Raw genomic sequence first — 54,471 nt, 5'->3', positions numbered from 1 at the left:
TTTCGGTGAATTCGTATTGCCAAACCGAGGCGGCGTAGAATGCCAAGGCGACGCCCGCAGCGACCGCGGCCAGAAAGGCAAGTTCGCGTTTTTGCGGCGGCCAGACAAGGCCGGGCCGGCACAGCGCCGCGGCAATGATGAGGAGCGGATACTCGGCGACCCACGAGAACAGGTGCTGGGCGACCAGCCCGGCAAAAATGCCGCCGATCACGCCCCCAAGCGACAGATAGAGATAGAACGAGGTCAGATAGCGCGCCGGCGGCCGGCGTCGTGCCAATTCGCCGTGGCACATCAACGCGAGAACAAAGAAGCCGACCAGGTTCAGCGCGATCAGCACCACGATCTGGTCCGCCGCTCCGAGTGCGAGCGACACCACGAGCATGATCACCGCGAGCGGTGCGATGAAGGTGACGAAACGGTGCGGCAGGATCGGCCGCGACTGGAACGCGATCACGAAAGTGGCGAGATAAAGCGCAAGCGGCACAACCCACAGGAACGGCGCCGCGGCGACGTCGGTCGAAATGTGGGCGGTGATTGCGATCAGAAGCGCGGACGGGACCGCCGCAAGCGCGATCCAGATCAGGGCATCGCGGACCGTCGGCGGCGCGGCTTCATCGGTTGCGATTTCCGGCAGCGCATCGCGCGAGCGCAGGAGGAATACGCCACACAGAGCGATCAGAGCGATGAGCGTGTAGAAGCCGACGGTCCAGCCTGTGGTCTGCTGCGGCAGACGGGTGAACGGTTCGATCACGAACGGATAGGCGAGCAGCGCGAGGAAGCTGCCCACATTGCTCGCAGCATAAAGAAAATACGGATCCTTCGCCTGCGGATGGCCGGTGCGCGCAAACCAGGCCTGCAGCAGCGGGCCATTCGCCGACAGCGCAAAAAATGGCAACCCGATGGAGGCTCCGAACACCCCGAGCAGCCAGAATTCCTGGCCCGCGGCCGGTGGCCGTCCCCATCCGGCTGCAATCCCAAGCGGCAATGCGAAGACTGCGACCACCATGACCACAAGGTGCAGCACCACCGAGATGCGGCCCGGCACGAACCTGGTCAGCGCATGCGCGTAAGCGTAGCCGGCAAGCAGCATGGCCTGGAAGAACACCATCGCCACCGACCAGACCGCCGGCGTGCCGCCGAGCCGCGGCAGCACCATCTTGGCGAACAGCGGCTGCACCGCGAACAGGAGTGCGGCGCTGACGAAAATTGCAGCGGTGTAGGTGACAAGCAGAAGCCTGAAGGACGAGGCACTGGCCGGCATGAAATCGCGCTCTGGGACGGTTTCTTGAAGTCTCCATCCGGGCTGTCGCCGGCCGGACCGGTCCTTATAGCGCAGCCAAAGCTGCACGCTCGATGAATTCGATGTTCACCGATTCAGTTTGACGGTGAGCGCCCGAGGACACGTCCGGCCACAGCGTCGAGTTTGCGGACGAGTTCCGGGTCACGGGCCTCGGGCGCCGTGATGATTGCGGAATCAAGCGCACGGTCCGACCCGATCGGGCACGGCAGGCGTTCCCGCGGAAAATCGGCTGCGAGCCGTCCCACCAGCCGCTTCGCCTTTTCGGCATTGGCGGTCAGCACCGCGATGATGTCCTGCACGGTCACGGCGTCGTGGTCCGGATGCCAGCAGTCGAAATCGGTGACCATGGCGACGGTCGCGTAACAAATCTCCGCTTCGCGGGCGAGCTTCGCCTCCGGCATGTTGGTCATGCCGATCACCGAATAACCGAGTTGCTGGTAGGTCAGGCTCTCCGCGAGGGTGGAGAATTGCGGGCCTTCGATGCAGACATAGGTGCCGTCGCGCACCACCGCGAGGTCTTCGGCGCGCGCTGCCGCTTCGATCTGGTTGCGCAGGTTGGGCGAGACCGGGTGCGCCATCGACACATGCGCGACGAGTCCCTTGCCGAAAAACGAGTTTTCGCGCCTATAAGTACGGTCGACGAACTGGTCCACCAGCACAAAGGTGCCGGGCGGCAGCGTTTCCTTGAACGAGCCGCAGGCCGACAGCGAGACGAGGTCGGTCACGCCGACCCGCTTCAGCGCGTCGATATTGGCACGGTAGTTGATGTCCGAAGGCGAGAGCCGGTGGCCCCGATCATGACGCGGCAGGAACACGACCGGCAGTCCTGCGATCTGGCCGATCCGGAGCGCGCCGGACGGTTCGCCGAACGGCGAAGTCACGCGCTGCTCGCGGACATTCTCGAGCCCGGGCAAATCGTAGATGCCGGAACCGCCGATGATGCCGAGGACGGACGCGGTCATGATCCTCCCCCGCAAAAACGAAACGGACCCGGACGGGGCCTTGGCGCGTACCGTTCAGTTGCGCTTGTACTCGGTCGGCTCGCGCTGGCCTTCGAGCATCTCGGGATGCGCCTTTACCGCCGCCCACACCTTCTTCTTGGTGAAATAAAGCAGGCCCGCCAGAACCAGCAGGAAAATCATTACCTGCAGGCCGAGGCGCTTGCGCGCCTCCATATGCGGTTCGGCGGCCCACATCATGAAGGCGGTGACGTCCTTTGCGTATTGCGCGGCAGTCTGCGGCGCCCCGTCGTCATAAGTGACCTGATCGTCGCTCAGCGGGTTCGGCATGCCGATGGCATGGCCTGGAAAATACTTGTTGTAGTGCGTGCCCTCGGGCAGCTTGAAGTCCTTCGGCGCATCGACGTATCCGGTCAGGAGCGCCGCGATATAATCGGGGCCCTGCTCCTGATATTGCGTGACGATGTCCGCCAGGAACCACAGGCCGCCGCGCTCATAGGTCCGCGCCTTGGCGATCAGCGAGAGATCAGGCGGCAGCGCGCCGCCATTGGCCGCACGCGCCGCGTTATCGTTCGGGAACGGCTTGGGAAAACGGTCGGCGAGCCGCGCGGCCCGCTCGAACATTTCGCCGGCATCGTTCGGCCCGTCCTGCACCCGGTATTCCGACGCGATCACCGCCGCCTGGCGCTCGCTGAAGCCGGGCCCGCCGGTTTCGGCAAGATTGCGAAACGACAACAGCGACAGGCTGTGACAGGCTTGGCAGACTTCGCGATAGACCTTGAATCCGCGCTGCAACTGGGCGCGATCGTATTTGCCGACCGGTCCCCAGAACGACCATTTCTGCTTCGGCGGCGTCTCCGCCCCTTCGGCGGCCAATGCCGGTGCCGACAGCCCGAGAACGAATGCGAGAGCGAGTAGAGAGCGTTGCATCTTCATTGGTGCGTCTCCGGCCGCTCAGTGTCTCGTCGGCGCTGGCGCGGAGGCGCCGATCGGCACGCCCTCCTTCAGCACCGATTCGGAGATCGAGTTGGGCAACGGCTTGGTCTTTTCGTAGCGCGAGAGCAGCGGCAGCACGATCAGGAAATGCGCGAAGTACCAGAAGGTCAGGATCTGCGAGGCGACCACGTAGCCGCCTTCCGCAGGCTTGGCGCCCAGATAGCCGAGGCCGAGACAGACCGCGACGAAGATCCAGAAGAACTGCCTGAACAGCGGACGATAGCGCGCCGATCGTACTCTGGAGGAATCGAGCCAGGGCAGGAAAGCCAGTACCAGGATCGAGGCGAACAGCGCGATCACTCCGAGCAGCTTGTTCGGGATCGCGCGCAGGATCGCGTAGAACGGCAGGTAATACCATTCCGGCACGATATGCGTCGGCGTCACCGCCGGGTTGGCCGGGATATAATTGTCGGCGTGTCCGAGATAGTTCGGGATGTAGAACACGAAATAGGCGAAGAACAGCATGAAGCAGACCATCGCGAAGCTGTCCTTGATGGTCGCATAGGGCGTGAACGGCACGGTGTCCTTGTCGCCCTTGGGCTCGATGCCGGCCGGGTTGTTCTGCCCGGCCACATGCAATGCCCAGACATGCAGCACGACCACGCCCGCGATCACGAAGGGCAGCAGATAATGCAGCGAGAAGAAGCGTTGCAGCGTCGGATTGCCGACGGCATATCCGCCCCAGAGCCAGGTGACGACGGTCTCGCCGACCCAGGGGATGGCCGAGAAGAAGTTGGTGATGACGGTCGCGCCCCAGAAGCTCATCTGACCCCAGGGCAGCGTGTAACCCAGGAACCCGGTCGCCATCATCAACAGGTAGATGATGACGCCGAGAATCCACAGCACCTCGCGCGGCTCCTTGTAGGAACCGTAATACATGCCGCGAAACATGTGGATATAGACCGCGATGAAGAACATCGAGGCGCCGTTGGAATGCAGGTAACGCAACAACCAGCCGTAATTCACGTCGCGCATGATGTGCTCGACGGAATTGAACGCCATCGTGTCGTGGGGCGTGTAGTGCATCACCAGCACGATGCCGGTGACGATCTGCGCCACCAGCATGAACGACAGGATGCCGCCGAAGGTCCACCAGTAATTCAGGTTGCGCGGCGTCGGATAGGCGATGAACGAGGAGTGGACCAGACCCGCGATCGGTAGCCGCCGCTCCATCCACTTCATGAATGCGCTTTGCGGCTGATAGGTCGAATGTCCGCTCATTGGTGAAACCCTCTAGGGGGAAGCCTTTTCGGAATAATTTGCAGGGACGTCGTGATCGCGTCAGCCGATCCTGACCCGGGTGTCGGTGAGGAATTCGTAGGGCGGCAGCGCGAGGTTGGTCGGCGCCGGGCCGGAACGGATACGGCCCGAGGTATCGTAGACCGAGCCGTGGCAGGGGCAGAAATAACCATTATACGGGCCGGCATGCGCCAGCGGAATGCAGCCGAGATGGGTGCAGATGCCGATGAGGACCTGGAAGTTGGCGTGGCCCGCCTTGACCCGCGCGGAATCGGGCTGCGGGTCGGGGAGGCTCGCCAGATTGACGTCCTGGGCTTCCTTGATTTCCTTCGGTGTGCGGTGGTTCACGAAAATCGGCTTACCGCGCCAGAACACCTTGATGACCTGGCCCTCGGCGACCGGGGTCAGGTCGACCTCGACGGGCGCGCCAGCGGCGATTGTGGACGCGTCGGGATTCATCTGGAAAATGAACGGCCAGGCGGTGAACGCGACGCCGACGGCCGCGACCGAGCCGGTCGCCACGTAAAGGAAATCGCGGCGCGTATGGGCCGCCGATGCTGCTGCTGATGCCACGGTGAAAGTCCCTCTTCCGTCGTGCCGGAGCCTGCGCGCGCTGCAAACCTTCGAGGGACCTGACCGCTTCGTCCGTCCCCCGGTGGCGAGCGCAGCGACCACGTCCGACCAGCCGATTCCGACCTTGGGGAAGGCCGTCGGCGGCGATCCGGCGGCGTGTTATTGGCACCCTTGCCGAAGGAGCGCAAGCCTGCCTTTGCAACTCCGATAAAGAGTCGCATAAGCCCTTAGCCTAACATCGCAATTTGACCCTCCGCGCGGGGAGATTTTTGACAATTCCCAATGCACCCTCGCTCGCGCTTTACCAGCCGGACATTCCCCAGAATACCGGCACGATTCTGCGGCTTTGCGCCTGCCTCGGAGTGACCGCCCATCTGATCGAGCCGGCCGGCTTCCCGGTGACCGACCGCGCCTTCCGGCGGGCCGGGATGGACTATCTCGACGCGGTGACGATCGAACGGCACGCCTCGTTCGCGGCATTCGATGCGTCGCGGCGGGCGGCCGGGCTCGGACTGACCTTGTTCACGACCAAAGGCGCGGTCAGCTATCTGCACCACGACTACCGGCCGCCGCAGGTGCTGCTGTTCGGCCGCGAGTCCGCGGGGGTGCCGGACGATGTGATGGCGGCGGCGGATGCGCGGCTGCTCATCCCGATGCGCGAGGGACTGCGCTCGCTCAATGTAGCGATGGCGGTCGCCATGGCGGCGGGCGAGATGATGCGGCAGCGGGGCGGTTAGGCTCGCTACCCGTCGCCGGCATCGAGACGGACGCGGCAACAGACCATACCCTAATCCGGCATTGGTCGCAGCCGCCCGCGCGAAGGTTCAAAACCGCGGGCCACTTTTTCTGCCTGGCTGGGCGGCACACGCGCGCGGCACACATCGCGGGCCGGAAACCGGGCTTGCAGTCGCGCGTTGTCGCAGCAATCCTCCCAAGGTCCCGCCAGGAATCCCCGATGCCCTTCAATCCCGAATATACAACCAGCGAGCCGCCGCGCGCCGAGATCGATGCGCTGACCGGCGCCACGCTGCTTGAGTTCGGCAGCGCGTGGTGCGGCCATTGCCGCCGTGCAAGCCCCCTCGTCGAACAGGCCTTTGCCGCCCACCCGGACATCCGCCACGTCAAGATCGAAGACGGCAGCGGACGGCCACTCGGACGATCGTTCCGGGTGAAGCTCTGGCCGACGCTGGTCTTCCTCAAGGATGGCCGCGAGGTCAGCCGGCTGGTCAGGCCGCAGGATGGCCGGGAGATTGCGGCGGAGATGCAAGCGATCGACCCGTCCGGCGGGCGAGCCCGCTCGACGTGAACTGGACCATGGGGCCTGTGCCGGAGGCGCTCGCCGTCCTGATGATGACGGCGTTCGCTGTTTCCACAACCGCAGCCTTCACGAACCGGAGAAATTCGCTGGTGCCTCACCCACGCTAATCGAGTGATCGAGCGACACGGAAGCCATTGTAGATGCCGCGGTAAGACGAGGTGCTGGCGTCGCGGTCCGCGGATCGGAGGGCTTCCGGATAATAGTTCCAGGACCCGCCGCGGAGAACGCGCCGACCGCAATCGCCGGCGGTCCAGGCCGAGCCGTCGGCCGGAGCGCCTGCATAGCTTCCATTCCAGCAATCCTCCATCCATTCCCACACATTGCCATGCACCTGATAGAGCCCGAACGGGTTCGGCTGGAACGAATCGACCGGCAAGGTGCGCCGCCGATACTCTCCCTTGCGGCCGTCGCCATACGTGGAAGTGCCATCGTAGTTTGCCTGCTGCGACGAGATCGTTGCGCCCCACCAGAACGGGGTCGTGGTCCCGGCGCGGGCGACATACTCGCGTTCGGCCTCGCTCGGCAGGCGGTAGGTCTTGCCGGTCCGGCGTGACAGCCATGCCAAATAAGCCTTGGCGTCGTCCCAGCTCACGTTGATGACCGGCCGCTTCCCCCGGCCCCAGGCCTGATCTGCAGGCCGGTAGCCACCGCAACCACCGTCCGCCACGCAGGCGTCCCATTGGTCGAAGGTCACTGCGAACTTGCCCACCGCGAACGGCCGGGCAAAGGCGACCCGGTGCTGCGGACCTTCGTCGGTGCTCCGCCCCTTCTCGCTCGCGGGTGAACCCATGGCGAACGAGCCTGCCGACACCACGACCATCTCAGGACACAGCTCGCATTCCTTGAAGGTGTCGCCGGGCTTGTATCGCCGCTGCGGCGCGGCCTCTGGCCGTTCGGGGAAAGTGCCGACCGCGACCTTGGGCTCGTCCTTCTTGCGGATCTGCTCCTCCAGCGCCCTCAACCGCTCCTGCAGCGCAGTCACATCCGGTGCAGCCTGCGGCGCCGCAGCCGGCCGTCCCTTCAGATAGAATTCCCCGATCAGTGAAAGCGACAATTCCGGCAATTGCGTGCGTTTCGTCGCCTCATAGACATCCGCGCTCATGCGGCGGAATACCGTGCCGATCTCCTCCGCCGCCTCGATATGCTTCAGGAACGCCGCCGTATAGGGCGAGTTTCGCCCGCGGCCGTCGGCGGCGACCGAGCCGGCCTGCGTGGAGAACGCCAGGATCATTCCTTGCGGCGAATCGATCTTCGCAAGTCCGCGGCCAATGCTGGCCGAGCGTGTCGTGCCGATGCGCCGTTTCAGCTGCTCGGCCAGCGGATTGTCCCGGCAGGAATCGAGCACGAGGATCCGCAGGTTCCTGGCCTGCTGCAGATCGGCGACGATCTCGTCGATGCGGGCCATGCGGCGCAGATCAGCCTCGTCCGTCAGACTCGCGTCGACTGGCATCAGATAATTCACGCCATTGAACTGCATCGCGTGCCCGCTGAAATAGAAAATGGCGACGTCGGCATCGCGTGCAGCACGCGCAAAACGGATCGTGGCATTTTCCATGCCGGCCCTGTCGAGATCGAGGCCAACGATGGTGTCGAAGCCGGTTCGCCGCAGCGCGGCGCTCACGTCTTCGGCGTCGTTCTTCGGATTGAGCAGCCGCTGGGTGTGCTGATAGGCACCGTTACCGATGACGAGCGCGACGCGCTTTTCGGCGGCGGCCGGGGTGACGAAAGACCAAACCGCGGCAATCGCAACAACAAGATGAAGGAGCAACGACGGCACGGTTTCCTCCCAGAAAAACCGCAGACTGTGAATCATAGGCCGATCCAACATCGGTCGCAGCACGGCGATCAGCGGTTCACGACAATTTCAGCGGCTTGTCCTGCCGGCCTTCCGTTGTATGGTCGCGCGTTTTCCGGGGCGCCGGGCCCGCCCCTGGGGTTGCGATTCCGCAAGGCTCGCCGGTCCCCTGTTCGTCTATCGGAGACATATGTCCATGCGCGCATTCATCCTGTCACGCCGGTCGGTCCTGTTGGCTTCCGTGACCACGCCCCTCGCCGCCGCCTTGCCGCAGGCGATCGCGCAGGATGCGCCGGACCTGTCCAGGCTGAAGGCGGGCCAATTCATCTGGACGCCCGAACGCGCCCCCGCCGGGCCGGTCGTGGTGCTCGTCTCCATTCCTGACCAGCGGGTCACGGTCTATCGGGGCGGGACGATGATCGGCGCCTCGACCTGCTCCACCGGCAAGCCCGGACACACGACGCCATCGGGCGTGTTCGTGATCCTGCAGAAGGACAAGAACCATCATTCCTCGACCTACAACAACGCGTCCATGCCATACATGGAGCGACTTACCTGGCAGGGCGTGGCGCTCCACGCCGGCAATCTGCCGGGCTACCCGGCAAGCCATGGCTGCATCCGGCTGCCGCTGGAGTTCGCGAAGGTTCTGTTCGGGGTCACGTCGCTCGGCACGCCGGTCGTCGTCGCCGATGCGAAGACGGCAACCGCGGATATCCGCCATCCGGGACTGCTGATTTCGGACCATCTGGAGGCGATGGCCCACGACGCAGTGAAGACCGTGGCGGCAAAGCCGCACCACCCCGAGACCGCGACCGCGCAGACCCATGAAGCGGCCGCCTTCGTGATTTCGACCGCCGACCGGCGGCTGCTCGCCTTCGTCAACGGCAAGGAGGTCTTCGCCGCACCGGTTACCCTGAAAGCGCCGGAGAAATCCTACGGCAATCACGCCTTCACGCTGACGGGGCCTGATTCCGATCCGCGCCACATGAAGTGGATGGCAATCGGGCTCGATGCCGCGCATGCCGGCCAGTCCGACCAGATCGTGGCTTCCACACTGAACAAGGTCGATCTGCCGCCGGATGCCGCCAAGCGCGTCCTCGCACTGATGCATCCCGGCTCGACCATGGTCATTACCAGCGGCCCGGCCACAGCACAGAACCGGACCGGCCCCGGTTTCACGATCATCACCCATGACGACGCCTGACCGATGACGACGCCCAGCGAGGCCACCCACGACCGCACCGCTCTGACCGGCGCCCTGCCGGCGCTCGACGCCGATTTCGCCCGGCTCGAAGCCCACAAGACCAAGTCCCGAACCTGGTTTGAGGCCTTGCGCGACCAGATCTGTGCCGCGTTCGAGAAGCTGGAAGACGAGTTGCCGAGAGGATTGCCGCAATCCGAAACGGCGCCCGGCCGTTTTGTGCGCACGCCCTGGAACCGCACGGATCATTCCGGCGGCGCAGGCGGCGGCGGCGTGATGTCGATCATGAAGGGCCGCGTGTTCGAGAAGGTCGGCGTGCATTGCTCGACGGTGTTCGGCGAATTCGCGCCGGAATTCCGCAAGGAGATTCCGGGCGCCGAGAAAGACCCGCGCTTCTGGGCCTCGGGAATCTCGCTGATCGCGCATCTGTGGAACCCGAACGTTCCGGCCGTGCACATGAACACCCGGTTCGTGATCACGACCAAAGCCTGGTTCGGCGGCGGCGCCGACCTCACGCCGGTGCTGGACGCGCGCCGGACAGAGGACGACCCCGACACGATCGCCTTTCATGCCGCGATGCAGAAAGCGTGCGATGCTCATGCGACGATCGCGCCCTATGACAGGTACAAGTCATGGTGCGACGAATATTTCTTTCTCAAGCATCGCAACGAACCGCGCGGGATCGGCGGCATATTCTACGACTGGCACAACAGCGGCGACTGGGATGCCGATTTCGCCTTCACGCAGGATGTCGGGCGCGCTTTTCTCGACGTATATCCGCAGCTCGTTCGCGCGAATCTCGCAAAGCCCTATGGCGACACCGAGCGCGACGAGCAGCTTGTGCGCCGCGGCCGCTATGTCGAATACAATCTCCTCTACGATCGCGGCACGATTTTCGGTTTGAAGACCGGCGGCAATGTCGATTCGATCCTGTCTTCGCTGCCGCCCTTGGTGAAATGGCCGTAGGCCGTTGGGGTTGTCGGCCGTTGTGATTTTCCTGTCACGCCCTGTCACTACGGTCCGCTCGAAACCAGCACGAGGGAGAGCGGCAGATGATCTTTCAACTCGGCGATATCGTGACCCTGAAATCCGGCGGACCGTTCATGACGGTTTCGCTCGTGAATGAGGACGGCGTCGAATTCATCTGGATCGGTGAGGAAGGCGACTTCTTTCGCGAAACCGTTCCGGCAGCCGTTCTGAGGTCGGCCGAAAGCGCGGACGATGAGGCCGAAGCGACCGGAAATGACGACGGCGCGGAGGAGCAAGACCGGCAGGACGAACTCGAGACCCGCAGGTCTGCCTGACGCGATCAGCGCGCAGGCTTGAGATCGGCTGGCGAAATCAGCACGCTGAACTGCTCGCACCAGATCACGACGCTCGGATATTTGCTCAGGTCGATTCCGGCCGGAATCGGATAGCGCTGGCTGCCCTTGAACGAGCGCAGACGTCCGAGATCGACAAACATCGATTTCGCGACCTGCTCTTCCTTCCGGATGTTGCCGGCCGGGACGAGATAGACATGATATTTCGGCCCCGGGCCGACCTCGAAATCCGGCTCCAGGAAGACCGCCTTTTCGTAAACGCTGACCTTGCCCCGGCCCCAGTGAATCGGGTCGGACGGGTTGGCGTGGATAAACGCTCCGTTAGCCACGATCCCATTTCGATCCGAATCAAGGAGGGTCTCCGCGGCCGGCGGGGGTGGAAAAACATAGGGGAAAAGGAAGAATCCGAGCCCGACTCCCGTCCCCAGCAAGATACCCCCAAGCACAATAAACAGCAGGGCTAGCCAAAATTTGCGCATTTCACATCCCCCGATACCTCTTTGGCGGGATTTCATTGGCCGCGGTGGTATCCAGTGGAAATATCATAAGAATTTGGTAAGGTTACGTGTTCGTTTTTGTTGCTGGCGCGACACACGTCGCTGGCAACTCGCAAGGCGGCGTGATTGTGGCAGATTTTTAGACACTTCTGCCGTAATTGTCCCGTACACGCGTGGCCAGACGGAACACTCGGTACGTCTTGTCACAGACCCAAGAAGGAAATGGGGGAGCTCATGCGTTCTTTTACAATCTCTGCAGTGGCGGCTGCAGGCATCGCGCTCGGCGCGGTTCAATCGGCTTCGGCGGCCGACATCGCACGGCCGGTCTACAAGGCTGCGCCGGTCATCATGGCTTACAACTGGAGTGGCTTCTACATCGGCGGCAACGTCGGTTACGGCTCGGGCGACCTGAACGCCACCGCTTGGGGCTTCGGGGCATCGGCCAGCATCGACGGCTGGTTCGGTGGCGGCCAGATCGGCTGGAACTGGCAAGCACCAGGTTCCCCGTGGGTCTGGGGTGTCGAGGTTGATTCGCAATGGGCCAATATCGGTAACGACGTCACCGTCACCGGCTTCAACAACGGCAACGCCATCGCAACCGCCTTTACCGACCTCGACTATTTCGGCACCGCGCGCCTGCGCCTCGGCTATGCTTGGGATCGCGTCATGGTGTACGGCACCGGCGGTCTCGCCTGGGGCAGCAATTCAATCGGCACGAACTTCGCGGTCAACGGCCTCGCCGCTGGCGTGGACTCGAGCAACACTCACGTCGGCTGGACGGTCGGCGGCGGCATCGAATGGGCGCTGCTCGACAACTGGACGGCCAAGGTTGAGTACCTGTATGTCGCGCTCGGGAACGAAAACTACTTCCCGACGGCCGCCGGGGGGCTGGGCTTCGATGCGGACCTCGATGTTCATACCGTGAAGGTCGGCCTGAACTATCGCTTCGGATACAGCAAGGCCCCGGTCGTCGCGAAGTACTGATCGAGCCTGAGCTCTCTCCTGAACTTAAAGGCCCCGGCGAAACCCGGGGCCTTTTTTCATGCGTTGTCGGGCGGCGATGACCCCGCAGCACGGTCTGCCATCGCTGCAATGGTTGCCGGATCGGACGGAAAGTCGGCCGCGATCCAGGCCGCCTCCGCCCTGCGCAATGCCGCACCGAGCGCAGGCCCCTTCGCAACGCCGCGCGCCATCAGATCAGCCGCCGCAATCGGACAGGCCGGCGGTTGCCAGCGTGCGGGCAGCGCCAAAAGATGCTGCCGACGTTCGTTGTCCGGCACATCCCGCGACCGGGTCCAAGACAGCATCACGCGATCCGCATAGCCGGCAGCCCCCAGACGGTAGAGCAATGCGCGCGCAGTCTGCGGTGCGATGTCGCCACCGTTTCGCCACCAGCCATCCGCCATGGCGAACAATCGGCCATGCTCCGCATTGGAAAGCCGCAAGCGCTCAAACAGTCGATCCGCATCCTCCGAAACGAAAATCGCGAGCGCGCCAAGCCTGCGGATCGCATCCGGTTCCTCGCCGACCGCCGCCTCGATCGCGGCCATTTTCTCGAACGATGAGAGATAGGGGACACCGCCAAGAATCGTGACCAGCAGCCCGGCATCCCCCATCACCCCGAGCGCCTCGGCGGCCCGGCGCGCCACAACAAGCTTCAGCAATTCCATCCGCACGCGTTCGCGCGACAGCGATCGCAGGCCATCGCGGGCCTCGATGCAGGCGTGTAGTGCCGCCGCATCCGGCGCGCCCTCTCCATAGGCCGCGTGAAACCGGAAAAAGCGCAGGATGCGCAGATAGTCTTCCGCGATTCGCGCGGCGGGATCGCCGATAAAGCGCAGCCGTCTGGCATCGAGGTCGGCGAGCCCGCCGACATAGTCGTAGACAGCGCCGTCCCGTGATGCCGACAAGGCGTTGATCGTGAAGTCGCGTCGCTCCGCGTCGCGTTGCCAATCGCGGCCGAACGCCACTCTGGCCTTTCGTCCATAGGTTTCGACATCCTCGCGCAGCGTCGTGACCTCGAACGGAATGCCGTTGGCGAGCAGCGTCACCGTACCGTGCTCGATCCCGGTCGGGATGGCCCGCAGATGCGCCGCCTGCGCGCGCCGGATAATCTCTTCGGGCGCAGCCGTGGTCGCAATATCGACTTCCCGTACCGGCTCTCCGATCATCGCATTGCGGACGGCACCTCCGACCACGCGAGCCTCCTCGCCGTCGCGGTCGAGCATCGCAAGAATCCGCTGCAGCGCTTCGTCGTTCAGCCAGGCAGAATCCGACAAACGCGGCCGCAGCCCGCTCATTTGAAATGTCCGGGGATGAGTTTGCCGTCTTCCACATGCGGCGGGACATAGGTCGAGCCCGCTGGCTGATGGTTCAGTTGCCCGAGCACCAGGAAGCCGGCGATCATCAGGACCACCGCGACCGCGGTCAGCCAGCCCACGGTTTTCGCCGGCCACGACTCGACCTTCAGGACTCCGGTCCGGGTCGCGAAGAGGAACAGCGCATAGACCCCGAAAGGGGTCAGAAACAGCAGGATTTCGGTCAGGATCGGGCGGATCATGCGCCGTAGACCTTCTCGTGCAGGTTGCGGAAAATTCCCGCTGTCACGCCCCATATATAGCGTTCGCCGAACGGAATTGCGTAATAGCTGCGCATCATTCCCTGCCATTCCCGGCTGTGGGTCTGATGGTTGGTCAATTCCATCATGAATGACAGCGGCACCTCGAACGTGTCTTCCACCTCGCCCGGATTGAGGATGAGTTTGAATTCCGGATGCACGCGTGCGACGACCGGCACGATCCGGTAGCCGAGCGTCGTCATATACACGTCGAGATATCCGATCGGATCGATGACGCTTGCGTCGAGACCGACTTCCTCTTCCGCCTCGCGCAGAGCTGCCGCAAGTGGCGTCGCATCGGTGGCATCGATCTTGCCGCCGGGGAACGCGATCTGTCCGGCATGTTGCGGCAAATGTGCGGTGCGCTGCGTGAGCAGGACCATCGGCTCGTCGCGGTCGATCACCGGGATCAGCACCGCGGCCGGCTTGATCGGCCGCACCGCCGCCATCGCCTTGACCACCGGGTCGGCGTCATGATCGCCACGCAGCGGCAGCGCCTCCGGATCGGTGAGCCCCAGCGGCGGATCGAGCGTCAGCACGGCGCGCGCGCGATCGAAGAAGTCGCTGTGCGACAGCGTCTGTGACGGGGCGGCTTGCGTCACCATGCAACGGCATTCCTCAGTTCAAGTTGTCCAGCGCGTCGGCACGAGTCATGGAAAAGAACGAGCCGCCCGACGCGACCCCGAACATCCGCTCGCCCGCGAGATCGCGTTCCTCGCCGAGTTCGACCAGATCGTAAAGCAGAGCGCGCGTCACCCTGGCCCAGAGATCGCGGCGCACATGCAAGTAGGGCCTGAGTCCGCCGGTGCCCGCCTCGGGCTCGAAGCGCAGCGCGTGCGCCGCATCGCATTCGACCCAGTCATCAACATTGGTCCGAAAATGCAAGCGCGGGCCCGATGACGTGTCCTCACGCCGCATCTCGACCGCGAGAAATGGCACGTCCTCGACCACGATTCCGATCTTCTCAACCGGCGTGACCAGAAAATACTTGCCGTCCTCGCGCCTGAGCACCGACGCAAAGAGCCGCACCAGCGGCGCGCGTCCGATCGGGGTGCCGAGATAGAACCAGGTGCCATCGGCAGCGATGCGAATGTCGAGATCGCCGCAAAAGGGCGGGTTCCACAGGTGCACCGGCGGCCGTTGGCCGGTCTCCCGGACGGCTGCGGCGATACCATCCAGGCCCGCGGTATTGTCCTGCCTTTGCTTCGCCATGGTTTGACTTGAGCCTGTCGGATGACCTCGAAAGTGGGGCGGCCCGCGCAAAAGTGATCGACCCACCATAGCCTGACACCCGGGAAAAATAGCGTAAGCTTGATCGGTTTCGGTCCCGGCCGGGCCGATTCGACCGGCCGGTGTTGCAGCCCTGGCCGACGCCTCTATCCCAGTCTCATGGCGCAGTTGTTGCATCGCTTTCGATAGATATATGGCTCAAAACGCCTGACGCCCCCGGGCGGACGACAGAAGGAACGCAAACAATGCCGGCAACCGGCGAAAGCATCGAAACGCTGGAAGACATGATCGTCCGCTCCGCGGAATCGACCGCAGCCAACGCGCGGGCGGCTCGGGACGCCATCGGGTCCGTGATCTTCGGGCAGGAGCGCGTGGTCGAGCAGGCGCTGATTACCATCCTGTCGGGCGGCCACGCCCTTCTGGTCGGTGTGCCGGGCCTCGCCAAGACCAAGCTTGTGGAGACCATGGGTGTCGTGCTCGGCCTTGATGCCCGTCGCATCCAGTTCACGCCCGACCTGATGCCGTCCGACATTCTGGGCTCCGAAGTTTTGGAGGAGAGCCCCGGAGGCAAGCGCAATTTTCGCTTCATTCCGGGGCCCATTTTCGCGCAATTGCTGATGGCGGACGAGATCAACCGCGCAAGCCCGCGCACGCAATCGGCGCTTCTTCAGGCGATGCAGGAATTGCATGTCACCGTTGCAGGCCAGCGGCATGACGTGCCGAAGCCGTTCCATGTTCTCGCGACCCAGAACCCGCTGGAACAGGAAGGCACCTATCCGCTGCCGGAAGCGCAACTCGACCGCTTCCTCATGCAGATCGACGTGGACTATCCCGATCGCGACGCCGAGCGACGCATGCTGTTCGACACCACCGGCGCGGAAGGCGCAAAGCCCAAGGCGGCGATGAGCGCCGAAGATCTGATCACTGCACAGCGTCTGGTTCGGCGGCTGCCGGTCGGCGAGTCCGTGGTCGAGGCGATCCTCGCGCTGGTTCGTTCGGCACGCCCGGAGAAGGACGAACAGGATGCGATGCGCAAGCTGATCGCATGGGGACCCGGTCCGCGCGCCAGTCAGGCGCTCATGCTTGCGGTGCGCGCGCGTGCCCTGCTGGACGGACGGCTCGCGCCCTCGATCGACGATGTGACGGCGCTTGCCGAGCCGGTCCTGAAGCACCGCATGGCATTGACCTTCCAGGCGCGCGCCGAGGGTGAAACCGTCGATGCCGTGATCGCGCAGTTGAAGTCGCGTCTCGGGTGATTGATGGCGATCGAGCCGGACGCCCTCAGTCTTGAAGCCGACGCAGTCCGTCATGCCAGCGGGCAGTCGCGTTCGCTTGCGGCAAGCCTGCCGCGACTGATGCTGGAATCGCGGCGAATCGCTGCGACGGTGATCCACGGACTTCACGGCCGCCGCCGCTCCGGTTCCGGCGAGAATTTCTGGCAGTATCGCCGCTTTCTGTCCGGCGAGCCGGCGCGCCGCGTCGACTGGCGGCGCTCCGCGCGCGACGATCATCTCTATGTGCGCGAGCAGGAATGGGAGGCCGCTCACACCGTCTGGATCTGGCCCGATCGCTCGCCCTCGATGGCCTTCGCATCGGCTCTGGTGTGGGAGACCAAGCTTGAGCGGACGCTCGTGATCGCGTTCGCACTCGCCGAAATTCTCGTCGAGGGTGGCGAACGGGTCGGTGTGCCCGGCCTGATGCGCCCGACCGCGAGCCGTAACGTCATCGACAAGATGGCGCAGGGGATTATCCACGATACCAGCGAGCGGCCCAGCCTGCCGCCCGGCTTTGCGCCTGCGCCGCGATCCGAGGTGGTTCTGCTTTCGGATTTCTGGAGCCCGATCCCCGATTTCCGGCGCTCGCTCGCGCAATTGTCCGGTGCCCATGCCCATATCCATGTGGTGCAGATCGTGGATCCTGCGGAAGAGACTTTCCCGTATTCCGGGCGCGTCGAGTTTCTGGAGCCGGAGGGCGCCGGAAGCGTGACCGCCGGCCGCGCCGAGACCTGGCGCGCCGACTATCTCGACAAGCTCACCGCGCATCGCGCCGCCATGCGCGAAGAGGCGCAACGGGTCCGCGCAAGCCTCATCATTCATCGCACCGATCGTCCGGCGAGCGAACTCGTGCTGGCGCTGCATGCCCGTATGGGTCAGGGCGGTGATGTTCCGGTCGTGGCCGCGACGCAGACGAAGCCGTCGGAGGCCAGAGCATGATCGGCGGATTACCGCTCGCCTTCGCCCAGCCCCTCGTCTTGCTCGGCCTGCTCAGCCTTCCGGTCCTGTGGTGGCTGCTGCGGATGATTCCGCCACGGCCGCGGCGCATCGCGTTTCCGCCGGCGCGGCTCCTGTTCGACATCACACCGAAGGAAGAGACGCCCGCGCGCACCCCGTGGTGGCTGACGCTGCTTCGCCTGACGCTTGCGGCGCTGCTGATCCTCGCGGCCGCCGGGCCGATGTGGAACCCCTCGGTTGCAACCAGCGGCAGCTCCGGTCCGCTCGCAGTCCTGATCGATGACGGCTGGGCCGCCGCCTCGACCTGGGATACCCGCATCCGAACCGGCGACGACATGCTCGCCCGGGCCGAAGCCGATGGGCGCGCCGCCGCGATCATTGCGATGTCGGAGGCCGGGCGCGGCATTTCCCTGCAGACCGCGGCGGCCGCACGCGTGCAATTGCGCAAAATGACGCCGAAGCCGCATGCAGTCGATCGCGCCGACGCATTGCCGGGGCTCACGCGTTTTCTGTCCGGTGCTCCCAGCGCCGAACTGGTCTGGCTGTCGGATGGCGTGCAACTCGGACGGGCGGGCGAATTCGTATCCGGCCTGTCCGCCATTCTCGGCGACCGCACGCTGACGGTGGTCGATGGCGGCGTAACCCAGGCGCTGGCGCTGAGCGCCCCCGACAACAATGCCGGATCGCTGACGGTGAAGGTCTCGCGCGCTGCGGCCGGCGCGGAGCAATCCGGCCTCGTGCGCGCCCTTGACCTCAAGGGCCTCCTCCTCGGCGAAGCGCCGTTCGCGCTGAATGGAGGCGATCGCGAGACCGACGCTACGGTCAACCTTCCGGTCGAACTGCGCAACGACATCGCACGGCTCGAAATCGCCAATGAGCGTTCGGCGGGTGCCGTGCAGTTGCTCGACAATCGCTGGCGCCGGCGCAGCATCGGCGTGATCACCGGGGCCACCGCCGACACCGCACAGCCGCTGCTGGCTTCGACGTTCTACTTGCAGCGTGCGCTGGCCCCATTCGCGGACATCCGCATGGGCGAGCGCGTCTCACCCTCGGACATGGTGGTACGCTTCCTCGATCAGAATGTTCCGATGCTGATCCTCGCGGATGTTGGCAACGTCGTCGGGCAGGCACGGGAACGGCTGGCGAAATGGGTCGAGGATGGCGGGGTACTGGTCCGGTTTGCGGGTCCACGCCTTGCCGCGTCGGACGACGAACTCGTGCCGGTGCGCCTGCGCCGCGGCGGCCGCACGCTTGGCGGCTCGCTGTCCTGGGAGAAGCCGCAGCCGCTTGCGGCATTCACGCGCGAGAGCCCGTTCGGCGGAATGACCGTGCCGGGCGACGTGACGGTCACCCGTCAGGTGCTGGCAGAACCCGATTCCGGACTGGCCGAACGAAGCTGGGCCACGCTCGCCGACGGAACGCCGCTTGTCACCGGCGCCCGCCGAGGCAAGGGGATGATCGTGCTGTTCCATGTTACTGCGGACACCCGCTGGTCCGATCTGCCGCTGTCGGGGAGCTTCGTCGAAATGCTGAAACGGCTGGTCGCGCTCGCAGGCTCGACCGCGACGGCCGAACAGGCAAGCGCCGAGCGTGATCGCGAGACGCTCGCGCCCGCGCGGACGCTTGACGGCTTCGGTGCCTTCAGCGCTCCGCCGGGCAGCGCCAAGCCGGTTGCGGCGAACTACCAGAGCCGCGCCACCGCCGACCATCCTCCCGGCTTCTACGGTCCGCCGGAGGGGTTGCTCGCTGTGAACACGCTCGCCGCTGCCGACAAGCCGGAGGTCATCGACGTGACCGGCCTGAATGCGCGACGCGACATCTATCGCCTGAGCGAACCGCTCGATCTGCGCGGACCGATCTTCCTTGCGGGACTGGCGCTCCTCCTGCTCGACGCGCTGGTGGTGTTCTGGCTCGCGGGCGGGCTGAGCCGCCTGACGCGAACCCGCCGTCGGGCCGCAGCGGCCGGCATCGCGGTGGCCGTCGTCCTGTCCGGCATCGGCTATGGCCAGACCGCGGCCGCCCAGACTTTGGCCCCGCAGCAGCGCGCCGCCGCCGCCCCGACCACCCCTGCCGCCGACGCTTTCGCGATGCGGGCCGCCAACGAAACCAAGCTGGCCTATGTGATCACCGGCGATGCCGAGACCGATAACGTCAGCAAGGCGGGCCTCGGCGGTCTCACGCTGTTTCTCGCGCAACGCACGGCACTTGAAGCCGGCGAACCGATCGGGCTCGACATCACGCGCGATGAACTCAGCTTCTTTCCACTGATCTACTGGCCGATCGTACCCGGCGCGGCGACGCCGTCTCCGGAAGCGCTGGCGCGCATCGATGCCTACATGAAGCAGGGCGGCACGGTGCTGTTCGATACCCGCGACGCTCTCATGGCGCCGCCCGGTCCCGGGGGCGAGGCGCGCAGTCCCGGCATGCTGGCCTTGCGCGAGATCCTGTCCTCGCTCGACATCCCCGAACTCGAACCGGTATCGAAGGATCATGTGCTGACCAAGACCTTTTTCCTGCTGCGCGATTTTCCAGGCCGTTTCAATACCGGCCAGCTCTGGGTAGAGGCGCTGCCGGCCCAGGACGAACTCGACGGCGAGACTGTCAACAGACGGCCCGCACGCGCGGGCGACGGGGTGTCCTCGCTCCTGATCACCTCCAACGATTTCGCGGGCGCATGGGCGATGCGGCCGGACGGGCAGCAGATGCTGCCAATGGTGTCGACCGAACCGCGCCAGCGCGAGATGGCATTCCGCGCCGGCGTCAACATCGTGATGTACACCCTGACGGGTAATTACAAGGCGGATCAGGTGCATATTCCGGCACTGCTGGAGCGGCTGGGACAATGAATTTCGGTATCGCCTTCGCGCCGCTCGTCCCCGCCTATGTATTATGGGCAGCGGCAGCCATTGCGCTCGTCATTTCCGCGCTGCTGCTGTTTATCCGCAGCCGCGGCGCGCTGCTGCGCGCAACCGCCATGGCTCTGCTGATCTTCGCGCTCGCCAATCCGTCCTTCACGCGCGAGGACCGTGATCCAATTCCCTCTGTCGTCGCGGTCGTGATCGACAAAAGTCCCAGCCAGAACTTCGGGGCGCGCGCGAAACAGACCGAGGAGGCACGGACGGCGCTGATGGAGAGGCTCGCGCGCATTCCCAATCTCGACGTGCGGGTGGTGGAAGCGGGCGTCGCCGACGGCGAGACCGACGGCACCCGCCTGTTCAGCGCTCTCGGCGCCGCGCTTTCGGACGTCCCGCCGGACCGGATTGCCGGTGCCTTCCTGATTACAGATGGGCGCGTGCACGACGTCCCGCCGGATGCGGCACAACTCGGCTTTGCGGCACCACTGCACGCGCTCGTGACCGGCGAGGCGGACGAACGCGACCGCCGCGTGGTGCTGACCACCGCGCCGCGCTTCGGCATCGTCGGGCAATCGCAGACCATCGCCTTCCGCGTGCAGGACCAGGGCGTCGGTCCTTCCACGGCGCGCGTTACCATCCGGCGCGACGGCGAGCAGATCGAGACCCGGAACGTGACCACGAATACCGCGGTGCGCGTGCAGATCCAGATTCCGCATGCGGGCCCAAACATTGTCGAGATCGAAGCCTCCCCGCTCGAGAACGAGCTGACACCGGTGAACAACCGCGCGGTGGTCTCGATCGACGGCGTGCGCGACAAGCTGCGGGTGCTGCTGGTCTCCGGCGAGCCGCATGCCGGCGAGCGCACCTGGCGCAACCTGCTGAAGTCGGACGCCGCCGTCGACCTCGTGCACTTCACCATCCTGCGTCCGCCGGAAAAGCAGGACGGCACGCCGATCAACGAATTGTCCCTGATCGCCTTCCCGACCCGGGAATTGTTCCAGCAGAAGATCGGCGAATTCCACCTGATCATCTTCGATCGCTATGCCCGCCAGGGCGTGCTGCCGATCATCTATTTCGACAATATCGCGCGCTATGTGCGCGAGGGCGGCGCGGTGCTGATCGCTGCGGGTCCCGATTATGCGAGCCCGACCTCGCTCTGGCGCACGCCGCTCGACGTGGTGTTGCCGGCCGAGCCGAGCGGCAAGATGATCGAGACACCGTATCACGCGCGCCTGAGCGATCTGGGCAAGCGCCACCCGGTCACCCGCGCGCTCGAAGGCGCCGCCAACGAACCGCCGCATTGGAGCCGCTGGTTCCGCCTCGTCGATGCGAAGGTCGGTCAGGGCTCGTCGGTGATGGACGGGCCGGACGGCAAGCCGCTGCTCGTGCTGTCGCGCGAGGGCGAGGGGCGAGTGGCGCTGCTGCTGTCCGACCACATCTGGCTGTGGGCGCGTGGCTTCGAAGGCGGCGGCCCGCATCTCGATCTGCTGCGCCGGCTCTCGCACTGGCTGATGAAGCAGCCCGACCTCGAAGAAGAGGCGTTGCGGGTCTCCGCGCAGGGTCGCGACCTCGCGATCAATCGCCAGACCATGTCGGAAACGGCCGAGCCGGTTGTGATTACGACCCCGTCGGGCGAGACCCGCACCGTAACCCTGCAGCAGGCCGAGCCCGGGTTGTGGCGCGGATCGACTCCTGCGAACGAGCTTGGCCTGTGGCGCGCAACCGACGGAAAGCTGACGACGCTGGTCAATGTCGGTCCGGTCAACCCGCGGGAATTCGCCGAGGTGACGTCGAGTGTGGACGTGCTGCGTCCGCTCGCCGCCGCGACCGGTGGCGACGCACGGCGGCTCGATGACGGCGGCAGCGTCAACGTGCCGCGTATTGTCGGCGTTCGGTCCAGCGAGACCTTCCGCGGCGAAGACTGGATGGGGCTCAAGCTGCGCGACGCCAGCGTGCTGCGCGGCATTGGGGTGTTGCCAGTATTTGCCGGCGTGCTGGGCCTGTTGCTGCTGATCGGCTCGCTGGCCGCGACCTGGGCCAGAGAGGGGCGGTAGCGGCACCGTTCCCGGAGGCACCACAACGACTCTTCATGTCGCGCCGGTTCGATACAGGACGCCGGCCTTTCCCGACTACCCCTCTGCCCAGTCCGGCCGCACCGCGCCCTTTATGCCATCGAACGCGCCCTCTTCGAGTTCCGCGACCAGCAGGCGTGCGGGATCGACGGGTCCGGGCATCTTGACCCGCCCGCGCGGGATCCGCTTGAACCCGACGCGCGCGTAATAGGGTTCGTCGCCGACCAGAATGATCAGCCGGTGCCCGCGCGCCTTGGCGTCCGCCAGCGCGCGCTGCATCAGCGCCATGCCGATGCCGCGGTCGCGGAATGGCGGCTCGATCGTGAGCGGACCGAGGAGCAACGCCGGAGTGTCGCCGATCCGCACCGGCGAGAGCCGCAGCGAGCCGACCAGCAGCGTGCCGATGCGCGCTGTATAGGACAGCTCGAGATCATGCCCGATGCCCTCGCGGATGCGATACGCGGTGCGGGCATAGCGTCCAGGACCGAAGGTGCGCTCGTGCAGGCGATCGATCGCCAGCGCGTCGTCTCCGGTTTCCGGCAGGATGGTGATGGAGAGATCGGTCATTGTGCGGCGCGGCCCAAAGCGTGGCCCGGTGGCGATTAGCATCTGGGGCCTGCGAAATCCATGCCCACGCCATCCATGCCTGCGGAATCCATGCCTGCGCAATCCATGGCCCGCCATGCCAATTTGCCGCTTGGCGCGACCGTCGGCCGCCGCCATATCCCACGTCTCAGACAGGGAGTGTGGCATGGGCTTTTTCCTCGACGGCGTCTGGCACGACAAATGGCACGAAACCGGCAAATCCAGCGGCCGGTTCCAGCGCGAGGCAACCCGCTTCCACAACTGGATCACTCCAGACGGGGCCGCCGGTCCGACAGGCGAGGGCGGCTTTGCCGCCGAGGCCGGCCGCTACCACCTTTATGTCTCGCTCGCCTGCCCGTGGGCGCACCGTACGCTCATCTTCCGCAAGCTGAAAAAGCTCGAGGACCTGATCCCGGTCTCGATCGTCTCGCCCTTGATGTTCGAGAAGGGCTGGACCTTCAACCGCGACGAAGGCTCGACCGGCGATCACCTGCATGACGCGGATACGCTCGGCGACATCTATCTCAAGACCAACCCGAAATATTCCGGCCGGGTGACGGTGCCGGTGCTGTGGGACAGGAAGCGCGGCACGATCGTCAACAATGAATCATCCGAAATCATCCGGATGTTCAATTCCGCGTTCAACGCGCTGACCGGCGACACCACGGATTTCTATCCGGACGCGCTACGCGGCGAGATCGACGCGATCAACACCCGCGTTTACGAGACCGTGAATAACGGAGTCTATCGCTGCGGCTTCGCCACCACCCAGGAAGCCTACGAGGAGGCCTTCGCGCAATTGTTCGAGACACTGGACTTTCTCGAGGGGAGACTGTCGACGCAGCGCTATCTGTGCGGCAACCGCGTCACGGAAGCCGACTGGCGACTGTTCCCGACGCTGATCCGTTTTGACGCGGTCTATGTCGGGCACTTCAAATGCAACCTGCGACGCATCGATGATTATCCGAACCTGTCAAATTACACGCGCGAGCTTTACCAATGGCCCGGCATTGCCGACACGGTAGATATCGATCAATACAAACGTCACTATTACCGCAGTCACAAAAGCATCAATCCGACCGGTATTGTTCCCGCGGGGCCCGCTCTCGAATTCATGCGGCCACATGATCGCGGCCGTTTTGGTTGAAATACTCGCGGGAACCGCGGGAACCGTGGCTCTGACGCAAATTACTGAATCGTCACGGAACATTCGAGCGCACCGAGACTTGGCCTCCTGTCATTCCCAACACGGAGGAATCCCATGAAGACCTATCCCCTGATCGTGGCCGCCACCTTGCTCGCCACGCCGGTTCTTGCGCAGACCACGACCGCTCCGCAGCCGAATGCGCCCGCCATGAAGAACGACGCCACCATGAACAAGCCGATGGATCGCCAGGCCATCAACGGCCAGTGGCGTGCTTCGAAGCTGATCGGCGTGGATGTCTACAACAACCAGAACGAAAAGCTTGGTGAGATCAACGAGCTCATTCTGACTTCAAACGGCCAGGTCTCCGGTGCCGTGATCGGCGTCGGCGGATTCCTCGGCATGGGTGAGCGCGACGTGATGGTTCCGCTCGACAAGCTGACGTTCTCGAATGACCGCGCCGCCACGACCGGCGCTGCCAACGACGGCGATCGCAAGTGGTATCCGGACCGCGCGGTCCTGAATACCAACAAGGATCAGCTCAAGGGCATGCCGGAATTCAAGTACTAAGCATCGACCTGGACTGAGCTTTCATCAAGGGGCTTCGCTGCGCGAAGCCCCTTCCCTGTTCGCCGGGCGACCGGGTCCGGCGCTTCGCGGCCAGGCGATTCCAGACTCACCACAGGTCCCCAGCCGCCCCGCCATCCAGCACTTCGGCAATGCGGGCACGGGTTGCGGGCGTGGTGCCGTCCGGCAGCGCCCCGCGGTCGAAAAATCCGTGCGCGATGATTTCCGCGTTCGGCTGCGGCGGCACCTCTTGCGCGAAATGATCGATCAGGAACAGCGCGACATGGTCGCGGTCGGAAATGCGCCGGTTGTGATAGATCGCAAACAGCCTGGGAGGCTGCAGGATTTCGATATTGCCCTCTTCCATCATTTCCCGCCTCAGCGCCTCAGACATGGTCTCGCCGACCTCCACCCCGCCCCCGGGAAGATGCCAACCCGGCACATACGAATGCTTGATGAGGAATATCCGCCGCTCGGAATCGAGCGCCATGCCGCGCACGCCAAGCGTCAGCCCGCGTGAAAACCGCCAATAGAGATGCATGATGGGCCGAATCATCTGTCGGAGCGCCTCGCCGTCGGAACAAGTCCATGGAGCCTTCGCCGGCGCCGTCATGCGGAACAGCAGGCGTCATCGTACTGGGTGTCGACTCACTATAGTCTGAATCGACTCAACTGCGGAAAGCCGTCACCGTCCCCCCATGTTCGTTCTCGCGCATCTGTCCGACCCGCATCTCGGCCCCATGCCTTCGGTCCGCATCCGCGACCTCGCGGGCAAGCGTGCGATCGGCTACATGAACTGGCATCGACGGCGGAAAACCTTTCACCGCACCGAGACGCTGTCCCGCATCGTGGCGGATATCAAGGCGCATCATCCCGACCACATCGCGGTAACCGGAGACATTCTGAACATCGCGCTGCCAGGCGAATTCGCCCCCTCGCGGGTTTGGCTCGATACGGTGGGACCCGCCCATGACGTGACCTTCGTGCCCGGCAATCACGACGCCTATGTGCGCAAGGCGGCGCGCGAGTGGCATTCGCACTGGGGCGATTTCATGAAGGGCGACACCACCGGGCCCGACCAGTTTCCGTTCGTGCGTCGGCGGGGCGACGTGGCGCTGATCGGGCTGTCGAGCGCAATCACCACGGCGCCATTCCTCGCGACGGGCAAGATCGGCACGCCGCAACTGCATGCGCTCCCCGACATCCTCGACCGGCTCGGGGCGGACGGGCTATTCCGTGTCGTGCTGATCCATCATCCGCCGGTGTCGAAGCCCTCGCACCGCTTCAAGCGGCTCATGGATGCGGACCGGTTTCGCGACGTGTTGCGCAGACACGGCGCCGAGCTCGTCCTGCATGGCCACGATCATATCCATTCGCTGGTGATGCTGGACGCACCGGCGGGGAAAATTCCCGCGGCAGGTGTCCCCTCCGCATCGGCGATCGGGGGTGAGGGCGACCTCGCAGGCTACAATCTTTACGCGATCGCCAGGGCCGGCAATGGCTGGCGCTGCGAGATGACGAAGCGCGGCTTCAAGCGCGACACCGATGCGATCGTCGAATTGGGGCGAAAGGTACTGTTTCCCGGTCAGGGTTAGTGCCCACCGAAGACCAGAGCGGCTACGGCCAGCGCAACCGCACCGATCATGAGGCCGAATACGAAGGCGGCGAAGGCACGCCAGGTGCTCTGGCGCGGCCGCTGTTCGCCTCCGGCAGCCAGCGCGCGCTCGCGCTCGATCAGGCGGGCGGCGACGTAGCGGGTGATCGCCCTGGCGGTCTCGCGGATTTCCGCGGACTCGGACAGAACCTTGCGGCCGTAACGCGTGTCCTGGACGAACCGGTAGCTTCGCTTGTCGCGGCCCATCACCACGTAGGCGGTAACGTCGATCCACAGCCGCGGGGGATCGCCCCGGCTGACGCCGCGATCGAAGATATCGACGTTGGCGGGAACCTCCGCAAAAACCGGATCGAGCGCCTCATTGAGCATGTCGAGACGCGCGGCTTCCGCATCGCGCATGTCAACCACGATGCCGGTGCGTTCGGCCGATTCGATTCGCGCCTGTCGCAGCGCCTCCTTCAGCGGCGAGATCGGCGCCGGCGGCTTTTCGTCAGGTTTCTTGCGTCCCCACATCCGGAGAAGGTAGCGCTCCTGTCGTCGATCCGAAAGGGGCGCCTGGGCCGGCCTCTCCCCATCCGGCCTTGCTCGCGGGCTTTGCCCTCAGGAGACGGATGAAGCGAGACGCAACCATCCCAGCCCTTCTTCGGTCCGCGCCCGTGGGTGATATTCGGCTGCCACCCATCCCGTGTAGCCCAGCGCGTCGATCGCCTTGAAGATTTCCGGATAGTTCACCTCCCCCTCGTCCGGCTCATGGCGCGTCGGAACCGCGGCGATCTGAATGTGTCCAATGAGCGGAAGATGCGCCTCGAAGCGGCGTAGCAAATCGCCGCCCATGATCTGTGCGTGGTAGAAATCGAACTGGATGCGGATATTGGGCCTTCCCGCCTTGGCGATGACGTCGGCCGCCTGCTCGACGCGATTGAGGAAATAATCGGGGCGGTCCCGATTGTTGATCGGCTCGATCAGCAGCGTGATCCCCTTCCCGGCCGCAAGATCGGCAGCGCGCGTCAGATTGGCGACGAAGGTCCGTTCCGCCGCCGGCCGGGCGTGGACGTCGGCAAATCCGGCGAGACAATGGATCGCGCGGCCACCGACCGCCGTGATGTAGTCCAGGGCCTGCGCGAACAGCGCATCGAAATCCCGCTCGCGCTTGGGCACTGCGGCGAGCCCGAACTGCCCCTCCCCGCCACGCTCGGTGTTGATCCCGAGCATCGTGAGGTCCGAGCGCGCAATTTCGGAGCGCAATGCCGCCGCAGGCGTGGTGTACGGAAACTGGCCCTCGACACCCGAAAAGCCACCCGCCGCGGCCGCGGCCGCCCGTTCGATCAGGGGCCGGTCCGGAAACAGATAGGCGATATTGGCGGCGAAACGCGGCATTGCGGCCCTCGACTGGAATGCGGAAACGGACCGCCTTCCTAGCGCATTGTCCCGCCGGCACGGCATGCAGAAAGCATGGGTATTGTGCGCAGACCGGCCGCTTGCGGGCAGAACGGGTCCTTTCCAGTGGGCAACAATCCGTCGGGTTGTCCCGCCCGCCGACCTGCCGGCTTGATGCCATTTTTTCAATAATTACATGCACTTGGTGAAAGTGGGCAATTGCCCATATTGGCACCCATTAGAAGAGTGGGACGTTTTGTGGTTGACCGGCTGTATACAGCGGCGTTCCATTGCTCAAACAGAAACAAGATGTCTCACGCGGGGAAAACGAGCGAGGACGGTGCGATGAACGCACAAGAGCTGCTGCAGGAAATTTCCGACTATTGCCGCCAGGCGGGGCTTGCCGAATCCACCTTCGGCCGCAGAGCCGTCAACGACGGCAAGCTGACCAGTCGCCTGCGCAATGGCGGCCGGATCACGACCGAGACGCTCGACCGCATCCGAACGTTCATGACCATCCACAACGGCAGAGAGAGCGCGCGTCCCATGATTATTGAGCGTGGTGCCCGTCCGGCGACCATCGACCCCGTCCCTGCGAGCCCAGCGCCCGCCAACGCCAACGACGACGGCAACCGCGAATTCCGGTTCTTCGACAACCGGCAAAAATATCTGTTGTTCGTGAACACCTGCAGCGAGAAATGGGTGGTTGCCAACAAGGTTGCGCAGGAGCTTGCCAACATCCATCCGCGGCCACCGGCGGTGCGCCTGTTCGATGCGGGTCTTGGCGACGGCACGGTGCTGACGCGTGTGATGCGCGCGATGCATCATCGCTACCCCAACATGCCCTTCTATATTTCCGGCAAGGAGATCAGCCTCGAGGACATCCGGCTCACGCTGGAGAAGATGCCGGACCGGCTCTACGAACACCCCTCCACCGTGCTCGTGCTCACCAACATGTATTACGGCGAGGCGCCATGGCTCACCGTGAAGTCCACGGCAGCGGCCAACAGCCTGGTCTGGAACGAAGTCGCACTGACCGGCAACACATCGCACGATTTCGAGGAGCAGATCACCGGGCTGCAGGACTTCCTGTCCGAGAACTGGAAGGCGGGCGTGAGCCCGAAGACCGGCAACCCGGTCTATGAACGCCCGGTGGTGCTCGTGATCTACCGGCAGGACCACAAATTCCTGCTCGATCCGATCATCCCCCGCCGCGGCGCAGCCCATGCCGACTTCGACCTGGTAATCGCCTCGCAGCCCTATCGTGCGCGCGCGACGGCAGAGTTCAAGGCGCAGAAAGTCATCGCGCCGCTCGCCCGCGCGCTCGGCCCCGGCGGCCGGCTGATCGCGATCCATTCCTGCGGCAACGATCCGGCCTCCGAAATCGTGCAGAGCGTCTGGCCCGACGACAATCCGTTCCAGACGGACCGTCATGCCATCCTGCGCGAAGTCAAAAAGGCGCTCGGGCCCGCCGCCCGCGAGCTCAACTTCAATACCTATTCCGACAACCGCGCCATCTTCCGCTACGACATGCATACGCTGCCGAGCGAAGTGACCGGCTCGATCGGGACCTCGACCGTGCTCGCGGCATGGAACGCCGCGATCTACGTCTCGCAGGTCGAGGACGAACGCCTCAACGAGGCGGTGAAGGACAGCCGCTACCTCGACGCCACGCGCGACGTTCTGCGCAAGCACAACGGTCTGTGGTTCAACGACGAATCCTACGTCATCTCAAGAAGGCGCGAGTAACCATGGCCCTGCCGCTACGAAAGCCCAGTCCCCGCTTCGAGTCCGACACCGTCGACGACATCTGTACCTTTCTCGATGATTTCTCGATCGAGGTCACGCGCCCGAAGCTCGCCGATCTCGAAGCGATCCGCGATAGCGCAGGCTCGGGGATCCGCGTCTATGTGAGCGCGATACCGACAAGGCCGTCGGCCGAGCTTGTCGAACAATCGGCAATGGCCCGCCAGTGCGGGCTCGAACCGGTACCGCATATTGCGGTGCGCAATTACACCAGCCGTGATGAACTGTCGACGCTCATCGGCCGCCTGTCCTCGGAAGCGGGGGTAAGGCACGTTCTGATCATTTCCGGAGATCGCAGCGACTCGGCCGGCCCCTTCAATGCGTCGATCGAGATTATCGAAAGCGGGATGTTGCAGCAGCATGGCATCTCGCGCGTCAGCATCGCCGGCCATCCCGACGGACACCCGGTGGTGTCGGGCGATGTGATGCAGCGCGCGTTGATGGCGAAGGTCGAAGCCGCTGACCAGAGCGGGCTCACCACCGATATCGTCACGCAATTCGGATTTGACGCCAACGCCATCACGCGCTGGGTGATGAAGATGCGCGACCTTGGCATCGATTGCCCGGTACGCATCGGTCTGGCGGGGCCGACCAATCTCACGACCTTGCTGAAATACGCCCAGCGTTGCGGGGTGAAGGCCTCCATCGGAGGCATTACCAAACATGCCGGGCTGGTGAAAAACCTGTTTGGCGTGAGCGCGCCCGACGCCATTGTGCGCGCGCTGGCGAGCGAGAGCGCCACCGGCGCTCTCGGTGACGTGGCCGTCCATTTCTTTTCGTTCGGGGGCGTGGCGGCAACCTCCAAATGGGCCGCTCATGCTGCGAAAGGCCGGATCACACTCGAGAGCGACGGCTTCTCGGTCGAGCCTTGATGGATGTCGTCCCCGCGAAAGCGGGGACCTATGGCCACCGCGCTGAAATATGGGTCCCCGCGTTCGCGGAAACGGCCGAAGCATAAAAGCCCCCGCTCCCGCAGGGGCTTTTTCGCATCGCGCGGATGCCTTCGATCAGTTGACCTCGCGCCAGATGCCGAGCGATTCCTGCATCGGCCGGTCGGAAATCGAGAACAGCACGCTCTGATCGTCGGCCTTGTGCGAATACTGCTTCCAGGACGGAATCACGAACACGTCGCGCGGACCCCATTCGAACACTTCGCCGTCGATCGTGGTCTGCCCCTTGCCTTCCAGGCACGCGAAGATGGTGCCGTCGGTCGAACGATAGGGCTGGCCCTTGAATCCCTTCGGCAACAGCGACAGATGCGCGCCCATGGTCGGTGTCGACCAGCCGCCATTGAACGGATTGGCGTAGCGGATGCGGAAGCCGTGATACTTGTTGACCTCGTCGGTCCTGGCCATGCGGTCGAGGATCGGACGCACGCGCTCATAGGCGTAGTTGATGATCGGCGATTCCTTCTTCGTGTCGGTGCCGTCCGGCAGCACGCCGGAGCCATAGCGCCACAGCGAATCGTTGTTGGTGTATTTGGTGTTCTGCACCGCAGAATCGAGATGTTCGGAGAACGCGGTCTCGAAGAAGTTGATGGTCGGCACGTCGAGCACGTCGAGCCAGATCATCGGCTGCTTCGACTCGTTGCCGTGATCATGCGCGGTCCAGCTCGGGGTCAGGACGAAGTCGCCGTATTTCATCAGCGTCTTCTCGCCATCGACCTGGGTATAAGCGCCGTCACCGTCCAGAATCAGGCGGATGGCGCCGGCGGTGTGGCGGTGTGCGCCCGCGATCTCGCCGGGCAGGATGAGCTGCAGTCCGGCATAGAGCGAGGGAGTGATCCGCGACTGACCGCGCAGGGCCGGGTTTTCCAGCACCAGCACGCGCCGCTCGGCCTCCTCGGCGGTGAGCAGGCCGCCGGCTTCCTCCACCATCGGCTTCACCTCGTCGAAATGCCAGATCGCAGGAGCCGCAATGGATTTCGGGTTCTTGGCGACGAGATCCTTCAGCACCTCCCAGAGCGGCGCCATGTCGCGCTGTGCAATCTTCTCGTAGAAGGCGGCGCGCTTTGGGTCCTTGCTGCCCTCGTAAACCTTGGCCTTCTTGTCGCTCGGCTGAACGGCGGTAGCGGTCGCCATGCCTTCCTCCTGATGGAATTTCTGGATGGTTGTCTCAACAATAGTCTCAAACCGGCCCTGATCCTAGAGGCCGCCCCGTGCGGCATATCTGCCATTCGGTCTTTTCACCAGGCGGGTAAAACAGGGCGGATAGCGCTCGGCGGGCCGCCTTCGATTTTCAGGTATTCACCGAGCCGCCATCCACCGCAATGGTCTGGCCGGTCACGAAGTCGCTGTCGGAAGACGCCAGAAAGATCAGCGCGCCGATCAGATCCTGCGGGAACTGGTCGCGCTTGAAGGCACGGCTGCCGACCACCCGCGCCTTCAGGGCCTCGTCATGGGTGCCGCTGGCCACCAGCGTCTCGCTCATCACCAGCCCGGGCGAGAGGGTGTTCACGCAAATCCCGTGCTCGCCAAGCTCGCGCGATAGCGTGCGCGTGAAGGTCGCAATCGCACCCTTGGAAGCGGTGTAATGCAGCATGCCGGGCAGCCCCTTGTAGACCGTGCCGGAACCGATATTAACAATCTTGCCGTATTTCTTCGCGATCATGTGCGGGACCGCATGCTTGGCGGTCAGAAACGAGCCGCGCACATTGACGGCAAACACCTTGTCCCACAGCTCGACGTCGATGTCCTGCACCCTGGTGTGATGCAGCGGGGCGAACAGGGCCGCGTTGTTGACCAGAATATCGATCTTGCCGAACCGCTCGATCGTCCTGTCCATCAGCGCCTTGACCTGGTCCTCGCGGCTGACGTCGCAGGTGACGCTCATCGTCGCATTGGCGCCGTGGCGGGACGCGATCTCGGCCGCCGCCTCCTCGCCCCCCGAAATGTCGGCGATCACGACACCGGCGCCCTCGGCGGCCAAAGCCTCGGAATAATGCCGTCCGATCCCCTTTGCGCCGCCCGTAACGATCGCGGTCCGCCCTGCCAGTCTTGCCATGTCACTCTCGTTCCCTAATAAGTGCGCCGGGATTTATGCACCGCCGCCGCAAGAAAGGGCAATATGACCGCTGAAACCGAGGACCGATCCGCCATCCGCGACCTTATCGAGAACTGGGCCGTGTTGCGCGACGCACGGCTATGGGATGAGTTTCGCAAAGTCTGGCACGATGACGGCGTGATGCAGGCCACCTGGTTTCAAGGCTCTTGCGACGAATTTATCAAGGTGAGCCAGGAGGGTTACGAGAAGGGCGTACGTATTCTGCACTTCCTCGGTGGCATGAGAATCGAGATCAACGCGAACCGGGCCATCGCGCAGACGAAGATGACGATCTCGCAGCGCGGACCGGTTGATGGCGTGCTGTGCGACGTGGTCTGCACCGGTCGATTCTACGATTTTCTGGAGAAGCGGTTCAGCAAATGGGGCTTCGTCCTGCGCCAGCCGATCTACGAAATGGACCGATGCGATCCGGTCGATCCGTCCGCGACCCTCACGCTCGATCAGGACATCCTGGGACTCTATCCGGAGGGCTACCGGCACCTTGCCTATCTGCAGCACAAGATCGGCTACAAGGTAAAGCGCGACATGCCGGGTCTGGACGGGCCGGAAATCGAGGCGCTGTATGCCCGCGGCAAGGACTGGCTCGCAGGCCTGTCACTTTGATCTCGTTAGGGCCCACCGCAATCAGAGGACGTTTCCGCGATGGCTTCCGCTCTGTTCTCACCCTTCACCATGCGCGGGCTGACGCTGCCGAACCGCGTGGTCGTCTCGCCCATGTGTCAATACGCATCGGAAGATGGCTCCGCGACCGACTGGCACATCCAGCATCTCGGCAGCTTCTCGCTCGGCGCCGCCGCCCTGGTGATGACCGAGATGACCATGGTGAGCCGGATCGGGCGTATCAGCCAGAAATGCGCCGGCCTCTATTCCGACGACAACGAGAAGGCGCTGAAGCGTGTCATCGATTTTTGCAGGTCGGTCGGTATTGCGAAGCAGGGTATCCAGATCGGTCATGCCGGCCGCAAGGGTTCGACCAATCCGCCGGGTCAGGGCGGCAAGCCGCTCACGGAGGACGAGGGCGCCTGGCAAACGCTCGGACCCTCCGCGATCCCGTTCGGCGAGGGCTGGCCCGTCCCGCGCGAGATGACCAAAGCCGACATGAAACAGGTTACCGAGGAATTCGTCAGCGCGGTCCAGCGCGCCGACCGCATCGGCTATGACCTGGTCGAGATCCATGGCGGCCATGGCTATCTGCTAAGCGAATTCTTCTCGCCGCTGGCCAACCAGCGCAGCGACGAGTATGGCGGCTCGCTCGAAAAGCGTATCCGCTATCCGCTGGAGGTGTTCGCCGCCTGCCGTGCGGTGTGGCCGAAGGACAAGCCGATGGGCATCCGCATTTCGGCGGTCGACTGGGTCGAGGGCGGCAGTACGATCGAGGACACCGTCGCCTATGCCAAAGAGTTGAAAAAGCTGGGCTGCGATTACGTCGACGTATCGAGCGGCCAGGTCGATCTGCGCCAGCAGATCCCGTTTGCACCGGGCTACAATGCACCCTTTGCCGGGAAGGTCCGGCGCGAGGCCGATATCCCGACCATGACGGTCGGGCTGATCACGCAGGCGCGACAGGCCGAGGAAATCGTGGCATCGGGGATGGCCGACCTGATCGCGATCGCGCGCGGTGCGATGTACGATCCGCGCTGGGCCTGGCACGCCGCGGAGGAACTCGGGGTCGAGACCGAATATCCGCCGCGCGGCCGGGCGGCCCATCCGTCGATGCGGCCGCAGGTGTTTCCGAACAGGGCGAAGGCGGGCTAAAGCTATATCCGCACCCGCCGCACGAAATTGGCAAATTCGGCAAGCTGCTGCTTCACGAGATCGATCGATGCCTGATCCTTCAGCTCGACGGTGGCCTCGTCGAATTTCTCCTTGGCGAAGGTGAGCGTCACTTCCGGCTTGACGAACACGAGCGCGTCGATGCCGGCCAGAGACTGGCGCAGGTGATATTGCATGCGCGATGCGCCGAGAAGCCCGGTCGAGGCCGATTGCAATGCAACCGGCTTGTCCTTGAACGGCTGCTCCTTGAGCCGTGAAACCCAGTCGAGCGCGTTCTTCAGCCCGCCCGGAATGGTCCAGTTGTATTCCGGCGACACGATGATGACGCCGTCCGCCGCCCGCACGGCGTCCGCAAACGCGACGACATCGGCCGGCACGCCGAGATCGTGGTTATAATGCGGGAAGCCATCGAATGGCGGCGCCGGCATGATCGTCATCTCCGCCGGCGCGAGCCTCGGCAGCATGCGCGCAAGCCCCGCATTGTAGGAGCCCTTGCGCAGGCTGCCGCAGATCGACACGACACTCAGTGCGTTGCCGGCCATGACCATCCCCCCCACCCTGCGATTTACGCCTTGTGGGCCTTGTGGCGCTCGATGAATTTCTCGAAGCCTTCGAGCTGCTGCTTGATGATGGTGCGGGTGGCTTCGTCCTTCAGTTCCCCGGTCTTGTCGTCGAACTTGGTCTGCGCCGCGCCGACGAAGATTTCCGGCTTGTTGAAGACGAAGGCGTCGAGGAACACCATGATCGTGCGCGCATGATACTGCATGCGGGCGCCGCCGAGCGGTCCCATGGACGCCGATTGCAGGCAGACCGGCTTGTAGGCAAACGGCTGGTCCTTCATCCGCGAAACCCAGTCGATCGCGTTCTTCAATCCGCCCGGAAGCGAGTAGTTATATTCCGGCGTAACCATGATCACCCCGTCAGCCGCGCTGATCGCATCCGCAAGCGCAGTGGCCGCCGCCGGAAAGCCTTCAGCCTGGACGTCAGCATTGTAAAGCGGCATCTCGATCGAGGGCGATGCCTTGATCGTCATCCCCGAGGGCGCAAGCGAGGGCAGCACATTCGCCAGCATGCGGTTGAACGAGCCCTTGCGCAGGCTGCCGCAAATTGTGATCACATTCGACATCTGATATACCTCTTGACGCTCGGTCGCAGACATTGGCTGCCCGGCCCGGCGCTTGATAGCGGCGCCGCGTGCAAAAGTCACCCGCGCGAGCGACAAGGACCGGCACGGTGCCGGCCCTTGCTTCGAGGTGGCGGGGCGCTCAGCGCTGTTCGATACCTGCCTTCTTCATCAGATCGCTCCATTTGGCGATCTCGGAGGCTACATGCTTGGTCAGTTCCTCGTTGGTCGAGGTCTTGACCACAATGCCGGTCTTGGCGATCGCCTGTTTCACCTCGTCCTTGGCGAGAACCTGGTGCACCGCCTTGGTGAATTTGTCGACGATCGGTTTCGGGGTGCCGGCCGGCATGGCGAAGCCGTACCAGCTTGTGACGTTGTAGCCGGGCACGCCGGCCTCGGCGAGCGTCGGCAGGTCCGGGTAGGCCGGATTGCGCTCCGACGACGTCACCGCGAGCGCCTTCAGATTTCCGGACGCAATCTGCCCGCGCACCGCCGGCAGAAGTTCGAAGCTGATCTGCGTGTCGTTCTGCATCAGGGATGTCACGACGTCCGGCGTGGTCTTGTAGGGAATGTGCTTGATGTCGGTGCCGGACAGCACCCGGAACAACTCGCCTGCGAAATGCTGCGTGGTGCCGACCCCGCCAGCCGCGCTGTAGTTATATTTTCCCGGGCTCGCCTTGGCTTTCGCAACAACGTCTTTGACGTCCCTGGCCTCGAATTTGGGCGAAGACACCAGGAGCAGCGGCACGGTGCCGATCTGCGTCGCCATCTCGAAGCTCTTCACCGAATCATAGGGCAGTTTCTTGTAAAGCGCGCCGGCCACCGCGTGGGCGTTGCTGAGCACGAGGACGGTGTAGCCATCCTTCTCCGCTTTCGCGACACTGTCCGCACCGAGGGTCGAGCCGGCGCCCGGCTTGTTCTCGACCACGAAATTCTGGCCGAGTGTCTCCTGCAATTGCTGCGCGATGATACGGCTCACGATATCGGTGCCGCCGCCGGGCCCGTAGGGCACGAGAAACTTCACATTGCGCGAAGGCCATTCCTGTGAAACGGCCGTTCCCGTCACGGTCGTTGCCACGCCCAGACCTATCGTTGCCGCCGCCAGCCACGTTTTCAGACCCATTCCCGATCCTCCCTGTTTTTCGTTGTTGAAAAGTCGCGTGCTTGTGCACGCGAGGCTTCGACGGCGTTTCGGCCAGTATTGCCGCACGCGTGATCGACGATCTTGACCCTAGTTCACATCCATGAACTAATTCACAAAATGAAACCGAAGTCAGACGCAGCTGTCAAGTCGGCCAACCGGGCGCTCGATATTCTGGAGTATGTGGCGGATGCGACAGAACCGCCCACCTTCTCCCGTCTGCTGGCCGATCTTGGCGTTCCGCGCAGCAGCCTGTTTCACCTGCTGAACAATCTGCTGACGCGCGGCTATCTGGAGCAGGATGGGTCCGGCGGGCGCTATCGGCTTGGCCAGCGCGTCGGGAAACTGGCCGCAAGGCTGCAAGGTCCGACACTCACAGCGATCGTCCTGCCGCATCTGCAATCGCTGAGTGACGTTCTGAACGAGACGTCCGGCTTCAATATCTGGGCCGGCGACAGCGTCGAAGCGGTCGCCACTGCGACAGGCCGCCAAGCCTTGACGTTTACGATGAAAGTCGGTGAGCGTGCGCCGCTCTACGCGGTTTCGTCTGGAAAGATCGTCCTGTCGCGCATGAGCAATGCCGAACTCGGCGCCTACCTGGATCGGGTCGATCTGCAGCGGATCACCGCACGAACGCTGCAATCGAAGAGCGCCGTGCGAAAGCAAGCCAGCGCCGCAAGACAGGACGGCTTCGCCTATTCGCACGAAGAATTCACGCCAGGTATCACCGGCATCTCCACCGCAGTGACCAGGGACGGACATTTGCTGGGCACGGTCAATCTTGCGGTACCGACGGCACGATTTACGGCCTCGCAAGATGCCGTCTTCCGGCGCGCGCTTCGCTCCGCTGCCGCAGCGCTGAGCCACGCCCTGCGCGAAGAAATTGTCGCTGGCTATGCACTGGAGCGGGACTTGCCGATGCCAGGCCAGAGCGGCCGGAAGCAGGCCGCACCGTCAAACTGAGCTTCCCGATCGCCACCTCGGCCCATTCGCGACGCCGCCGACACGGCCGGAGCGACGAAGCAGACCGACGTCGATCCTGCGCATGGCGGTTCTCGATGCCGAGCGCCAAATCCGGCCGGTCCGCCCGGCCTTCGCTGGCGCGATGACAAGCGTCGCGAGCCCGCGCCCTACATCAGGGCTTCTTCTCGTCCTCGATCGGATTGACGAGGATGCCGACACCCTCGATGTCGATCTCGCAGACGTCGCCGTGCTTCATCCACAGCGGCGGCTTGCGCGCATGACCGACGCCGGATGGCGTGCCGGTCACGATCACGTCGCCCGGCATCAGCGTCATCGCCTGTGTGAGATCGACCAGCGTCTCCGCCACCGGAAAGATCATGTTGGCGGTATTGTCGGACTGCAGGACGTTGCCGTTCAGCCGGGTCTCGATCTTGAGGCCGACCGCGCCGGGCGGCAATTCGTCGGCCGTCACCATCCAGGGCCCGAAGCCGCCGGTCATGTCGAAATTCTTCCCCATGTCCCATTGCGCGGTGCGGCGCTGGAATTGCCGGATCGAGCCATCGTTGAAGCAGGAATAGCCGGCAATGCAGGAATAGGCGTTGTCCATCGTGAGATGCTTGGCCTTCTTGCCGATCACGATCAGCAATTCGCATTCGTAATCCAGCGTCTCCGATGCGAACGGCCGGATGATCGGCATGTTGTGCGGCACCAGCGAGGTGGTGCAGCGGATGAAGATCGACGGCGCAGTCGGCTTCTGGTGACCGCCCTCCTTGGCGTGCTCGAGATAGTTCAGGCCAAGGCAGACAATCTTGCCGGGATTGGCGACCGGCAGGGTGTACTTGATGCCGTCGAGCGGGCGGCGCGCCGATGCGGGCGCCTTCTTCGCGGCATCGGCGACGGCGGACAGATCGCCACCCGCGCGCGCCAGCACGGCGCCGAGATCGGCAGGAATGTTCGGATCGACCGCCTGCAGGTCGATGACCTGGTCGCCCTCCACGACGCCGAGATGCAGTTGTCTGTCGAGTTCGAAGCCGACGATCTTCATGTGACGGAAATCCCGATGGCTGGAATGACGCACGGACGGCAGGTCCGGGGCCGGTTGTTTAGCCGGTCGGGATCGGATCGCCAACCTTTCGTTGGCGGCTCACCTGTCCGAAAGGGCAGGCAATACCAGTGCGCAAACCGCGAAATTTCCTTTCGCATCGGTCCAGTTGTCGAGCAGCGACCAGCCCGCCCCGCGCGCAAGCGCTGCGAAGGATTCAGGGGTATACTTGTAGCTGTTCTCGGTGTGGATGGTCTCGCCGGCACGGAATTCGAAGGTCGATCCGGCGATCGTCACCTTCTGCCGCAGACGACTGGCAAGATGCATTTCGACGCGCTTGCGCTCGCGGTTATAGAAGGCGTGATGCTCGAAGCCAGCGAGCTTGAAATTGCCTCCGAGCTCGCGATTGATCCGACGCAGCACATTGAGATTGAACCGCGCGGTCACACCGGCGCGATCGTTATAGGCCGCGTTCAGGACCGCCTCGTCCTTGATCAGGTCAACGCCAACCACCATCACCGCACCGCGCCCGAGAATCGTCCCGGCATGGCGCAGGAACGTGCACGCTTCATGCGGCTCGAAATTGCCGATCGTCGAGCCCGGAAAAAATCCGATTTTTGGCAGGCCAGAGACCGCGTCCGGCAGCGCGAACGGCTTCATGAAATCCGCCGCCACCGGCAGAATCGCAAGATTGGGATAGTCCTTGCGCAGCGCCGCCGCTTCCGCCGCGAGAAAATCACCGGAAATGTCGACCGGGACATAGGCCTTCAGTTTCCTCGCCGCATCGAGCAGGAAACGGACCTTGATGCAGGCTCCGCTGCCAAATTCGACCAGCGCCGCACCGGTCGGGAAATGCTGCACGATCGCACCGGCCTGCAGGCGCAGGATCTCGTGTTCGCTGCGGGTCGGATAATATTCCGGGGTCTGCGTGATTTCCTCGAACAGCCGCGAGCCCTCGCTGTCATAGAAATATTTCGGCGGGATGCGCTTGGGCGTATTCGACAGGCCGGCGGTCACATCATGGGCGAACGCTTCGGTTTCTGCGTCACGGGCGGCGACGGCCGCGAAACGCGACGCAAGCACGGGTTTGCGTGTCATGTCCTAGAGATACTCCGCGAGCCTGAGCCCGGTGAATTGCCAGCGTGCCGGCGGATGGAAGAAATTGCGGTAGGTAATCCGCGCGTGCCCGTCCGGAGTTGCGAGCGAGGAGCCACGCAGCACCATCTGGTTGATCATGAATTTTCCATTGTACTCACCGATCGCACCTTCCGGCGCGCGATAGCCCGGATAGGGCAGATAGGCGCTACGGGTCCATTGCCACACGATGCCGAAGGCGTCATCGATCAGCTTGTGACGGGCGGCGATTTCCCATTCTGCTTCCGTCGGCAGATCCTTGCCGGCCCAGCGCGCGAAGGCATCGGCCTCATAATAGCTGACATGCATCACCGGCGCTGCCGGATCGATCCTGCGCAGCCCCCCGAGCGTCATCGCGTGCCAGGCGTCATCGACCTCGCGCCAATAGCCCGGCGCCTGCCAGTCCTCCGTCTCGCGCGCTGCCCAGCCGTCCGAGAGCCAGAGCGATGGCGTGGCATAGCCGCGATCGGCCATGAATTCGAGCCATTGCGCATTCGTGACAAGGCCACGGGCGATGCGCACGGGCTGCGTGAGCACCCGATGCTGCGGGCCCTCGTTGTCGAAATGAAAGCCCTCTCCGTCATGCCCGATCTGATGAATGCCGGGCGGTATGTCCGCGAAATCTTCGCCCGCCTGCGCCACCGGCATTTCCCAGCCTTCGTCATAGACCGGATGCGTGGGGTTCTGCGCAAACGCATGCAGAATGTCGGTGAGCAGCAATTCCTGGTGCTGTTGCTCGTGGTGAAGTCCGATTTCCAGAATCGGAAAAATCCGGTTCGCCGTAGCCTCGTCAGCGTTCTCGATCAGCCGTTCGACGGCGGCATCGACATGCGCGCGGTAGGCAGTAACGTCTTGCGCATTCGGACGGGTGATCAAACCGCGCTGCGGACGCGCGTGGCGCGGACCCGCGGCGACGTAATACGAATTGAACAGGAACGGAAAACGCTCGTCGAAAATACGATAGTCGCGCGCGCGGGAGGCGAGCAGGAAGGTCTCGAAGAACCACGTGACATGCGCGCGGTGCCACTTGGTCGGGCTCGCATCTGCCATCGATTGCACGATCTGGTCCTCGGCCGACAGTCGTGCGGCACGCGTCTCGGTCTCGCCGCGCACCACGCGAAACGCTTCGAGCCAGCGCCGTCGCTGGGACAGATCGGGTGTGATCAAGTGGTGCAAAGCAGATGATTGCATCGATCCGAAAGCTCCCCCGGCCGGGGTCCTAAGATGGTGCACCCCCCGGTGTGTCTCAATGAAGCTTCCACAAAATAGTTCCGCCAAGGCCGGGTGACGGGCGGCGGTGCAAAAAGCACGGAAAGCTGAACATTAACAATATGATGGCAGCATCTGCCGGTGCCGGCCAGGCGCTGCCGTGCCGCCTGTGCGGATCGGCCGCGCACCGTTCGCATGACCACACCCCGGAGCGGACGTCGATCGCATGCTTGATCGGAAAACGCCGTTGCCGCAGGTTGGCGCAATGAAGTCCGCCGAGTCCACCGCCCTGCCGCTGCCAAAAGTCGGGCCTTCGGACCGCCTCGGCGCGGTGGCGCCTGCGTCCGCACCCGGTTCACTGGAAGGCGCGGACCTGACCAATGTCATTGTCTTGTCGCATCGGCGCAACGCGAGCGGGATCGAAGCGCCGGCGGTAACCATCGACGACAAGGAGCGGCCGGCGCCCTTCATGGCCTCGCGCGACCGGGTGCCGTGGACTGCGTTTGCCGCAGCGGTTCTGCTCCTCCATCTCGCGCTCGTGCTGGTGTTTCTGCGCGACCCTGCGCCGATCCAGAGTCTGGCGCTCGACTCGATTTCGGTCGAGATCGTACTCGGCGGGCAGAGCGAGGCGGGAACCGCACAGACCCCGAGTCCGGCGGAATCCGCGCCGTCACCGCCCGCGGAAAGCGCCCCCGAGGCGATACAGCCGCCGACCGAAACCACGGAGCAAGCCAGGCCCGATCTCAGGCCGCGTATCGAGACCGAGGCGAATGAGCCCCCGCGCCAAGAACAAAAGCGCGAAGAGCCGAAGCCACAGGAGCCCCAGACTGCGGCAGCCGAGCCTGAACCTGCCACCGAAGCTGCCGAACCCGAACCCGCGCCCGCGACGGCCAAGCCGGAACCGGCCGCGGTCACCGCCGCGGCAGAAGTCGAACCTGAACCGAAAGCGCAGGAGCCTGACGAGCCGAAACCGGTCGAAGAGCCCGCAGCAAGTCAGCCGCCGAAGCAAGAACCGGCCAAGGAGCCGCGCGAGCAATCGAGGCCCACGCCTCCTCGATTGGCGGCAGCGCGAAGCGGCGTTGGCGTCGGCTCGTCGCGCGAGATCCGCAACTGGGCAAGTCAGGTCTCCGCGCATCTCGCACGCAACAAGCGCTACCCGGCGGACGCGCTGTCGCGTGGCATCGGCGGCACCGCCAGCGTCGCTTTCGCACTCGGTGCCGATGGTCGGGTGGTATCGGTGCGGCTGGTCCGTTCGTCCGGAAATGCAAGCCTCGATCGCGAAAGCCAGGATCTGGTGCGCCGCGCGTCGCCATTCCCCCCGCCACCCCACGGCAAGGCCTCGATCACGGTGCCGGTCAATTTCAATGTAAGGACAGGGCGATAGCGGCGGCATCGTCCTTGAACGGCAATGTCCTGGCCGAGCGTGCTAGGTCAAAGCAGCAAGCGACTTCTTCAGGCCCTCGCCGGATTCATCCGCCATCGCCGCCTTGCGCAGGCCCGCAAGCTCGGCGGCCGCATTGCCGCGCGCGCGCAGCCTGGGAATCAGCGCCATCAGCGTCTCATACTTCTCGCGGCCGCGCTCATGCGTGTCGCCATAGCCTTTGACGAGACCGATGAGATGGGCGACCTCGATTGCGAGCGCATAATCCTCGCGCGCGGTATCAACCACCTTCGCAAGCCACTCGTCCTGCCGCTTCTGCTCATCGACCCAGCGGAGCGATCGCGGACGCAGCGGCTTCAGGCTCGCGACCATGTAAAGCAGAAGAAAACCCCGGATCGACGAGGTCTTCACCTTGCGGCCCTTCCTGGTGAAGACGTCGACAATGCCGCGAACCCATGATGTCTTGAGAATGAACCGTCCCAGTCCGGCCGGCAGCGTCTCCGCGATCTCCTGCGTGCGCGGATGCATGTATTCCACGATATCGAGAAGCTGGCCTTCCTTGACCTTCACCTCGTTGCGAACGCGCTCGAAGCGAGACGACCGTATCTTCAACTCGGCCACGCGGACCGTATCCTCGTAGGCCATGGCAAGCGCGAGGTTGCGCGCCACCTCGGTCAGGAGTTCGTCCGGTTTGCCGGGACGCGCCTGCTCGATCTCGATCACCGGGGCAAGGCGCTTCAGATAGAGCTTCGCGTAGTCCTGATCCTGGTAATCGGCGAGACGCACCAAGCCGGCGCTGACGATCGGACGCGACACGATCGACAACGAATCATCGATCGGCGCAACCAGCGACTGCACGGCATTGTCGCGCGCCTGCGGGTCGAACGGCCGAGCGGCCGGCAGCATCGGCGCATTGCCGGACGCCGCCGCCTCGAAGCCGGCATTGAAGGCGCGGACGCTCGGCTCCACCCCCACCCCGCCGCGCCGGATGGTTGCCTCGAACGCCATCCGCTGGAACGGCAAGGTGCCGGAGCCCGCCAGCGCACCGAACAGGACCGCGCTGAGCAGGCTGCCGGTCGCATCCGCGATGCTTGCCATGTCGAAGGCGTGCAGGCGGCGGGATGCTTCCTCGGTCGATTTCAGAAGCGCCGTGGCATCGACCCGGCCATCAGCCAGGGCAAGCCGCTCCAGCATCGTATAGACGCGGTGGGTCGAGGCGATCAGCGTGGTGCGGTCGGGCGTGACGAAGCCGCGCGTGATCGCACGACCGGCTTCCATCAGTTCGGAGGCCAGCACGATATCGACATCGCCCGGGACCGGCATCAGTGCCAGCACCGGCTTCTGATCGCGTGCCGCCGCCTTCGGGAAAATCTCGACATAATAGACCGTCGCGCCGGTGCGCTGGGCGACACCCGGCACCGAGGTCATCTGCGCGAGATAGCCGCCATGCTCGGCGAGATCGATGATCCAGTCGGCAAGCACACCGCCGCCCTCGCCACCCATGGCGAGGATCGCGATGGTGATCGGCCGCACTTTCGCGGCGCCGCGGGTATCGACCAGCGGGGTGTTCATGCCGTCACCGCCTTGCGCTCCAGCCGGCGCTGGAAGAATCCTATCACGGCATCGCGCATGCGCTGTTTGAATTTGTCCCAACCGGTCGGATTGTCGATGATCGAGGCCTGATAGAAGGATGGGCACAGCACCGCGGCATGCGCGACCTCGCCGCAATTGCCGCAGCCGACACAGGTGTCGATCACCCTGGTCACCGGGTCGCGCCGCAGCGGATCGGGATTGGGCGCGATCGTGAGCGATGGACAGCCCGACAGCCGGATGCAGGAATGATCGCCGGTGCAGGTATCGGGATCGACGCCGAAGCGATCACGTACCACGCGCTCGCCACGCTTCACCGCGTCGCGCAGCAGCGGCTTGATGCGACGCTGCTTGTTCAGCATGCATTCGGACGAGGCAATGATGACCTTCGGCCCCTTGGTCTCTGTGGTCAGCGCCTCGCGCAAGGTGTCGCGCATCCCGGCTACGTCGTAGGTACGCGTGATATGCCGCACCCATTCCACGCCGACGCCGCGCACCGCCTTCTCGATCGGGTGCTGGGTGGAGCGGGTATCAACGGTGGCCGCAGAAGACAGAATGTCCTGACCGCCGGTCGCAGCGGCATAGCCGTTGTCCACGATCAGCATCACGCCGTCGGTCTTGTTGAAGACCTGATGGCCAACACTCGACACCAGCCCGTTGTGCCAGAAGCCGCCGTCGCCCACGACCGCAACCGGGCGCCTGCCGCCCTCTCCCGACAATGGCGACGCGCCGGCACCGCCAAGACCGTAGCCCATGGTGGCCTGACCGAGATTGAAAGGCTGCAGCGCCGCAAAGGTGTGGCAGCCGATATCGGCGCTGACATGCAGCGGGCCCACCTCCTGCTGGACGAGTTTCATCGCCGAGAAGATCGGCCGCTCCGGACAGCCGGTGCAGAACGACGGCGGGCGCCCCTGCACGTTGGTGCCGAGCGTATCGAGCGCGGCCGGCAGACTCTTGTTGGTCAGCATCGGCTCATCGGGCGCGAGCAGATCGGGGCGGTGCAGTGTGCAGAATTTCTGCACGCCCGCCTTGAGGACACCGCCGGTATATTCGCCGGCCATCGGCAGCACCGACTTGCCTTCGACCCTGGTCTGCAGGTCGGCCTGACGGAGAATGGTGTTGACGGCCTGCTCGATGAAATTCGGCTGGCCCTCCTCGATCAGCATGATCGCCTTCTTGCCGGCGCAGAAGCGCACGAACTCGGCATCGACCAGCGGATAGGTGGCGTTCAGCACATAGATCGGTATCCGGCTGTTGCCGTAGATATCGGCGAGGCCGAGGATTTCCATCGCGCGCAGGGTGTTGTTGTACATGCCGCCCTGCATGACGATGCCGACATCCGAAACCTCACCGTCGAAGAATTCGTTGATCTTGTTGTCGACGATGAACTTCACGGCCGCGGGCCAGCGCTGCTCGACCTTCTCCTTCTCGTGCTCGTAGGTGAACGGCGGCAGCGCATAGCGGGTGATGTCGCGCACCGGGTTGCTCAGCGCGTCCATTCGCGTGAAGTCCGGCCGGACATTGTCCTTTGCAATGAAGGAGCCGTAGACGTGGCAGGCGCGGATGCGCATCTGCAGCATCACCGCGGTGTTGCTGATTTCAGAAAGCTGAAAGCCCTTCTCGACCATGTCGACGATGGTCTGCACATTGGGCCGCGGATCGAGCAGCCACATCTGCGACTTCATCGCAAAGGCATGGCTGCGCTCCTGCATGATGGAGGAACCCTCGCCGTAATCCTCGCCGACGATAATCAGCGCGCCGCCCTTGACCCCGCCCGAAGAGAGATTGGCGAGCGCATCGGAGGCGACATTGGTGCCGACCGGTGCCTTGAAGGTGCAGGCGCCCCGAAGCGGATAGCTCACCGAGACCGACAGCGCCGCGGCGGCAGCCGCCTCGTTGGCTGACGATTCGAAGCGGACGCCCAGTTCCTTCAGCATCGGCTCAGCGTCGTTCAGCACGTCGATCAGGTGCGAGATCGGCGCGCCCTGATAGCCGGACACATAGGAGACGCCCGACTGCAGCAACGCCTTGGTGACACACAGGATCGCCTCGCCGCGGAATTCCTGTCCTGCGCCGAGCTTGAGCTGCTCGACTTCCTTCTTGAACGATCGCTCGGCCATGTCTTTTTCCCGTCGGTCTTGCCGGCGCCTTGCGGCTCGCTCCGAATTGACTCCGGATGCCTGCCCGGCAATTATATTCAAAAGAATATAATCTGTAACGCCATCCAGCGGGAGCTAAAATATGGGCATCAGAACAGTCATAGCGGTCACCGGTTTGGCATTCGCCGCGACCATTTCGCTGGCCTCCGCACAGGAAGTCACGCTGCGCGCGGTCACCTCGTTCGCCGAGGGCACCCAGTTTTCCAAGAATTTCGAGCGATTCATCGAGAAGGTGAACAAGGACGGCAAGGGCATCATCCAGATCAACTATATCGGTGGCCCCCGGGCGATGCCGCCCTTCGAGGTCGGCAATGCGGTGCGGACCGGAGTGGTCGACATGGCGAACGTCACCGGCGCCTTCTATACCAATCTGATGCCGGAGGCTGACGGGTTCAAGCTGGTCAGCAAGCCGATGTCGGAGCAGCGCAAGAACGGCACCTGGGAATATCTGAACCAGCTCCACAACCAGAAGCTCAACGCGCAATATCTCGCACGCCAGTTCCATAACGTCCCGTTCCATATCTATCTCAACAAGAAGATCGACAAGATGGATCTGACCGGGATGAAAATCCGCGTCACTCCGGTGTATCGCGATATTGTGCAGGCACTGGGGGGCACGCCGATCAATACCCCGCCTGGAGAGGTTTACACCGCACTCGAGCGCGGCGTTGTTGACGGATACGGCTGGCCGATCAGCGGCATCTTCGATCTGGGCTGGGACAAGGCCACCAAGTTCCGCGTTAACCCCGGCTTCTACGGCGCTGAAGTCAACGTCCTCGTCAATCTCGACAAGTGGAAGAGCCTGAACGACGCCCAGCGCAAGGTCCTCAATGACGCAGCCTTGTGGCTGGAGAGCCTCGACGCAGAGAATGTCGCCATCAACAAGTCCGAGGACGAGCGCCAGGTCAAGGCCGGCATTCAGGTGCTGGATTTTGGTCCTCAGGTCTCGCAGGACTTCCTGAAAAAGGCCAACGACGTCGCCTGGCAATCCGTCATCGCCAAGTCGCCGGAAACCGGCAAGAAGCTGCGCGAACTGGCCGGGAACTAGGCTGCGGCCGGCCGCGAAACGACATTGTCCGCTCGTCGCCGCGAAGGCGGGGACCCAGGTGCCAAATGCACTGGATTCCCGCCTTTCGCGGGAATGAGCGGAGAATGAAGCATCGCTGAGTTCCCATTTGATGAAACGCCTCTCCTACCTCTATGGCAAGCTGCTCGACGGCCTCGCCGTGATCGCGGCGCTGATCCTGCTCGCCATGGTGCTCGTGGTCACCGGCGACATCGTCCTGCGCAACACCGTCAGCATGGGATTCATTTGGGCGAACGAAGTCTCCGAATACGCGCTGTATCTGATCACCGTGCTGACCGCACCCTGGCTGCTGCGGCGCGGACAGCATGTGCGACTCGATCTCATCCTGACCGCGATGCCCAAGCGCGTCGCCCTGATCATGGAAGCCATCGGCGACATCGCGGGCCTCATCGTCTGCGTCACGATGGTTCGCTATGCCACGCTCATGACCTACGACGCATGGCGCAACGGCTCGATCACCATCAAGAATCTCGTATTCCCGGAATGGTGGCTGCTGGCGCCCCTGCCCGTCTGTTTCGTCCTGCTGTCGATCGAATTCGTTTTCCGGTTCCGCCGGCTCATCATGAATCGCGAGAAACGCGAGGAGGCGACCTCGGTCGCTTGACGTCAATGCCGTGGATCGAGGCGACCATCATTCTGTTCGGCGGCCTGATCCTGATCATGTCATTCGGCTTGCCGGTGGCCTTTGCGTTTCTGGCGATCAACATCGTCGGCGCCGCGCTGTTTCTCGGCGGTGAAAACGGACTGGTCCAGTTCAACCGCAATGCAGTGCAGTCGGTCACCGCCTTCGCTCTGACGCCGATCCCGTTTTTCGTGTTGATGGGCGAGGTGCTGTTCCATTCCGGTGTCGCGATGAAGGCGATCGACGCCTTCGCGGTGCTGATCCGCCGCGTGCCGGGACGCCTCGCCGTCATCGCAATCGTCGCCGGCACCGTCTTTTCGGCGATCTCGGGATCGACCATCGCGACCACGGCGCTGCTTGGCTCGCTGATGCTGCCGACCATGCTGGCGCGCGGCTATCATCCGAAAATGGCGCTCGGCCCGATCATGGGAATCGGCGGCGTCGACATGCTGATCCCGCCCTCGGCGCTCACCGTGCTGCTGGGAAGCCTTGCCGGCATTTCGATCTCGGGCCTGCTGATCGCCGGCATCGTGCCAGGTCTGATGCTGAGCGCCCTGTTCGTCGGCTATATCGCGCTGCGGGCCACGATCAATCCGGAGCTGGCACCTTCCGAGGCGCTGGAAGCCGCGCCCGCCTTCTGGGAGCGCTGGCGTCCATTTCTGCTCTATGTGCTGCCGCTGCTCTCGATCTTCGGCCTTGTGGTTGGCGCGATGTCGGCTGGCTGGGCCACACCGACGGAAGCCGCCGCCCTGGGCGCCGCCGGCACCATCGTCGCGGCGATCTGCTATCGCGGGCTGACATTCCGAAATCTGATGCAGTCGCTGCTCGGCACCGTCGCGATTTCCGGCATTATCCTCTTCATCATCGTCGGCGCCACGACATTCGCGCAGGTCCTGAGCTTTTCCGGGGTGGTCAACGGCATCATCGGGCTGATCACCGGACAGGGGCTGGCTCCGATGACGGTTCTGATCGGCATGATCCTGATCCTGCTCGTGCTTGGGTGCTTCGTCGATCAGGTCTCCATGATGCTGATCACGCTGCCCTTCTTCATGCCGCTCGTGGCGCAGCTGCATTTCGATCCGATCTGGTTCGGCATCATCTTCCTGATCTGCATGCAGCTCGGTCTGCTGACGCCGCCGTTCGGGCTGCTGCTCTACACCATGAAGGGTGTCGCCCCGCCCGAGGTCACGATGAACCAGATCTATATGGCGGCGCTGCCCTATGTGCTGTTCGGGCTGCTGGTGCTGCTGCTCATCATCCTGTTTCCGCCGCTTGCCACCTGGCTGCCCAGTCTGCTGAGCTCATGACCTCCCGTCCGGCCAGGAATGGCGACCTGCATCTCGACGACCTGCTGCCGTATCTGATGAACCGGCTGGTGGCGCGACTGAACCAGAATCTGTCCGAAGATCTGCGCAAATGCGGTTTCACGTTCCAGGACTGGCGGGTGCTGGCCGTGCTCGCCGCGCATGAAGGCACCAACCTCACCGAGCTTGCCGAAGCCACGGTGATCCCGCAGCCGAGCGTGAGCCGGCTGGCGGCCAGGCTGGCAAGGCGCGGCTACGTGACCCGCCAGAACGGCAAGACCGACTCGCGCCACGTGCACCTGTTCATCACGCCGAAGGGCCGCGCCGTCTACGAGAAGATGCGGCCGCTCGCGGTTGCCGAATATCGCGCCGCGATGAAAGGATTCAGCGCCAGGGAATACGAGGACCTGCGGGGCGCGCTCCTGCGCATGATGAAGAACCGCAAGGTGAAGCTGCTGCCGTAGCCGCTTTCCTCAGGGCGAGGGAGAGGAAGCCACCATGCTGCGCTCCGCCTGCTCCTTGATATGTCTCAGCACACGCGCATTGTTGGTGTCGACCATGAAGCGCGCGAATGGCAGCCAGTAGAGGGCGGGGTCGAGCCTCAATTCGTGAGAGGTGCGCTCGACGAGTTCGGTGACGCCGTCTGCGCGCGGAATGAGTTCAAAGCTCGTTTCGCGCGTCGTGAAGTAGCCGTGAACGTGTGGGGCATGAACATGGCGATACGGGCTCAGTTCGCGCAAGCCCGGGATGTCCCTGAGCACCACAAAGGTGAGCTTGCGATTCACCTCCCACTCGGTCACCCGCTCGACCGCGGTGCCGGTGGAGAAGTCGCCGTAGCGCAGCGCGCCGACCCCTTCGCCGAACACCCGGCCGCGCACCGGATAGGCGATCCCGATGTGATGGATGAGCGCGATCGGCTCCTTGATGGTCTCCATGCGCACGATCGCGCTCCATACCCGGTCGGGGGATGCGGCGATGGCGATCGTCTGCTCGGTACCGAACACGAGCGAGGGCGGAAATGCCGCTTCAAGCGCGAAGATGATCGGCAGTACGGCGACACTCGATACGAGGCCGGCGCGCTTGCGCCGGGCCGCATCGCCGCCGACGATCCCGCCCAGCATGGCGGCGAAGGCCGCGAGCGGCGCCGCCATGATCAGGCAGCCGATCCCTTCCAGCGCGGTCACCATGAGTGCGAGACAGGCAAAGAAGCCGGTCCGAAACACGATTCGGTTTGTCTCGCGGTCGTTCAGGGGAACGGCACGGTTCGCGAGATAGCCGGTGATCCCGCCAACCACGAACGGGCTCGCCAGAAAAATTCCGTAGCCATAGGCGCCGAAAACCAGCGCACTCAACGCGACCGCAGCGAGCGTCAGCGCGATGCCCGCGATCATGCCCTGCGCGGCGCCGCCCCAGCCCGCGATCTTGCGCTCGCGGTCTGCATCCAGCAACGGCTCCGCGGACGGCTGGCGCGGCGGGACCACGCACATGACCAGGATGACGGGGAGTTGCAGTAACGGCATCAGCACCGCCGCCGCAAGCCAGCCGCCGCCTCTGGCATGCAGCGCACGGCGATAGGTGAGCGCAGCGAGCGTCCAGCAGGCCAGCAGCATGAAGGCAAGCCCGCCAAGCGTCATCGGGAGCGAGAAAAACTGCGAGGCATAGCCGAATTTGGGCCCGACCTGGTCCGCGAAAAGCAGTCGCAGCGGAAACGCGTAGAAGACATCATAATTGCTGATCGAAACGCCTTGCGCATGGCCCGCGAGCCATCCAGCCCCGTATTGCGCGAAGAAGATCGGCAGCGCCCACAGCGCGTAGGTGATGCGGCCGATCGGACCGTTGAATGAGAATGGGTTGATCATGACATTCATTGGCTCAAGTCTTGTTCATCCCCGTGAAGGCGTGGCCCCAGGGTCAGGAGAGCTGAATTCCCGCCTTCGCGGCAATGAGCCGCGCAGGCTTGCACCCGTCGCAAGCCCGCCCGTTCCGGCAGCATGTCCGGCGTCTTGATATCCCATGCGAGTCCGGCCGCCGCGAAGCCGCGGATCAGCCACCAGCCGAGATCTGTCTCGCCCGGATGAAGTCCCATCTTCGCCGAGTTGGGATAAGCGTGATGGTTGTTGTGCCACGCCTCGCCCATGCTGATGAAGCCCGCGAGCGGAACGTTGAAGCCTTGCGCGGACGCACCGTCGATCACCCAGGTCTGCGCGCCCTTGCGATGCGCGTAATGCCCGATCAGCCAGTGGCCGGTGACGCAAACCGCGACCCGCACGCATACGCCCCAGATCACCCAGGGCCAGCCACCGATGGCATAGAAAAGAAGCGCCAGCGGAAGCTGCTGCCACATCCAGGTGCGCTCGACGAAACCATAGAACCAGTCGCAAGCAAGCCTCTGCTCCAGCCGGAAGTCCGGAGGATGCTTCAGCACGAGCCGGCAATGCATCTGCCACCAGGCATCGCGGAAGAACGGCGCATTGTGCTTCGAATAATCGTGGCATCGCGGCTGCCGTTGCGCCCAGTCGCGAAAGTCGTGCAGCCGGATCATCCCGATCGGACCCGCCATGCCGACCAGAGTACCGAGCCAGACGCAAAGCCGCTCGAGCCAGAGCGGGCACTCGAAGCTGTCATGGATCAGCTTGCGGTGCATCCCGACCGAATGGCCGAAGCAGAGCGTGAAGCCGCTCGCGACCAGAAAGAGCAGGAATGCATCCCAGGTGAATGTCGGCGGGCCGAAGACCAGGGCGGCAAGCGTCATGCCACCGATCCACAGGGACTTCTCCGGAGCCCATCGCACGACGCCGTCGCACGGATCGGTCGCAGCATCGGCGAACATGCGTTCCGAACCGGGAACGAGCTGCATGCGCTGTTCTCCTCGTCATTAGCAGAGAACAGTGTATCCGGATTCCGTGCCTGTCTCGCCGCGACAGCCGCAATCACGGAAAAATGTCACCACCCGGAGCCGCCGCCCCCGCCTCCACCGCCGCCCGATGATCCGCCGCCACCCGAACCCGACGATCCGCCGCCGCTCGATCCCGGCGCTGTCGACGCCGACGCCACCGTGCTTGCGAGGCTGCCGCCGACGCGGCTCGCGAAATTCCCCCAATCGGTCTGTGAATCGCGGCTGCCGACATACCAGGCCGCAGCGGTCGCAGCGCCGGCGGCGGCCGCCGCTGCGAGCACGCCGGCAAAGCGGTCGGCCCAGCGGTTTTCCACGTCGAGCGCGACTGCATAGGGCAGAAAGCGCTCGAACAATTCCGGTGTCTTTTCCGGCGGATGCAGGTGGTTCAGACGGTCTTCCTCGGCGACTCCGAGATACTGCTTGAAGCCCTCGATCTCATCCATGACCTTGCGGCCCTGCACGGTCGGCGCCTTCAGAATGTAGAACGCCAGCGCGACCAGCGGGGCGATCAGAACCGGCATCAGCATCGCCACCGTGTAGAGACTGAATATGGACCCGGTTGCCTCGTAGGTTGCACCGAGCAGCACGGCGAGCCCGGCAATTGCGAAGGCCGCGGCGAACAGAAAGCCGAACAGGAAGGTGAGAATTCCGGTCCGGCCGGTCACAAGGCCGAGCAGAAAGGCTGTCATCACGGAGATAGCAGGGGCCGAGAACGCGGTGCCAAACAGCATCGCCCCGCCGAGCTCGCCGCCGTAGCTCACGAAGACCGACAGCGCGACCGCGCCGGTGAACGCGAACCACAGGACGAGCCCGACACTCGACCAGCCGTAATTGTTGGTGAACATGGTCTTCAGGTAGAGAGCCTTCAATCTCTCTTCCAGTTCGGTCTTTGCGGCACCGATCTTTGCGTGATTGACGTTGTCGAGCAGCAGCGTCTTGCTCCCACGGAACAGCTCGTTCGCCATCATCGCGACCGGCGGCGACACATCGCGCGCGCCCGGCAGTTCCGTGAGCTGCATCTGCTTTCCGGTGTCGTTGAGCTTCACACCGCCATGCACTGCGAGATCGAGAATGCCGGCGCTGAAGGCACGATCGTCGAAATCCATCTCGTACACGTAGCGAACCGCCGGTGCCGACATGCCCTTCGGCGGCGCGAAGAGCGGGATCACGGTGCCGCCGCGCGGATCGCGCCCGACTCTCATCCAGGCGAAGGCGTAATAGCCGAGCAGCACCAGCAGTCCGATCCCGGCAACCACCGCCGGCAGATTGTCCGACAGCCAGTATCGGGCAAGTTGGGTCTGGGTCGGCGGCGTGACGATGCCTTTCGGCCATGCCGCGGCGACGGTCAGTCCATTGCGCGCCGGCAGCGGTCGCGTGGTACGGAAGACGATAAATCCCGGCCGCTGCTCCACGATGGCGGCATTCTTGCCGGTTGCGCCCTGCGGGCCGGTATAGATCGCAGTCTGGATGAAGTTCACGGGCTCCGGCAGGGTGATGCGCGCTTCGGCAACATCGATCGGGAGCGTCCAGCCGGTTCCAGTCGCGTTCCAGTAGAGTTCGTCGAAGGTTGCGAAGAAGCCGACTATCCGTGTGACGCGGTAGCGAATGACGTAGGTGTTCGGACCCGTTGGCACGTTGCGATCGGCGCGGCCGATGCGGATGCGCACTCCGTTTCTCAGCCCCTCCGTGCTGTAATTTTCCGCGCTGCCGTCGCGCGTCACCGACAGCACCTCAAGGGAAACCTCGACCCTGCGGCCATCGCGGCCGACATAGCGGGTGGGGAAATCGCGCAAAATTCCGCGCCGGATCTCACGGCCTTCGGCCTGGACCCGGATGGTTTCCGTGACCGTGAGGTCGGAATTGCGCTCGACCTTCACATCGCTGATGAAATGCAGGATGCGTTCGACGGCCAAAACCGGCACGCACGTCGCCGCAAGCATGACCGAAGCGAGAATCGCGCGAAGCATCATGCTCATGACGCCGGCCGCTCGAATGTCACGCGGGGCGTCGCACCGTCGGCGTCGTCAGCCTCGAAGAAATCCGCTTCCGCAAAGCCGAGCGGTCGCGCGATCAGCAGGTTCGGGAACGACTGGATCGCGATGTTCAGATTGCGCACCGAGCCGTTGTAGTAGCGGCGCGCCATCTGCAGCTGATCCTCGATCTCGGCGAGTTGTTCCTGCAGCTTGAGAAAATTCTGGTCGGCCTTCAGATTGGGATACGCCTCCTGCAGCGCGATCAGCTTCGACAGCGCGCCCTCGAGCCTGCGTTCGGCATTCTCCTGGGTCCTGACGCTGGACGCTGCGATGCTGGCGGCGCGGATCGCGGCGACATCCTCGAACAGCGTGCGCTCGTGCGCGGCATAGCCCTTCACGGTCTCGACCAAAGCCGGCACGAGATCGGTGCGCCGCCGCAATTGCACATCGATGCCGCTCCACCCCTCACGCACGAGATTGCGCTCGCGTACCAGGCGGTTGAAGATCCAGACAGCGTAAATCAGCAGGGTGACAATGACGACGGCAACGAGAGTGGTCATTGCAAGCGGGCCTTTTGCGACCGGTCAGGGTTCGAGCCGGACCGATCCTTCACCGGAAAGATTGACGCGAATTCTGACGATGCGCGGCTTCGTCCGTTTTCCGCCGTCATATTCATAATAGCGCACACTCAGAAGGCGGCCCAGCTTCGGGT

General features: G+C 64.0%; 49 protein-coding genes and 2 pseudogenes. 23 read left to right on the top strand and 28 right to left on the bottom strand.

The genetic code is table 11. The annotated features are described in order from the left end of the window. The 4 genes and pseudogenes from AB7F49_RS18470 to petA all read right to left on the bottom strand — a co-directional run. Positions 1–1,261 (bottom strand): annotated as a pseudogene (locus AB7F49_RS18470) (class I SAM-dependent methyltransferase); the annotation flags it as partial. A gap of 113 nt (positions 1,262–1,374) precedes the next feature. Beyond that, entirely contained in the window at positions 1,375–2,262 is an 888-nt protein-coding gene (locus AB7F49_RS18465) for an S-methyl-5'-thioadenosine phosphorylase (RefSeq protein ID WP_428524955.1), read from the bottom strand. A gap of 54 nt (positions 2,263–2,316) precedes the next feature. Continuing rightward, positions 2,317–4,476, bottom strand: a pseudogene (locus AB7F49_RS18460) (cytochrome c1). Between the two features lie 60 nt (positions 4,477–4,536). Further along, entirely contained in the window at positions 4,537–5,067 is a 531-nt protein-coding gene (petA, locus tag AB7F49_RS18455) for a ubiquinol-cytochrome c reductase iron-sulfur subunit (protein WP_428524953.1), read from the bottom strand. Positions 5,068–5,336: 269 nt separating this feature from the next. Here petA and AB7F49_RS18450 point away from each other — a divergent pair, with 269 nt between their 5' ends. Beyond that, positions 5,337–5,804 carry a tRNA (cytidine(34)-2'-O)-methyltransferase gene (locus AB7F49_RS18450; protein WP_428524951.1) on the top strand — a complete coding sequence of 156 codons (468 nt, stop codon included), beginning with the start codon at positions 5,337–5,339 and terminating at the stop codon, positions 5,802–5,804. A gap of 218 nt (positions 5,805–6,022) precedes the next feature. Beyond that, positions 6,023–6,373 (top strand): thioredoxin family protein, encoded by a 351-nt coding sequence (locus tag AB7F49_RS18445; RefSeq protein ID WP_428524949.1) that lies wholly within the window; start codon positions 6,023–6,025, stop codon positions 6,371–6,373. Between the two features lie 115 nt (positions 6,374–6,488). Here AB7F49_RS18445 and AB7F49_RS18440 read toward each other — a convergent pair whose 3' ends face one another. Next, positions 6,489–8,162, bottom strand: coding sequence for an SUMF1/EgtB/PvdO family nonheme iron enzyme (locus tag AB7F49_RS18440; RefSeq protein ID WP_428524947.1), 1,674 nt, complete (start codon positions 8,160–8,162; stop codon positions 6,489–6,491). A 214-nt stretch (positions 8,163–8,376) separates the two neighbouring features. Here AB7F49_RS18440 and AB7F49_RS18435 point away from each other — a divergent pair, with 214 nt between their 5' ends. The 3 genes from AB7F49_RS18435 to AB7F49_RS18425 all read left to right on the top strand — a co-directional run bounded on the left by AB7F49_RS18435 (position 8,377) and on the right by AB7F49_RS18425 (position 10,685). Next, positions 8,377–9,384, top strand: coding sequence for a L,D-transpeptidase (locus AB7F49_RS18435; RefSeq protein WP_428524945.1), 1,008 nt, complete (start codon positions 8,377–8,379; stop codon positions 9,382–9,384). A gap of 3 nt (positions 9,385–9,387) precedes the next feature. Further along, positions 9,388–10,347: an oxygen-dependent coproporphyrinogen oxidase gene (gene hemF / locus AB7F49_RS18430; RefSeq protein ID WP_428524943.1), complete on the top strand. Its 960-nt coding sequence runs from the start codon at positions 9,388–9,390 to the stop codon at positions 10,345–10,347. A gap of 86 nt (positions 10,348–10,433) precedes the next feature. Continuing rightward, positions 10,434–10,685, top strand: coding sequence for a YodC family protein (locus AB7F49_RS18425; RefSeq protein ID WP_428524941.1), 252 nt, complete (start codon positions 10,434–10,436; stop codon positions 10,683–10,685). Between the two features lie 5 nt (positions 10,686–10,690). On the opposite strand, the gene AB7F49_RS18420 is transcribed toward AB7F49_RS18425, so the two are convergent. Continuing rightward, the gene (locus tag AB7F49_RS18420) at positions 10,691–11,032 is read right to left on the bottom strand and encodes a DM13 domain-containing protein (protein WP_428524939.1); all 342 of its coding nucleotides are present in this window, start codon (positions 11,030–11,032) and stop codon (positions 10,691–10,693) included. 402 nt (positions 11,033–11,434) lie between these two features. Here AB7F49_RS18420 and AB7F49_RS18415 point away from each other — a divergent pair, with 402 nt between their 5' ends. Further along, positions 11,435–12,184, top strand: a complete 750-nt coding sequence (locus AB7F49_RS18415) for an outer membrane protein (protein ID WP_428524937.1) — start codon at positions 11,435–11,437, stop codon at positions 12,182–12,184. 56 nt (positions 12,185–12,240) lie between these two features. On the opposite strand, the gene AB7F49_RS18410 is transcribed toward AB7F49_RS18415, so the two are convergent. The 4 genes from AB7F49_RS18410 to AB7F49_RS18395 are packed head-to-tail and all read right to left on the bottom strand — an operon-like array spanning position 12,241 to position 15,029. Continuing rightward, the gene (locus AB7F49_RS18410; RefSeq protein WP_428524935.1) at positions 12,241–13,500 is read right to left on the bottom strand and encodes a CCA tRNA nucleotidyltransferase; all 1,260 of its coding nucleotides are present in this window, start codon (positions 13,498–13,500) and stop codon (positions 12,241–12,243) included. After that, positions 13,497–13,760 carry a DUF6111 family protein gene (locus tag AB7F49_RS18405; protein ID WP_428524933.1) on the bottom strand — a complete coding sequence of 88 codons (264 nt, stop codon included), beginning with the start codon at positions 13,758–13,760 and terminating at the stop codon, positions 13,497–13,499. Before AB7F49_RS18405 ends, AB7F49_RS18410 begins: the two co-directional genes overlap by 4 nt. Beyond that, complete coding sequence (locus tag AB7F49_RS18400; RefSeq protein ID WP_428524931.1) at positions 13,757–14,422, bottom strand: CoA pyrophosphatase; 666 nt, start codon at positions 14,420–14,422, stop codon at positions 13,757–13,759. Before AB7F49_RS18400 ends, AB7F49_RS18405 begins: the two co-directional genes overlap by 4 nt. Before the next feature lie 13 nt (positions 14,423–14,435). Then, on the bottom strand, positions 14,436–15,029 hold the full coding sequence (locus AB7F49_RS18395; RefSeq protein ID WP_428524929.1) for a DUF1285 domain-containing protein: 594 nt from the start codon (positions 15,027–15,029) through the stop codon (positions 14,436–14,438). Between the two features lie 263 nt (positions 15,030–15,292). On the opposite strand from AB7F49_RS18395, the gene AB7F49_RS18390 reads away from it, so the two are divergent. From AB7F49_RS18390 to AB7F49_RS18375, 4 genes are read left to right on the top strand one after another with little or no spacing between them, the layout of a single operon-like run. Further along, a complete protein-coding gene (locus AB7F49_RS18390) occupies positions 15,293–16,303 on the top strand; it encodes an AAA family ATPase (RefSeq protein ID WP_428524927.1) in 1,011 nt (336 codons plus the stop codon). Between the two features lie 3 nt (positions 16,304–16,306). After that, positions 16,307–17,260 (top strand): DUF58 domain-containing protein, encoded by a 954-nt coding sequence (locus AB7F49_RS18385; RefSeq protein ID WP_428524925.1) that lies wholly within the window; start codon positions 16,307–16,309, stop codon positions 17,258–17,260. Next, positions 17,257–20,124: a DUF4159 domain-containing protein gene (locus tag AB7F49_RS18380; RefSeq protein ID WP_428524923.1), complete on the top strand. Its 2,868-nt coding sequence runs from the start codon at positions 17,257–17,259 to the stop codon at positions 20,122–20,124. The genes AB7F49_RS18385 and AB7F49_RS18380 overlap by 4 nt, the downstream gene beginning before the upstream one ends. Continuing rightward, positions 20,121–22,187: a hypothetical protein gene (locus AB7F49_RS18375; protein WP_428524921.1), complete on the top strand. Its 2,067-nt coding sequence runs from the start codon at positions 20,121–20,123 to the stop codon at positions 22,185–22,187. The genes AB7F49_RS18380 and AB7F49_RS18375 overlap by 4 nt, the downstream gene beginning before the upstream one ends. 75 nt (positions 22,188–22,262) lie before the next feature. Here the strand turns inward: AB7F49_RS18375 and AB7F49_RS18370 are convergent, their stop codons facing one another. Then, positions 22,263–22,772, bottom strand: coding sequence for a GNAT family N-acetyltransferase (locus tag AB7F49_RS18370; protein WP_428524919.1), 510 nt, complete (start codon positions 22,770–22,772; stop codon positions 22,263–22,265). A 184-nt stretch (positions 22,773–22,956) separates the two neighbouring features. Here AB7F49_RS18370 and AB7F49_RS18365 point away from each other — a divergent pair, with 184 nt between their 5' ends. Beyond that, a complete protein-coding gene (locus tag AB7F49_RS18365) occupies positions 22,957–23,937 on the top strand; it encodes a glutathione S-transferase family protein (protein ID WP_428524917.1) in 981 nt (326 codons plus the stop codon). A 114-nt stretch (positions 23,938–24,051) separates the two neighbouring features. Then, complete coding sequence (locus tag AB7F49_RS18360; RefSeq protein ID WP_428524915.1) at positions 24,052–24,504, top strand: PRC-barrel domain-containing protein; 453 nt, start codon at positions 24,052–24,054, stop codon at positions 24,502–24,504. 106 nt (positions 24,505–24,610) lie between these two features. On the opposite strand, the gene AB7F49_RS18355 is transcribed toward AB7F49_RS18360, so the two are convergent. Continuing rightward, positions 24,611–25,057: an NUDIX domain-containing protein gene (locus AB7F49_RS18355; RefSeq protein WP_428524913.1), complete on the bottom strand. Its 447-nt coding sequence runs from the start codon at positions 25,055–25,057 to the stop codon at positions 24,611–24,613. A 142-nt stretch (positions 25,058–25,199) separates the two neighbouring features. On the opposite strand from AB7F49_RS18355, the gene AB7F49_RS18350 reads away from it, so the two are divergent. Further along, a complete protein-coding gene (locus tag AB7F49_RS18350; RefSeq protein ID WP_428524911.1) occupies positions 25,200–26,096 on the top strand; it encodes a metallophosphoesterase family protein in 897 nt (298 codons plus the stop codon). On the opposite strand, the gene AB7F49_RS18345 is transcribed toward AB7F49_RS18350, so the two are convergent. Next, the gene (locus AB7F49_RS18345) at positions 26,093–26,629 is read right to left on the bottom strand and encodes a hypothetical protein (protein WP_428524909.1); all 537 of its coding nucleotides are present in this window, start codon (positions 26,627–26,629) and stop codon (positions 26,093–26,095) included. The genes AB7F49_RS18350 and AB7F49_RS18345 overlap by 4 nt on opposite strands. Before the next feature lie 87 nt (positions 26,630–26,716). Further along, a complete protein-coding gene (locus AB7F49_RS18340) occupies positions 26,717–27,493 on the bottom strand; it encodes a hydroxypyruvate isomerase family protein (protein ID WP_428524907.1) in 777 nt (258 codons plus the stop codon). Between the two features lie 345 nt (positions 27,494–27,838). Here AB7F49_RS18340 and AB7F49_RS18335 point away from each other — a divergent pair, with 345 nt between their 5' ends. After that, entirely contained in the window at positions 27,839–29,242 is a 1,404-nt protein-coding gene (locus tag AB7F49_RS18335) for a hypothetical protein (RefSeq protein ID WP_428524905.1), read from the top strand. Between the two features lie 2 nt (positions 29,243–29,244). Then, positions 29,245–30,171, top strand: a complete 927-nt coding sequence (locus tag AB7F49_RS18330; protein WP_428524903.1) for a methylenetetrahydrofolate reductase — start codon at positions 29,245–29,247, stop codon at positions 30,169–30,171. Positions 30,172–30,306: 135 nt separating this feature from the next. Here AB7F49_RS18330 and gtdA read toward each other — a convergent pair whose 3' ends face one another. Both gtdA and AB7F49_RS18320 read right to left on the bottom strand, forming a co-directional pair. Beyond that, positions 30,307–31,380, bottom strand: coding sequence for a gentisate 1,2-dioxygenase (gtdA, locus tag AB7F49_RS18325; RefSeq protein ID WP_428524901.1), 1,074 nt, complete (start codon positions 31,378–31,380; stop codon positions 30,307–30,309). A 157-nt stretch (positions 31,381–31,537) separates the two neighbouring features. Beyond that, a complete protein-coding gene (locus AB7F49_RS18320) occupies positions 31,538–32,302 on the bottom strand; it encodes an SDR family NAD(P)-dependent oxidoreductase (protein WP_428524899.1) in 765 nt (254 codons plus the stop codon). 63 nt (positions 32,303–32,365) lie between these two features. Between AB7F49_RS18320 and AB7F49_RS18315 the strand changes: the two genes are divergently transcribed. Beyond that, on the top strand, positions 32,366–32,965 hold the full coding sequence (locus AB7F49_RS18315) for a nuclear transport factor 2 family protein (protein WP_428524897.1): 600 nt from the start codon (positions 32,366–32,368) through the stop codon (positions 32,963–32,965). Between the two features lie 39 nt (positions 32,966–33,004). Continuing rightward, entirely contained in the window at positions 33,005–34,117 is a 1,113-nt protein-coding gene (locus tag AB7F49_RS18310) for an NADH:flavin oxidoreductase/NADH oxidase (RefSeq protein ID WP_428524896.1), read from the top strand. Positions 34,118–34,119: 2 nt separating this feature from the next. On the opposite strand, the gene AB7F49_RS18305 is transcribed toward AB7F49_RS18310, so the two are convergent. The 3 genes from AB7F49_RS18305 to AB7F49_RS18295 all read right to left on the bottom strand — a co-directional run bounded on the left by AB7F49_RS18305 (position 34,120) and on the right by AB7F49_RS18295 (position 36,381). Continuing rightward, positions 34,120–34,677 carry an NADPH-dependent FMN reductase gene (locus tag AB7F49_RS18305; RefSeq protein WP_428524894.1) on the bottom strand — a complete coding sequence of 186 codons (558 nt, stop codon included), beginning with the start codon at positions 34,675–34,677 and terminating at the stop codon, positions 34,120–34,122. 23 nt (positions 34,678–34,700) lie between these two features. Further along, entirely contained in the window at positions 34,701–35,261 is a 561-nt protein-coding gene (locus tag AB7F49_RS18300; protein ID WP_428524892.1) for an NADPH-dependent FMN reductase, read from the bottom strand. A 139-nt stretch (positions 35,262–35,400) separates the two neighbouring features. After that, the gene (locus AB7F49_RS18295; RefSeq protein WP_428524890.1) at positions 35,401–36,381 is read right to left on the bottom strand and encodes a Bug family tripartite tricarboxylate transporter substrate binding protein; all 981 of its coding nucleotides are present in this window, start codon (positions 36,379–36,381) and stop codon (positions 35,401–35,403) included. 138 nt (positions 36,382–36,519) lie between these two features. Here AB7F49_RS18295 and AB7F49_RS18290 point away from each other — a divergent pair, with 138 nt between their 5' ends. After that, entirely contained in the window at positions 36,520–37,362 is an 843-nt protein-coding gene (locus AB7F49_RS18290; RefSeq protein WP_428524888.1) for an IclR family transcriptional regulator, read from the top strand. Between the two features lie 172 nt (positions 37,363–37,534). Here AB7F49_RS18290 and AB7F49_RS18285 read toward each other — a convergent pair whose 3' ends face one another. The 3 genes from AB7F49_RS18285 to egtB form a co-directional block, all read right to left on the bottom strand. Then, complete coding sequence (locus AB7F49_RS18285; RefSeq protein ID WP_428524886.1) at positions 37,535–38,407, bottom strand: fumarylacetoacetate hydrolase family protein; 873 nt, start codon at positions 38,405–38,407, stop codon at positions 37,535–37,537. Positions 38,408–38,506: 99 nt separating this feature from the next. Next, positions 38,507–39,502, bottom strand: coding sequence for an L-histidine N(alpha)-methyltransferase (gene egtD / locus AB7F49_RS18280; protein ID WP_428524884.1), 996 nt, complete (start codon positions 39,500–39,502; stop codon positions 38,507–38,509). Positions 39,503–39,505: 3 nt separating this feature from the next. Further along, entirely contained in the window at positions 39,506–40,729 is a 1,224-nt protein-coding gene (egtB, locus tag AB7F49_RS18275) for an ergothioneine biosynthesis protein EgtB (protein ID WP_428524882.1), read from the bottom strand. Positions 40,730–40,973: 244 nt separating this feature from the next. Between egtB and AB7F49_RS18270 the strand changes: the two genes are divergently transcribed. Next, the gene (locus AB7F49_RS18270; RefSeq protein WP_428524880.1) at positions 40,974–42,131 is read left to right on the top strand and encodes an energy transducer TonB; all 1,158 of its coding nucleotides are present in this window, start codon (positions 40,974–40,976) and stop codon (positions 42,129–42,131) included. 42 nt (positions 42,132–42,173) lie between these two features. Here the strand turns inward: AB7F49_RS18270 and AB7F49_RS18265 are convergent, their stop codons facing one another. Both AB7F49_RS18265 and AB7F49_RS18260 read right to left on the bottom strand, forming a co-directional pair. After that, complete coding sequence (locus tag AB7F49_RS18265) at positions 42,174–43,700, bottom strand: indolepyruvate oxidoreductase subunit beta family protein (protein ID WP_428524878.1); 1,527 nt, start codon at positions 43,698–43,700, stop codon at positions 42,174–42,176. Beyond that, on the bottom strand, positions 43,697–45,838 hold the full coding sequence (locus AB7F49_RS18260; RefSeq protein ID WP_428524876.1) for a thiamine pyrophosphate-dependent enzyme: 2,142 nt from the start codon (positions 45,836–45,838) through the stop codon (positions 43,697–43,699). Before AB7F49_RS18260 ends, AB7F49_RS18265 begins: the two co-directional genes overlap by 4 nt. Positions 45,839–45,959: 121 nt before the next feature. Here AB7F49_RS18260 and dctP point away from each other — a divergent pair, with 121 nt between their 5' ends. The 4 genes from dctP to AB7F49_RS18240 all read left to right on the top strand — a co-directional run bounded on the left by dctP (position 45,960) and on the right by AB7F49_RS18240 (position 49,354). Then, positions 45,960–46,925, top strand: a complete 966-nt coding sequence (gene dctP / locus AB7F49_RS18255; RefSeq protein ID WP_428524874.1) for a TRAP transporter substrate-binding protein DctP — start codon at positions 45,960–45,962, stop codon at positions 46,923–46,925. 130 nt (positions 46,926–47,055) lie between these two features. Next, entirely contained in the window at positions 47,056–47,568 is a 513-nt protein-coding gene (locus tag AB7F49_RS18250) for a TRAP transporter small permease (protein WP_428524872.1), read from the top strand. A gap of 5 nt (positions 47,569–47,573) precedes the next feature. Then, positions 47,574–48,893 carry a TRAP transporter large permease gene (locus AB7F49_RS18245; protein WP_428524957.1) on the top strand — a complete coding sequence of 440 codons (1,320 nt, stop codon included), beginning with the start codon at positions 47,574–47,576 and terminating at the stop codon, positions 48,891–48,893. Continuing rightward, complete coding sequence (locus AB7F49_RS18240) at positions 48,890–49,354, top strand: MarR family winged helix-turn-helix transcriptional regulator (RefSeq protein WP_428524870.1); 465 nt, start codon at positions 48,890–48,892, stop codon at positions 49,352–49,354. The genes AB7F49_RS18245 and AB7F49_RS18240 overlap by 4 nt, the downstream gene beginning before the upstream one ends. A 9-nt stretch (positions 49,355–49,363) precedes the next feature. On the opposite strand, the gene AB7F49_RS18235 is transcribed toward AB7F49_RS18240, so the two are convergent. The 4 genes from AB7F49_RS18235 to AB7F49_RS18220 form a co-directional block, all read right to left on the bottom strand. Then, positions 49,364–50,749: an SRPBCC family protein gene (locus AB7F49_RS18235; RefSeq protein WP_428524868.1), complete on the bottom strand. Its 1,386-nt coding sequence runs from the start codon at positions 50,747–50,749 to the stop codon at positions 49,364–49,366. Between the two features lie 5 nt (positions 50,750–50,754). Next, positions 50,755–51,747 (bottom strand): acyl-CoA desaturase, encoded by a 993-nt coding sequence (locus tag AB7F49_RS18230; RefSeq protein WP_428524866.1) that lies wholly within the window; start codon positions 51,745–51,747, stop codon positions 50,755–50,757. A gap of 86 nt (positions 51,748–51,833) precedes the next feature. Beyond that, positions 51,834–53,762: a DUF2207 domain-containing protein gene (locus AB7F49_RS18225; protein WP_428524864.1), complete on the bottom strand. Its 1,929-nt coding sequence runs from the start codon at positions 53,760–53,762 to the stop codon at positions 51,834–51,836. Further along, positions 53,759–54,319, bottom strand: coding sequence for a LemA family protein (locus tag AB7F49_RS18220; RefSeq protein WP_428524862.1), 561 nt, complete (start codon positions 54,317–54,319; stop codon positions 53,759–53,761). Before AB7F49_RS18220 ends, AB7F49_RS18225 begins: the two co-directional genes overlap by 4 nt. Positions 54,320–54,471: the final 152 nt, after the last annotated feature.

The organism is Pseudorhodoplanes sp., assembly GCF_050250235.1.
GTDB lineage: Bacteria > Pseudomonadota > Alphaproteobacteria > Rhizobiales > Xanthobacteraceae > Pseudorhodoplanes.
This window is presented reverse-complemented; position numbering and strand designations above follow the sequence as displayed.

What these genes read in the sequence shown, in the direction of transcription:
- AB7F49_RS18465 (WP_428524955.1), bottom strand. Translation starts at nt 2,262, where the DNA reads ATGACCGCGTCCGTCCTCGGCATCATCGGCGGTTCCGGCATCTACGAT.
- AB7F49_RS18445 (WP_428524949.1), top strand. Translation starts at nt 6,023, where the DNA reads ATGCCCTTCAATCCCGAATATACAACCAGCGAGCCGCCGCGCGCCGAG.
- AB7F49_RS18435 (WP_428524945.1), top strand. Translation starts at nt 8,377, where the DNA reads ATGCGCGCATTCATCCTGTCACGCCGGTCGGTCCTGTTGGCTTCCGTG.
- hemF (WP_428524943.1), top strand. Translation starts at nt 9,388, where the DNA reads ATGACGACGCCCAGCGAGGCCACCCACGACCGCACCGCTCTGACCGGC.
- AB7F49_RS18425 (WP_428524941.1), top strand. Translation starts at nt 10,434, where the DNA reads ATGATCTTTCAACTCGGCGATATCGTGACCCTGAAATCCGGCGGACCG.
- AB7F49_RS18415 (WP_428524937.1), top strand. Translation starts at nt 11,435, where the DNA reads ATGCGTTCTTTTACAATCTCTGCAGTGGCGGCTGCAGGCATCGCGCTC.
- AB7F49_RS18410 (WP_428524935.1), bottom strand. Translation starts at nt 13,500, where the DNA reads ATGAGCGGGCTGCGGCCGCGTTTGTCGGATTCTGCCTGGCTGAACGAC.
- AB7F49_RS18405 (WP_428524933.1), bottom strand. Translation starts at nt 13,760, where the DNA reads ATGATCCGCCCGATCCTGACCGAAATCCTGCTGTTTCTGACCCCTTTC.
- AB7F49_RS18400 (WP_428524931.1), bottom strand. Translation starts at nt 14,422, where the DNA reads ATGGTGACGCAAGCCGCCCCGTCACAGACGCTGTCGCACAGCGACTTC.
- AB7F49_RS18395 (WP_428524929.1), bottom strand. Translation starts at nt 15,029, where the DNA reads ATGGCGAAGCAAAGGCAGGACAATACCGCGGGCCTGGATGGTATCGCC.
- AB7F49_RS18390 (WP_428524927.1), top strand. Translation starts at nt 15,293, where the DNA reads ATGCCGGCAACCGGCGAAAGCATCGAAACGCTGGAAGACATGATCGTC.
- AB7F49_RS18385 (WP_428524925.1), top strand. Translation starts at nt 16,307, where the DNA reads ATGGCGATCGAGCCGGACGCCCTCAGTCTTGAAGCCGACGCAGTCCGT.
- AB7F49_RS18380 (WP_428524923.1), top strand. Translation starts at nt 17,257, where the DNA reads ATGATCGGCGGATTACCGCTCGCCTTCGCCCAGCCCCTCGTCTTGCTC.
- AB7F49_RS18375 (WP_428524921.1), top strand. Translation starts at nt 20,121, where the DNA reads ATGAATTTCGGTATCGCCTTCGCGCCGCTCGTCCCCGCCTATGTATTA.
- AB7F49_RS18370 (WP_428524919.1), bottom strand. Translation starts at nt 22,772, where the DNA reads ATGACCGATCTCTCCATCACCATCCTGCCGGAAACCGGAGACGACGCG.
- AB7F49_RS18365 (WP_428524917.1), top strand. Translation starts at nt 22,957, where the DNA reads ATGGGCTTTTTCCTCGACGGCGTCTGGCACGACAAATGGCACGAAACC.
- AB7F49_RS18360 (WP_428524915.1), top strand. Translation starts at nt 24,052, where the DNA reads ATGAAGACCTATCCCCTGATCGTGGCCGCCACCTTGCTCGCCACGCCG.
- AB7F49_RS18355 (WP_428524913.1), bottom strand. Translation starts at nt 25,057, where the DNA reads ATGATTCGGCCCATCATGCATCTCTATTGGCGGTTTTCACGCGGGCTG.
- AB7F49_RS18350 (WP_428524911.1), top strand. Translation starts at nt 25,200, where the DNA reads ATGTTCGTTCTCGCGCATCTGTCCGACCCGCATCTCGGCCCCATGCCT.
- AB7F49_RS18345 (WP_428524909.1), bottom strand. Translation starts at nt 26,629, where the DNA reads ATGTGGGGACGCAAGAAACCTGACGAAAAGCCGCCGGCGCCGATCTCG.
- AB7F49_RS18340 (WP_428524907.1), bottom strand. Translation starts at nt 27,493, where the DNA reads ATGCCGCGTTTCGCCGCCAATATCGCCTATCTGTTTCCGGACCGGCCC.
- AB7F49_RS18335 (WP_428524905.1), top strand. Translation starts at nt 27,839, where the DNA reads ATGAACGCACAAGAGCTGCTGCAGGAAATTTCCGACTATTGCCGCCAG.
- AB7F49_RS18330 (WP_428524903.1), top strand. Translation starts at nt 29,245, where the DNA reads ATGGCCCTGCCGCTACGAAAGCCCAGTCCCCGCTTCGAGTCCGACACC.
- gtdA (WP_428524901.1), bottom strand. Translation starts at nt 31,380, where the DNA reads ATGGCGACCGCTACCGCCGTTCAGCCGAGCGACAAGAAGGCCAAGGTT.
- AB7F49_RS18320 (WP_428524899.1), bottom strand. Translation starts at nt 32,302, where the DNA reads ATGGCAAGACTGGCAGGGCGGACCGCGATCGTTACGGGCGGCGCAAAG.
- AB7F49_RS18315 (WP_428524897.1), top strand. Translation starts at nt 32,366, where the DNA reads ATGACCGCTGAAACCGAGGACCGATCCGCCATCCGCGACCTTATCGAG.
- AB7F49_RS18310 (WP_428524896.1), top strand. Translation starts at nt 33,005, where the DNA reads ATGGCTTCCGCTCTGTTCTCACCCTTCACCATGCGCGGGCTGACGCTG.
- AB7F49_RS18305 (WP_428524894.1), bottom strand. Translation starts at nt 34,677, where the DNA reads ATGGCCGGCAACGCACTGAGTGTCGTGTCGATCTGCGGCAGCCTGCGC.
- AB7F49_RS18300 (WP_428524892.1), bottom strand. Translation starts at nt 35,261, where the DNA reads ATGTCGAATGTGATCACAATTTGCGGCAGCCTGCGCAAGGGCTCGTTC.
- AB7F49_RS18295 (WP_428524890.1), bottom strand. Translation starts at nt 36,381, where the DNA reads ATGGGTCTGAAAACGTGGCTGGCGGCGGCAACGATAGGTCTGGGCGTG.
- AB7F49_RS18290 (WP_428524888.1), top strand. Translation starts at nt 36,520, where the DNA reads ATGAAACCGAAGTCAGACGCAGCTGTCAAGTCGGCCAACCGGGCGCTC.
- AB7F49_RS18285 (WP_428524886.1), bottom strand. Translation starts at nt 38,407, where the DNA reads ATGAAGATCGTCGGCTTCGAACTCGACAGACAACTGCATCTCGGCGTC.
- egtD (WP_428524884.1), bottom strand. Translation starts at nt 39,502, where the DNA reads ATGACACGCAAACCCGTGCTTGCGTCGCGTTTCGCGGCCGTCGCCGCC.
- egtB (WP_428524882.1), bottom strand. Translation starts at nt 40,729, where the DNA reads ATGCAATCATCTGCTTTGCACCACTTGATCACACCCGATCTGTCCCAG.
- AB7F49_RS18270 (WP_428524880.1), top strand. Translation starts at nt 40,974, where the DNA reads ATGCTTGATCGGAAAACGCCGTTGCCGCAGGTTGGCGCAATGAAGTCC.
- AB7F49_RS18265 (WP_428524878.1), bottom strand. Translation starts at nt 43,700, where the DNA reads ATGAACACCCCGCTGGTCGATACCCGCGGCGCCGCGAAAGTGCGGCCG.
- AB7F49_RS18260 (WP_428524876.1), bottom strand. Translation starts at nt 45,838, where the DNA reads ATGGCCGAGCGATCGTTCAAGAAGGAAGTCGAGCAGCTCAAGCTCGGC.
- dctP (WP_428524874.1), top strand. Translation starts at nt 45,960, where the DNA reads ATGGGCATCAGAACAGTCATAGCGGTCACCGGTTTGGCATTCGCCGCG.
- AB7F49_RS18250 (WP_428524872.1), top strand. Translation starts at nt 47,056, where the DNA reads ATGAAACGCCTCTCCTACCTCTATGGCAAGCTGCTCGACGGCCTCGCC.
- AB7F49_RS18245 (WP_428524957.1), top strand. Translation starts at nt 47,574, where the DNA reads ATGCCGTGGATCGAGGCGACCATCATTCTGTTCGGCGGCCTGATCCTG.
- AB7F49_RS18240 (WP_428524870.1), top strand. Translation starts at nt 48,890, where the DNA reads ATGACCTCCCGTCCGGCCAGGAATGGCGACCTGCATCTCGACGACCTG.
- AB7F49_RS18235 (WP_428524868.1), bottom strand. Translation starts at nt 50,749, where the DNA reads ATGATCAACCCATTCTCATTCAACGGTCCGATCGGCCGCATCACCTAC.
- AB7F49_RS18230 (WP_428524866.1), bottom strand. Translation starts at nt 51,747, where the DNA reads ATGCAGCTCGTTCCCGGTTCGGAACGCATGTTCGCCGATGCTGCGACC.
- AB7F49_RS18225 (WP_428524864.1), bottom strand. Translation starts at nt 53,762, where the DNA reads ATGAGCATGATGCTTCGCGCGATTCTCGCTTCGGTCATGCTTGCGGCG.
- AB7F49_RS18220 (WP_428524862.1), bottom strand. Translation starts at nt 54,319, where the DNA reads ATGACCACTCTCGTTGCCGTCGTCATTGTCACCCTGCTGATTTACGCT.